We start from the raw sequence: 45007 nt of genomic DNA, 5'->3' as shown, positions 1-45007 counted from the left end.
CCAGCGCGGGGCAAGCCCGCTCACCACAGCAAGCCCGCTCACTACATGCCGAATACCGATTTGCCGCTCAACCTTTCTCGATCATGGTCAGCATCAAATCGCTGCAACGGCCCCTTCGGCACAATCCCCGTCGGGTTGATCGTGCGGTGACTGGCATAGTAATGCCCCTTGATATGCGCAAAATCCACCGTCTCAGCCACGCCCGGCCACTGATACAACTCCCTTAGCCAATTCGACAGGTTCGGATAATCCGCAATCCTGCGCAGGTTGCATTTGAAGTGGCTGTAATACACCGCATCAAAGCGAATCAGCGTGGTGAATAGCCGTACATCCGCCTCGGTCAGGTACTCACCGGCCAGGTAGCGATGCTCACCCAGATGCTGCTCCAGGTGATCCAGCTCCGCAAACACATCCTCAAACGCACGTTCATACGCCTGCTGCGACGTCGCGAAGCCTGCGCGGTAAACGCCGTTGTTCACGGCCGGGTAAATACGCTCATTCAGTGTGTCGATGGTCGGGCGCAGCGGCTCGGGGTAGAAGTCCAGGGTATTGCCGGTCAATTGATTAAACGCGCTGTTGAACATGCGGATGATCTCCGCCGATTCATTACTGACGATGCGCTTGAGCTTTTTGTCCCACAACACCGGCACGGTCACGCGCCCAGTGTAGTCGGCCGTGTCAGCCGTATAGCGCTGGTGCATGAAGTCGAAATCATCCAGCTTGTCGCCGGTGGAGCCGTGAGCCTTGTCGAAGGTCCAGCCGTTTTCCAGCATCAACCAACTGACCACGGACACGTCGATCAGGCTTTCCAAGCCTTTGAGCTTACGCAGGATCAGGGTGCGATGGGCCCAGGGGCAGGCAAGGGAGACGTAGAGGTGATAACGGCCGGCTTCAGCCTTGAAGCCGCCTTCGCCACTTGGGCCCGGCGCGCCATCGGCGGTCACCCAGTTGCGGCGTTGCGCCTGCTCCCGTTGGAATGCGCCGTCTGCGCTACTTTCGTACCACTGGTCTTTCCAGTGTCCTTCGATCAGCAAACCCATGACTGGCTCCTTGGCTAATAAGCGTTGGAGGCCAGTCTAAAGGGCTGAGTTCGATTTAAAAGCGCAAAGACCGGGGGTTAATTATCGATTAAATCGATTTTTCCCGCGCATCCCAGTATTGCTGGGCCAGGACAAACGCCTGTTCCCGTGAATGGCCCAGGCCACGTAAGGCCAGGGCCATGGTCGCGATCAAGGCCAGTTGCGGATAGCTGTCTTCGACGTCGCCGCGCCACAACGCCTTCAGGTGCTCAGGTTCGAGCGTGGCCGGCTTGACGTGGCGCTGGGCGGAGAGGGCGGGCCACTCTTCGTCCCAGCTTTCGCCGCCGGTGGTGCCGTACAGGTGGCTGGCCGAGTCGGGGTTGATCTCGATTTCGCCGCCGTCGCCCTTCACCACGATCACGTTGTCGCCGAGCAAGCCGCTGGCATCGCGGTGCACGCCCTGATAACCCGGATGGAAAATACTCTGCAGGCCCAGGCGCGCATTCAAGGGATTGAGCAAACGCGCCAGGGAATGGATCGGCGAGCGCAGGCCCAGGGTGTTGCGCAGGTCGATCATGCGCTGCAACTGCGGCGCCCAGTCGCCCAGCGGGATAAACGCCAGGTTGCCTTGCGCATAAGCGGCCTCGACCTGCTGCCAGTTGCGGCACAGCGGGATCTGCAAGCCTTGGAGCAATTGCTCGGTGTACAGCCGTCCGGCCGTATGCGCGCCGCCACCGTGCATAAGGATGCGCACGCCGTTCTGCGCCAGGCACTTGGCCGCCAGCAGGTACCACGGCAGGTGGCGCTTCTTGCCAGCATAGGTTGGCCAGTCGACATCCACGCTCAACGCCGGGGCATCCAGGCGTTCGCGCACGGCTTCGGTGAAGCCTGCGAGTTCTTCCGGGCTTTCTTCCTTGTGGCGCAGCAGCATCAGGAAGGCGCCGAGTTGGGTGTCTTCGACTTTTTCATCGAGCAGCATGCCCATGGCTTCGCGGGCTTCCTCGCGGGTGAGGTTGCGCGCGCCGCGCTTGCCTTTGCCCAGGATGCGCACGAACTGTGCAAACGGGTGCTCGGCAGGGGTTTCAAGGGTCAGCGGGGCAAAGTCGGTCATAAGCAATTCGTCGGCCTGGGCAGGCCCGCCAGCTTGGCGGCGAGTTTGGCGGGAGTGCCGTTGAACAGTTTGTTGAGGTGCAGGCTGTTGCCCTTTTCCGGGCCGAGCTTCAAGGCGGTGTACTTGATCAGCGGACGTGTGGCCGGGGACAGTTGGAATTCGGCATAGAACTGGCGCAGCAGTTCGAGGATTTCCCAATGGGCCGGCGTCAGCTCCAGGGCTTCGGCGGCGGCCAGGGCATGGGCGACCTCTGCAGACCAGTCGTCCCGGTCGGCCAAATAACCGTCCTTGTCCAGTTCCAGGGTACGTGCGCCTACGGTCAGGGTGTTCATAGCCAGGTGTTGACCTTGTCGTAGTCAATCGACAGCTGCACGAAACCTGGGTAGTCCACGCTGTCGGCCCAGTCCGGGAGCGGCAGGTTGCGCGCCTGCATGTCTTCGGCCAGCACGAACACCTTTACGCCCTGGGTGTGCAGGGCGGGGACGTGCAGCCCATAGGCGCCGTCGCCGCACAGCAGGATCGCGTCCTCGGCGCCGCAGATACGCAGGCAGCTGTCGAGGCGACTGTCGGAAAACGGGGAGTGAGACACCACGTGTAAAGTCGACATCAGAGGGTAATCACCTGGTCGTAACGGTCAATCAATTGGGAAATAGCGTCGTTGCTCACCGGTTGCGCCTCGGTGGGCGGCGTCAAGCCTCGCACGGCCATGCTGTGGCGGCAGACAAAGACATCGTCAATGCCGAACAGCTCCAGTGCCTGCAGGTTGGCACTCAGGTCCTTTTGTTGCACAGCCTTGGCGTTCTGGTGCGCAGCGAGCTGGAACACGCCGTCATCCATGAACAGCAAGCCGATGGGCAGATCGAATGCGCCACCGGCCAGCACGATATCCAGCGCTTCCCGTGCGCTCGGCCCGGACCACGGTGCCTGACGGCTGATCACCAATAAGGATTTAGACATCTCACGGCCCTCCAAAACAGATCAGGCGGTCGGCATCCTGGATCGCATCATGTAACTGCCCCAGGCCAGACAGCGCCCAGGGCGCATCCAGATTCACCGCTGTGCGCTGGTACCGCGTGGCTTCCTCCTGGTTGAGAACGCCACGGCGTAACGCAGCGGCAATGCACACCACGCCATCAAGCTGGTGCTGGCTGACAAACTCGCGCCATTGGCGGGCGATGTCTTGCTCATCCTGGGGCGCAACGATGTTGTTGGATGCGCTGTGCACGCCATCCTGATAGAAAAACAGCCGCACAATCTCATGCCCACCGGCCAGCGCCGCCTGGGCGAACAGCAGGGCGCGGCGCGAGGAGGGCGCGTGGGCGGCGGAAAACAGGGCAATCGCAAACTTCATGGAACACTCGGCAAGCAAACGTGGGCCAATGATAAAGCCGCCGCCACGAAAAAGCCCGCCGTGATCAAAACGGTCATCTTTGCTGACTGTTTCGGCGATTGCCGTGAGGGGCAAGGCTGCCTAGTCTGTGGGCAGTCGAAACGGAAATGGAGTGCCCATGTCAGGTCCCTTGGCGTCCCTCAAAGTGCTGGATTTTTCCACCCTGCTGCCGGGCCCGTTTGCGTCACTGATGCTGGCGGACATGGGCGCCGAGGTGCTGCGTATCGAGTCGCCCACGCGCCTGGACCTGTTGCGGGTGCTGCCGCCCCATGATCAGGGTACATCGGCGAGCCACGCCTACCTCAATCGCAATAAACGCAGCCTGGCACTGGACCTCAAGCAGGCCGAGGCGCTAGAGATCGTGCGGGCGCTGGTGAAGGACTACGACATCCTGCTCGAACAATTCCGCCCTGGAGTGATGGACCGCCTGGGTTTGGGTTATGAGGCTCTGAAGGCGATCAATCCCCGGCTGATTTATGTGTCGATCACCGGTTATGGCCAGACAGGGCCCTATAAGGACCGCGCCGGGCACGATATCAACTACTTGGCGTTGGCCGGCGTGGCCAGCTACACCGGGCGCCAGGACAGCGGGCCGCTGCCATTGGGTGTGCAAGTGGCGGACGTGGGTGGTGGTTCGTTGCACGCAGTGGTGGGGTTGCTGGCGGCGGTCATCGCCCGGCAGCAGAGCGGGGTTGGTCAATATTTGGATGTGAGCATGACCGACTGTTCGTTCAGCCTGAACGCCATGGCCGGCGCGGGTTACCTGGCGTGTGGGGTGGAGCCGGAGCGTGAGGGCCATGTACTCAATGGCGGTAGCTTTTACGATTACTACCGCTCGCGGGACGGGCGCTGGATGTCGGTGGGCAGCCTGGAGCCTGGGTTTATGCAGCAGCTCTGCGAGGCGCTGGGGCGGCCGGAGTTGGCGGCGCTGGGTTTGTCACCCAAGCTCAAGGTGGCGCTGCAAGTTGAATTTGAAACGCGCAGCTTTGATGAGCTGTGCGCGTTGTTCGCCGGGGTGGATGCTTGCGTGGAGCCGGTGCTGAGCCTGAGTGAGGCGGTGGAACACCCACAGCTCAAGGCACGGCAACTGGTCAGCCAGGTACCACGGGGCGATGGCTCGACCCAGGCGCAACTGGCCTGTCCGTTGAAGTTTTCCGAAGGGTTACCGGCACCGAGGCATATGGGTGCTGCGGTGGGGGCGCACAGTGATGAAGTGTTGGCGGAACTGGGCCTGAGCCCGCAGCGAATCAGCGAGCTGCGCGCCGCTCGCGTAATTGCCTGACGGCTATTCGACGCGAGTTTCGCCGGTATACACCAAGGTCTGCCGGCACCGCCGACACAAGTACCGCCGCCCCTGAGCCACCATGCCATGGCGTTGTGATGAGAACGGAAAGTCACTGTCCGCACACGGGCATCGGTAGATGTAACGAGTCACCTGGCGACGCTTCACCTCATAGGTGTGGCAACGGTCCGGCGGCAGTTCGTAAACCCCGCGCATGATCAATTGCCATTCCTCGCCGTGGGGCTGGATGCGTTCGCCAAACAATTGGTGGGCGATCAGATGCGCCACTTCATGGGCCACGGTCTGTTTCAGGAAGTGTTGGCTGTTTTCACGGTACAACTGTGGGTTGAAACGCAGCAGGTTCTCGTGCAAATGCGCGACACCGGCTTTCTGGCCCCGCAGCTTGAGGCTGACCTGGGGGCGTTTGAAACTTCGTTTGAAAAAGGATTCGGCTTGTAGGAAACAATCTTCGACGCGGGTATTGAGTTGCTCGGGCATGCTGACCATATCTCCAGAGACGCCCAGTATGCCGCAAAGCTGGGTGTTTCCGAATCTGTCAGGCGCCGAATGGTCATGCATGATGCACAAAGCCACCTTTCGGTGGCTTTGCCTGAGGGTTTAAACGGTCAGTTGGTGTAGATCGGGCCCACGCCCAGCCCCCAGACGATCACGGTAAACGCCATGATTGCCACCAGTACTACCAGGCCCACGGCCAGTACCGAGCTGGAAAACAGGAAGCCTTCATCCGGGTCGATGTTCATGAAAGTCGGCAGCCCCACATAGAGCAAGTACACCGTGTAACAGATGGCCGCCGTACCCACGACCATACCCAGCCACATATGCGGATAAAGCGCGGCCAGCCCGCCGATAAACAGCGGCGTAGCGGTGTAGGTGGCAAAGGCCACGCAGCGAGCCATGCTGGGGTTGGCGTCGTAGGTGCGCGCCATCCAGTGAATGAAGGCGCCCATCACCGCCACGCCGCCCAGCATGGCAGCGTAGGACATGATGGTCATCCACAAGGCGCTTTCCTGGGTCAGCATCACCGGCGCACGGTTACCGATGACCCAGCCGACCTGGGTGGTGCCGATAAAGGCTGAAACGGCGGGGATCGCCGCAAGAATCAAGGTATGGGTGAGGTACATGTGGCTGATGCTTTCTTCTTTATCGCCACGGATTTCCCGCCATTCCTGGTCGGGATGGGTAAACAGCCCCACGACGTGATGGATCATGCCAGTCACTCCTGTCGTTATTACCATCGCCCCCCATCGGAGCGCCCACGGGCCAAATGGCCTCAAAGGTCTGGATAGATCTGCGACCTCTAGTCGCAGTATAGGAAGTGATGACCGGAATAACTGTAGGGCCTTTAGAGCAAATTGCGCTGTAAACATTGGGCTTAATCGCGGTGGGGCTTTTACCGCTAGCCCTTTTGATGGTTTTTTTGCGTAAAATACCCGGCTTTTCGTCACACACCTCTAGCGGATCCAAGCGCCATGGGCACTCTTACGGTCAACCAGAACAAACTGCAAAAACGCCTGCGTCGCCTGGCCGGTGAAGCGGTCGCCGATTTCAACATGATCGAGGACGGCGACAAGGTCATGGTCTGCCTCTCCGGTGGCAAAGACAGTTACACAATGCTCGACGTGCTGCTGCACCTGCAAAAGGTCGCGCCGATCAAGTTCGAGATCGTCGCAGTCAACATGGACCAGAAACAGCCGGGCTTCCCCGAGCATGTGCTGCCGGCCTACCTCAAGGAACTGGGCGTCGAGTACCACATCGTCGAGAAAGATACCTACTCGGTGGTCAAGGAGCTGATTCCGGAAGGCAAGACCACCTGCTCGCTGTGCTCGCGCCTGCGCCGTGGCACGCTGTACACCTTCGCCGACGAGATCGGCGCGACCAAGATGGCCCTGGGTCACCACCGCGACGACATCGTCGAGACCTTCTTCCTCAATATGTTCTTCAATGGCTCGCTCAAGGCCATGCCGCCCAAGCTGCGTGCCGATGACGGGCGTAACGTGGTGATCCGCCCGCTGGCGTATTGCAACGAGAAGGACATCCAGGCCTACTCCGACTTCAAGCAATTCCCGATCATTCCGTGCAACCTGTGTGGCTCCCAGGAAAACCTGCAGCGCCAGGTGGTCAAGGAAATGCTGGTGGATTGGGAGCGCAAGACCCCAGGCCGTACCGAAAGCATCTTCCGCAGCTTGCAGAATGTGCAGCCGTCGCAGTTGGCCGACCGCAACCTATTCGACTTCACCAGCCTGAAAATTGATGAAACCGCCGCCTCGCGCTTCGTCAATGTGGTGAACCTCTGAACCATTTCAACGCTCTGACACACGGCGCTCGCGGGCGCCGTTTTCAATTCAACTGCCAGGAGAGGGCATGCGCGATTACAAGTGGCTGCACGAATACTGTCTGAACCGTTTCGGTTCGGCGGCCGAGCTGGAAGCCCATCTGCCTGTACCCAAGACCCCGGCGCAATTGCGCAAGATCAGCGATGATCGCTACCTGTCGACCTTGGCGCTGCGCGTGTTTCGTGCGGGCTTGAAGCACAGTGTGGTGGATGCCAAGTGGCCGGCGTTCGAAAAGGTGTTTTTCGGCTTCGACCCGGAAAAAGTCGTGTTGATGGGCGCTGAGCATCTGGAGCGCTTGATGCAGGACACCAGCATCATCCGTCACCTGGGCAAGCTCAAGAGCGTACCGCGCAATGCGCAGATGATCCTCGACGTCGAGCAGGAGAAGGGCAGCTTCGGCGCGTTTATCGCCGACTGGCCGGTGACCGATATCGTCGGGCTGTGGAAATACCTGAGCAAGCACGGCCATCAACTTGGCGGGCTGTCAGCGCCGCGCTTCTTGCGCATGGTTGGCAAGGACACCTTTGTGCCGAGTTATGACGTGGTGGCGGCGCTGAACGCGCAGAAGATCGTCGACAAGGCACCGACCAGCCTGCGAGACCTGGCGACGGTGCAGGGCGCGTTCAACCAATGGCACGCCGAGAGTGGGCGGCCGATGTGCCAGTTGTCGATGATGTTGGCGTACACGGTGAATCATTAACCTGTAGTGAGCGGGGCAAGCCCGCTCACTACAGAATCAGTTCGCGAGGCGGCGGTTTAGCTGATGCCGCCACCGCACATACAACAACGCCGTACAAAACACCGCCAGACTCGCCAACATCTCCAGCACCCCGAACCACTGCCGGTTCGGGTCATAGGCCGCCAGCGCACCTTTGATGAAATACAGGTTCACCACAAAGCACATCCACGAATGCCCGCGCGCGCTGCCCAGCAGCATGCCCGGCGCCAGCACCAGCATTGGCACCAGCTCGATCAGCAGGATCACCCACGGCCGCGCGCCATGCAGGTCGGCGATGAACAGGTAGTAAACGCAGAGCAAACCCACCAGGCCAAAAAACGCCAGCAGGCTCAGCCCGCGTGCCAGCTTGACCCGTGGCTCCAGCCACGCCTGGGGTGGCAGGACCTTAGGCTTTCTGGCCACTGCCGCTCTCCAGCAAGGTAGCGGTAGTCGCCAGGCGCAGGCCCAGGGCACGGCACAGGGCGATTTCATGTTGATCGAGCATGCGCTTGCCGTCGGGGCCGGCGTGATGGCTGGCGCCATACGGCGTGCCACCGCCCTGGGTATCGAGCAGCGCTTGTTCGCTGTAGGGCAGGCCGGTGATCAGCATGCCGTGGTGCAGCAGCGGCAGCAGCATCGACATCAACGTGGTTTCCTGACCGCCGTGCAGGCTGGCGGTAGACGTGAACACTCCGGCCGGCTTGCCGACGAGGGCGCCGGTGAGCCACAGGTTGCTGGTGCCGTCGATGAAATACTTGAGCGGCGCTGCCATGTTGCCGAAACGGGTCGGGCTGCCCAGGGCCAGGCCCGAGCAGTGCTTCAGGTCATCCAGGCTGGCATACAGCGCGCCTTCGTCCGGGATGCTTGGCGCCACGGCTTCGCACTCGGTGGAGATCGCCGGCACGGTGCGCAGCCGCGCTTCCATACCGCCTTGCTCGATGCCCCGGGCGATCTGCCGGGCCATTTCGCTCACCGAGCCATTGCGGCTGTAATACAGCACCAGCACATAGGGCGACGTCACGGCAGGATCTCCAACACGTTTTCCGGCGGACGGCCAATGATGGCTTTGTCGGCGGTTTCCAGGATCGGGCGTTCCATCAGCTTTGGATGTTCGGCGATGGCCGCAATCAACTGGGCTTCGCTGAGGCTGGCGTCGGCCAGGTTGAGGGCCTTGTATTCATCTTCACCGGTGCGCAGCAGTTGGCGGGCACTGATGCCCAGCTTGCCCAGCAGCGCCTTTAATTGCGCGGCGTTCAGCGGGGTTTCCAGGTAGCGCACCACCGTCGGGGTGAGGCCGCGGGCTTCTAGCAGTTCCAGCGCACCGCGGGATTTCGAGCAGCGCGGGTTGTGATAAAGCGTCAGATCGGTCATGTGCGGGTCGCATCTTGCGTAAGGTGGCGGGTATTCTACCCGCGCAGCGACCTGTCCTTAAACCGTAAGAGGCGATAGGTCGCAGTCAACGTTCATTTTTGCGAAGGATTACCCCATGACAAGGCGACTGATCGGTGCATTGGCGATCATCACAACCCTGCTGCTCAGCGGCTGCGGTAACGATTACGGCGTTGACCAATATGGCAAGAAGGTGGCTGCCGAACGCTTGGACAAGCAGTGGCTGGTGGTCAACTACTGGGCCGAATGGTGCGGCCCGTGCCGCACGGAAATCCCCGAGCTGAATGCCTTGGCCGACCAACTGAAGGCGCAGAACGTGGGTGTGTTCGGGGTCAACTTCGACAATGTGCAGGGCGAAGAGCTGAAAGCCGCCAGCGACAAGCTGGGTATCAAGTTCACGGTGCTGGCGCAGAACCCGGAAGAGATTTTTGATATTCCACGCAGCGAAGCCTTGCCAGTGACCTACATCATCGATGACAAGGGCAAGGTGCGTGAGACATTGATGGGCGAGCAGACGGCGGAGGGTGTGATCGCCAAGCTCAAGGCCTTGCGCGGCTGAAGCGACAACTCAGATCTAATGTGGGAGCGGGCTTGCTCGCGAAAGCGGTGGGTCAGTCAATGCATGTGCCGACTGGTCCACCGCCTTCGCGAGCAAGCCCGCTCCCACATTTTGACCTCGCTCAATCCTGAGATTGATGCTGTCAGCCTTCTTCAAGCCACAGCCGAATCGGCTTGCCCTCGGCCGGCCAGAAACGCGTCTGTTCGATCGGCGAGATGTCCCAGCGCTGCACACCTTGCAAGGCCTGAAAGAAGCGGTGTTCCTGCTCCATCAGGGCCTCGGCGCAGAGTTTGCGGGTGCTGCCGATCTGGCCGAAGCTGAGCTTTTCGCCGTCGACGGTGTAGGGCGCGAACCAGTGGTTGCAGCCACCGTTGCCGTAGGCACGGCCATCGGCGCCGAGGGTGACGGTCAGGTGCGCGTAGTCCATCAGCGGCCGTTCACCAATCCATTCCACCACGTAGCTGTGATCCTGCTTGAGCTTGACCGCGTCCCCGGCGCAACCTGTCAGGGCCGCTCCGACGGCGGCGAGCAGAAGCAGGCCTTTCATTGCGCGGCCTTTTGGCATTTCGGGCAGCGGTGCTTGTCGCCCTCGCTGGCCCAGCCCAATTCGGCAATGCGCGCGTTGGCGGCCGGTTGCAGCGGTTCTTTGGTCAGCTTGGTTTCCACCGCGAATTCAAACTCCAACACCGCATCGCAGCTGTCGCAGTTGACCTTCCAGGTGTGAATCTCCAACTCGCCGAACTTCGGCCCTTGGGCCATGGCGACCCACTGGCCCGCCGGGCGGATGGAGTAGCGCGCATCACCTTCGACGGTGAGGCGCATCGACAGGGTTTTACTGCCGCGCAGGGAGACGATCAAAATGTCGCCATGCTTGATCGAGCCACCGTTGCCGGTGACCTGGTAACGGCCCGGCACCAGGGCGCGGCATTCGATCAGGGTGTGTTGCGGGCTCAGCAAACTGAAGCGGAAATCGTGTTCGGCCATGGATCCTCCAAATAGGCGCGGCATCCTATCACGGGTGCTGGCTCATCATGAGCCTGGTATGTGACCGCTGATCATCCTTCGACGAGGTTCTGCGCCTGCCCATCGGCCCAGGCCGCAATGTTGGCCAGGGTGGTGCCGGCAATCGCGGCCAGGGCTTCGCGGGTGAGGAACGCCTGGTGGGCGGTGATGATCACGTTGGGGAAGGTCAGCAGGCGCGCGAGGACGTCGTCCTGCAGGGGCAGGTCGGAGCGGTCTTCGAAAAACAGCTGGGCTTCCTCCTCATAGACGTCCAGTCCCAGGTAGCCGAGCTGGCCGTCCTTGAGCGCTTCGATCAGCGCCGGGGTGTCGACCAGACCGCCGCGACCGGTGTTGATCAGCATCGCGCCTGGCTGCATCTGCGCCAGGGAGCGGGCGTTGATCAAGTGCTTGCTGTCAGCGGTCAGCGGGCAATGCAGGCTGATGATCTGCGCCTGGGCCAGCAGTTCGGGCAGGCTCACGTAGCGCGCGCCCAGGGCCTGCACCTGTGCGTTAGGGAAGGGGTCATAGGCGAGCAACTGGCAACCGAAGCCGGCCATGATCTTGGCAAAAGTGGCGCCGATCTGCCCCGTGCCGACTACGCCGACGGTCTTGCCCACCAGGTCGAAACCGGTGAGGCCGTGCAGGCTGAAATCGCCATCGCGGGTGCGGTTATAGGCGCGGTGCAGGCGACGGTTGAGGGCGAGGATCAGCGCGACCGCATGTTCGGCCACCGCATGGGGCGAATAGGCCGGCACGCGCACGATGGTCAGGCCCAGGCGCTTGGCGGCGGCCAGGTCCACATGGTTGTAGCCCGCCGAGCGCAGCGCGATCAACCGCGTTCCGCCCTTGGCCAGGTGCTCCAGGACCGGGGCGCTGAGGTCGTCGTTGATAAAGGCGCAGACCACTTCGTGATGTTCGGCCAGGGCCACGGTGTCGAGGTTGAGGCGGGCGGGCTGGAACTGCAGTTCCAGGCCGGGCGGCAGTGGTTCGCCGAGAAAACTGTCGCGGTCGTAGGTTTGGCTGCTGAAAAGAATGACGCGCATGGAAATGCTCCCTGCAATGACTGAATAAATAGATAACCCTGTGGTGAGCAAGCTTGCTTGCGCTGGGGTGCGAAGCGGCCCCAAAAAGCCGGAGACTGCTACGCAGTCAACGGGAGCAAGCTCCCTCGCCACAGCAAGCTCGCTCACCACAAAAGCCTGTTCCTGTAAAAAGTCAGGCGTTGACCCGCGCTTCACTGGCGAGTCGGGCAATGGCCATGTCCAGTTCGTCCAGGGCATGCTGGGCCTTGGCGTCGTCTTGCTTGAGCAAGGTTTCGGCGCGGTGGCAGGCGGCTCGCAGTTGCGGTACGCCGCAATAACGGGTGGCGCCATGCAGGCGGTGCACGCGCTCGATCAGGGCGTTGTTGTCGTTGGCGTCACGGGCAAGGGTGATAGCCAGGCGGTCGGCCTCCAGGGAGGCGAGCAACATGGCGAGCATGTCCGCCGCGAGATCTGCCTTGCCGGCGGCCAGGCGCAGGCCTTCTTCATGGTCAAGTACGGGCAGTTGCACGCCAGGGCCAAGACCATCCGTTGCCTTTTCCGGGCCTTGATTGCGCAGGGCCAGGCCGGTCCACTTCAACACCACCTGGGCCAGTTGCCGCTCGCTGATGGGTTTGGTCAGGTAATCGTCCATGCCGCTTTGCAGCAAGGCGCGTTTTTCGTTGGCCATGGCGTGGGCGGTGAGGGCGACCACCGGCAATGGCGTGCCGCTGCGTTCGCTTTCCCACTGACGGATCGCCTCGGTGCTCTGGCGGCCGTCCATGCCGGGCATTTGCACGTCCATCAGCACCAGGTCGAAGGTGTCCTGTTTCACCGCGTCGATGGCGGCATACCCGCTTTCCACGGCGCGCACCCGTGCGCCCATGTCCTCCAGCAGCGTCTGCACCAAGAGCAGGTTTGCCGGGTTATCGTCCACGCACAACACGCGCGGTGCACGGCTGGACAATGGTTCGCCCGGTTCGCTGCGTGATGGGCGCGGGCTGATCAGGTCGGACAGCGCACGACGCAGCTTGCGCGTGCACGCCGGCTTGGCCTGCAACTGGCTGTTGGGGTTGGGCACGGACTGGTTGAACAGCATCTGCTCGGTGGTCGGGCACAGCACCAGCACTTTGCAGCCCAAATGTTCGAGGTCCCACAGGTGCTGGTTGAGGCGCTCGGGCGGGATGTCATTGGCGGTGACGCCGAGTACCGCAAGGTCGATGGCTTGCTCGGTCTGGTGGGCGCTGGTGATGCCGTTGGTCAGGCTTTCCAGGCTGTTGAACGGTGTGACTTCCAGGCCACAGTCTTCCAATTGATGTTGCAGCGCCTGGCGTGCCAGTTCGTGGTTTTCCAGGACCGCGACACGATGACCCAGCAGCGGCGCGGAAGGCAAGTCTTCGACGTCGTCACGGGTCTTGGGCAGGTTCAGGCTGATCCAGAATTCCGAGCCTTCGCCCGGCGTGCTGTCGACGCCGATTTCACCGCCCATCTGCTCGATCAGGCGCTTGGAAATCACCAGGCCCAATCCCGTGCCGCCGGGTTGACGCGACAGCGAGTTGTCGGCCTGGCTGAAGGCCTGGAGCAACGCGCGCACGTCCTGGCTGGACAGGCCGATGCCGGTGTCCTGCACGCTGATGCGCAATTGCACGCTGTCTTCTTGCTCGTCCTCGATCATCGCCCGGGCGACGATAGTGCCTTCGCGGGTGAACTTGATCGCGTTGCTGATCAGGTTGGTGAGGATCTGCTTGAGGCGCAGCGGGTCGCCCACCAGCGCCAGCGGGGTGTCGCGGTACACCAGGCTCACCAGTTCCAGCTGCTTGGCATGGGCGGCGGGGGCGAGGATGGTCAGGGTGTCTTGCAGCAAGTCGCGCAGGTTGAACGGGATGCTGTCGAGCACCAGCTTGCCGGCCTCGATTTTCGAGAAATCGAGGATTTCGTTGATGATGCCCAGCAGGTTGTCGGCGGATTTTTCGATGGTGCCCAGGTAGTCGAGTTGGCGCGGGGTCAGTTCGCTTTTTTGCAATAAGTGGGTGAAGCCGAGAATGCCGTTGAGCGGCGTGCGGATCTCATGGCTCATGTTGGCCAGGAACTCCGACTTGATGCGGCTGGCCTCCAGGGCCTCCTTGCGCGCCAGGTCCAGCTCGATGTTCTGGATCTCGATGGTTTCCAGGTTCTGGCGCACGTCTTCGGTGGCTTGGTCGATGCTGTGTTGCAGTTCTTCCTGGGCGTTCTGCAAGGTCTCGGCCATGCGGTTGATGCCCGAGGCGAGTTGGTCCAGTTCCTGGCTGCCCAAGGGTGGCAGGCGGGTTTCCAGGTTGCCGTCCTTGAGTTGGGCCACGGCTTGCTTGATCTGGCCGATGGGCGAGTTGATCGTGCGGCTGATGCGCAGGGCCAGCGCTGCGGTGCAGATCAGGCCGATGGCGATCAGCAACAGGCTGGCGAACAGGCTGCGGTAGCCACGCAGCAACATGCCGTTGTGGGACAGTTCCACCTCGACCCAGCCCAGCAGGCGGTCGGCTTCATCCGGGATCAGGTCGCCCGCGAGGTTGCGATGGCGGCCAAACACCGGCAGCAAATAGCGGGTGGCGTCATTGCCAGTGCGCTGTAATAAATGGGAACTGTTGCCGACCGGCGGCTGGTTGAGCATGGTCGGGCCGGCGTGGGCGAGGGGCGCGCGGTCTGGGCTGAGAAAGGACACGGCACGCACGTCCGGCTGTTCCAGGGATTGAGTGGCGATGCGTTCGAGCAGATCGGTGTTGCGCGCACTGAGGGCGGGCGCGACCAGGGGCGCCAACTGTTCGGCGATCATTTCGCCGCGTTGCAGCAATTGGGTCTGCAGTTCCGAGAGCTGCATCCAGGTGAAATAGCCGCCCAGCAACGAGGCCATCAGGCTGGTCGGTAATAAGGTCAGCAACAGTACGCGGCCTTTTATCCCCATTCTTGTCAGCACGCCACTCTCCTGCTACCACATTGATATCTACGGAATTGCGCGGGCATCCGGCCCGCGCCACCTGCGCAGTGTAGCCATTTGCGCGGCGAGGAATCTTGCAAATTAATGACATACGGCAATCTTGAAGGCATTTGGCGGCCAGCGGCGATTGCCTGCGGCGGGGTTATCTTGAATAATCAGTCATTGAGAATGACTTGCAGATACTAATGAATCCCGTAGCAATTGGCCTGCCCAGTATCCTGACCATCGAAGATGACCCCGTGCTGGGCGCCTATGTCCATGAGCACCTGGGTCGCTGTGGTTTCCACGTCACCTGGTGCCAGAACGGCCAGCAAGGCCTGCAGATGGCGCGCGACCAGGTGTTCGACGTGGTGTTGATGGATATTCTGCTGCCGGGGCTGGATGGGTTGTCGATTCTCACCCATTTGCGCCAGAGCCATTCGATCCCGGTGATCCTGATGTCGGCACTCGGTGCCGAGGCTGATCGCATCAGCGGTTTTCGCCTGGGCGCCGATGACTACCTGCCCAAGCCGTTCAGCATGATCGAGCTGCGCGTGCGCATCGAGGCCATCCTGCGCCGTGTCGCCTTGGACCGACGCCCCTTGCCGAGCTTGGCGCCCGCGCGTGGCGATGCCCGTACCCTGCGATTTGACGATGAACTGTGCGATGTCTTCCACCTGCAACACTGGGCTGGCCTGACCCGCAGTGAATATCGCTTGCTGGAAACCCTGCATCGCAACGCGGAAGAAGTCCTCAGCAAACCCTTCCTTTACCAGCATGTGCTGCAACGCGGTTACGCACCCCATGACCGTAGCCTGGACATGCATATCAGCCAGATCCGCCGCAAGCTCAAGGCCATCGGCTACACCGAGCGCGAAGTGCGCACGGTGTGGGGCAAGGGCTATGTGTTGAGCGGTGCCGATGACAGCCTTTAAACGGCCCTTTAAACGCCTGCCGGGCAAGCACTCGTTATTCTGGAAGCTGGCCTGCCTGCTGATCGCCTTCTGTTTGCTGATGATCTGGCTCAGTTGGTCGTGGGGGCGATACATGGAGCAGCAGAACGCCTACCTGTCCGATGAAGCGCGGGTCACCTTGAGTGGCTACGCGGTACGTGCGGAACAGGCCTGGAACCGAGGCGGCAATGCGGGCGTCGATGTATGGCTGCAGGAGATGGGCAAGCGCGAAAGTACCTGGATCGGTGTGATCGGCAATGACTTGCAATCGCTGAGCAGCTACCCGCTGACCGATAAGGAAAGCCAGCGCCTGACCTTTCTGCGTGGCCTGGACTGGCCGGTGAGTCGGCATGTCAAAGGCCTGCCGTGGCTGAAAATTCCGTTTCCCGCCGACCCCAACGCGGGTTCGCTGGTGATCGAGCTGCCGCAGCGTTTCATGCCGGGGCGCTATCAACTGTTCTGGCGGGTGGTGACCAATGGCGTGATTCCCGGTCTGTTTACGCTGTTGCTGTGCGTTGGTCTGTATCGGCTGCTGATCATGCCCCTCAATCAATTGCGTGAGCAGGCCAACGCCTGGCGGGCCGACCAGTTGAATACGCGGCTGTCCCACGACGCCACCAGTCGTCAGGATGAGTTGGGCGAGCTGGGCCGCGCGTTCGACCATATGTCCGAGCGTTTGCAGGGCACCGTGGTGTTGCAGCAGCAACTGCTGCGGGACATGTCCCATGAACTGCGCACGCCGTTGAGCCGATTGAGAGTGGCCTGTGACAGTGAGCAAGACCTGACGCAACTGCGCGAGCGGCTCGGCCGTGAAATCGATGCCATGCAACGCCTGGTGGAAGACAGCCTGCAATTGGCCTGGCTGGACACCGAGCGGGCGCCGCTGCCCCGGGAAGATATCCAGCTTCAAGCGCTGTGGGACATGCTGCGCGAAAACGCATGTTTCGAGAGCGATTGGCCTGCCTCGCGCCTGCCGTGCCTGCTCGGCCCGGAGTGCTGGGTGCGGGGCAACCTGAATGCGTTGGCCCAGGCCCTGGAAAACATCCTGCGCAATGCCATTCGCCATTCACCCGTGGGCGGTGTGGTCAGCCTGGATGGGCGGCGTGAAGGTGACTATTGGCATATGTGGCTGGAGGATCAGGGCGGCGGGATTGATGACGGGGACCTGGAACGGATCTTCGCACCGTTCACGCGCCTGGACGGATCACGCCCCGGCGATGGTGGCTTCGGGCTTGGGCTGAGCATCGCGCGCAATGCCGTGCAACGCCAGGACGGCAGCCTGTGGGCGGAAAACACCGGAAAAGGGCTGCGCGTGCATCTGCGCCTGCGGGCTTGCTAGGCGCGACGCTGCTTACGTTTTTTCCATTGGTGGGCCACCCACCAGCGCCAATAGCCCATGGTCAGGCAATACGCGATCGCACCCAACACCAGCCCCAGCACCACCGAGCCCAGCAGGAATGGTTGCCATAACGTGCTCAATTGGCCGCTGATCCATTCCCACGTCAGGTCATCCGGCAGGCTGCGCGGCGGCACATTCATCAGCCAGGCGCCTGTCATGTAGGTGCAGATAAACACCACCGGCATGGTGATCGGGTTGGTCAGCCATACCAGGCTGACCGCGATGGGCATGTTGCCGCGCACGGTGATCGCCAGCACGGCGGCCAGCAGCATCTGCAACGGAATCGGAATAAAAGCCGCGAACAAACCCACAGCCATTGCGCGCGCGACCGAGTGCCGGTTCAGGTGCCAGAGATTCGGGTCATGCAGCAAGGTGCCGAGAAACTGTAATGACTTGTGTTCCCTGATACTGCTGGGGTCAGGCATGTATCGTTTGAATAAGCGCCGGGGCATAAGGGGTCCAGGTCGGTTCGAGGGGCAAGTATGCCCGCATTCTATAAACAGAAAATTCAGACTTTGTGACAAAACATCATAGGCCGTGCTGGGCATCTGGCTAAGACTGAGTGGATCACTGGAAAAGGATGATCCATGAGGACAGGGATGTGCGCGTTCGCGCTGGGGTTGCTGGCCTTGCGCTTTTTACCGGTATTGCCGACGACCGGTTGGCTGATCGCCTTGATGGTGCTGGCCTTGATGTTGTTGCCGTTTCGCACGTATCCCTTGGCGTTTTTCCTGTTCGGGCTGAGTTGGGCGTGCATGAGTGCGCAGTGGGCGCTGGATGACCGCCTCAGGCCGGTGTTGGATGGCCAGACGCGCTGGGTGGAAGGGCGGGTTACCGGTTTGCCTCAGCAAACGGGCGATGGCGTGCGCTTCGTGCTGACCGACAGTCGGTCGCGTACTGCCCGGTTGCCCACGCGTATCCGGGTGTCCTGGCGTGGTGGACCGACTGTGCGCAGCGGTGAACGCTGGCGCCTGGCAGTCACCCTGAAGCGGCCGGCCGGGTTGCTGAACTTCCATGGGTTTGATCAGGAGGCTTGGCTGCTGGCCCAGCGCATAGGCGCCACGGGCACGGTAAAGGACGGAGAGCGCCTGGCACCGGCTGCCAACGCCTGGCGCGACAGTGTGCGTCAGCGTCTGCTGGCGGTGGATACCCAAGGCCGGGAGGCTGGATTGATTGCCTTGGTACTGGGCGATGGCTCTGGATTGACCGCTGCTGATTGGCAGGTGCTTCAGGACACCGGGACTGTGCATTTGCTGGTCATCTCCGGCCAGCATATTGGCCTATTGGCGGGGTTGATCTACGGCTTGATCGCCGGCCTGGCACGCTATGGATGCTGGCCCCGAAGCTGGCCGTGGTTGCCATGGGCCTGTGGGTTGGCGTTCACCACGGCGCTGGGTTACGGCTTGCTGGCCGGGTTTGGCGTGCCGGTGCAGCGCGCCTGTGTGATGGTCGGGTTGGTGTTGTTGTGGCGATTGCGCTTTCGTCATCTAGGGCTGTGGTGGCCTTTGTTGCTGGCGCTCAGTGGGGTGTTGGTGTTGGAACCGTTGGCCAGTTTGCAGCCGGGGTTCTGGCTGTCCTTTGCGGCGGTGGCGGTGCTGATCCTGGCGTTTGGTGGCCGTCTGGGGCCTTGGAATCTGTGGCAAGCGTGGACTCGGCCGCAGTGGTTGATTGCCATCGGGTTGTTTCCGGTCTTGTTGGTGTTGGGGTTGCCCATCAGCCTGAGTGCACCGTTCGCTAACCTGGTGGCAGTGCCGTGGATCAGCTTGGTGGTGTTGCCGCTGGCTTTGTTGGGCACCGCATTGGTGGGGCTGCCGTTCGTGGGTGAAGGATTGCTGTGGCTAGCGGGTGGGGCACTGGATGTCCTGTTCAAGGGCTTGGCGTGGCTCGCCGGGCAAATGCCGGCCTGGATTTCGGCCGAAGTGCCGTTGGGCTATTGGCTGGTGAGTCTGCTGGGGGCCGTGCTGCTCCTGCTGCCAAAGGGTGTTCCATTTCGTCTGCTCGGATTGCCGATGCTACTGTTGGCGGTGTTTCCCCCGCGAGAATTGGTCCCTCATGGACAAGTAGAGGTCGTGCAACTGGACGTCGGCCAGGGCCAATCGCTGATTCTGCGCACCCGTCATCACACCTTGCTCTACGACGCCGGCCCGCGCTCCGGAAGCTTTGACCTGGGCGCACGCGTTGTCCTGCCGTCGCTGCGAAAACTCGGGGTAGGGGAGCTGGATATGCTGTTGCTCAGCCACGCCGATGCCGATCATGCCGGTGGTTCGGCAGCCGTTGCCAAGGGCATGCCGATCAAGCGCGTGGTGGGCGGGGAAACTGAAGGTCTACCCCCATCGCTCGGCACTCAGCCGTGCGTCAGCGGCGAGCGATGGACCTGGGACGGCGTGACCTTCGAACTCTGGCAGTGGCCGGACGCCATTAGTGGCAACGCGAAGTCCTGCGTCTTGCAGGTGCAGGCCAATGGCGAGCGCCTGCTGCTGACCGGTGATATTGACCGCGCCGCCGAGCAGTCCATGCTCGCATCACCCCTGGCGGTGCGCACCGATTGGCTGCAAGCGCCGCACCATGGCAGTCGCAGCTCATCGTCCTGGCCCTTTGTGGAACGGCTTGCTCCGCGATCCGTGCTGATCTCGCGAGGGCGCCACAACGCGTTCGGCCATCCCCATCCACAGGTGATGGAACGCTACCGGCGATTGGGCAGCCAGGTCTATGACAGTGCTGAGCAGGGTGCCGTGCGTCTGCAGTTGGGGGCTTTTACGCCGCCGGTTGTTGCACGCAGTCAACGCCGGTTCTGGCGCGAGCGGTTACCTTAGGCGCGGCCGATGGGGTCTGTGGTCAACGCACCTATATGGTAAAGTGGCGCACTTTTTCGAGGGGACATTCACTGTGTGGGAATTGGTCAAATCCGGCGGCTGGATGATGTTGCCGATCATCATGAGCTCTATCGCCGCACTCGGCATCGTCGCCGAACGCCTGTGGACCCTGCGCGCCAGCCGCGTGACCCCCGAGCATTTACTGGGGCAGGTCTGGGCCTGGATCAAGAACAAGCAGCTCGACAAGGAAAAGCTCAAGGAGCTGCGCGCCAATTCCCCGTTGGGTGAAATCCTCGCCGCTGGCCTGGCCAACTCCAAACATGGTCGCGAGATCATGAAAGAGTGCATCGAGGAAGCCGCCGCCCGCGTCATCCATGAACTGGAGCGCTACATCAACGCCCTCGGCACCATCGCCGCCATGGCGCCGTTGCTCGGCTTGCTCGGTACGGTGCTGGGCATGATCGATATCTTCAGCTCGTTCATGGGTTCCGGCATGACCACCAACGCAGCCGTACTGGCCGGTGGTATTTCCAAGGCGCTGATCACCACGGCCGCAGGCCTGATGGTCGGTATCCCTTCAGTGTTCTTCCACCGTTTCCTGCAACGCCGCATCGATGAACTGGTGGTCGGCATGGAGCAGGAAGCCATCAAGCTGGTGGAAGTGGTGCAGGGCGACCGTGACGTGGACCTGGTTGGGGGCAAAGCGTGAAATTTCGCCGCAAGCAACGGGAAAACGTCGATATCAACCTTGCGTCGCTGATCGACGTGGTGTTTATCCTGCTGCTGTTTTTTGTCGTCACCACCACCTTCACCCGGCAGACCGAGCTGCGCGTCGACCTGCCGGAAGCCGTGAGCGGTTCGCCGGCCGAAGACCAGCAAGTCAAGCAATTGGACATCGCCATCAGCGCTGACGGGGTGTTTTCCCTGAATAACCAGTTACTTGAGAAAAACGACCTGGCCAGCCTGATGGATGCCTTGCAGAAAGAGTCCGGCGGCGACACTAAGCTACCGCTGTCGATCAGTGCCGATGGCAAGACCCAGCACCAGGCTGTGATCACTGCGATGGACGCTGCCGGCAAGCTCGGTTTCAGCCATTTGCGCATGACCACCGTCGAGGCGGCGGGCCAACCCTGATGGCCCTGTCCGATCGTTTGCTCAAGGCCTGGTACGAGGGCCATCCGGCACTTGCGCTGTTGCGGCCGCTGGAGTCCTTGTATCGCCGGGTGGTGCAGGGCAAGCGTGCACGCTTCCTGGCCGGTGAGGGCGAGATTTATCAATCGCCGGTGCCGGTGGTGGTGGTCGGTAATATCACCGTGGGTGGCACCGGCAAGACGCCGTTGATCCTGTGGCTGATCGAACACTGTCGACGCAGCGGCCTGCGCGTGGGTGTGGTCAGTCGGGGTTATGGCGCCAAACCGCCGCAGTTGCCCTGGCGGGTCGAAGCCAGCCACAGCGCCGACGTGACGGGTGATGAACCGCTGTTGATCGTGCAGCGCAGCGGCGTGCCGTTGATGATCGACCCCGACCGCAGCCGTGCGGTCAAGGCGCTGCTGGCCAGCGAAACCCTCGACCTGATCCTCTCCGACGACGGCCTGCAGCACTACCGTCTGGCCCGTGACCTTGAACTGGTGCTGATCGACGCCGCCCGTGGCCTGGGCAACCGCCGTTGTCTGCCGGCCGGGCCGTTGCGTGAGCCGGTGGAGCGCCTCCAGAGTGTCGACGCCTTGCTGTACAACGGCGCTTCCAGTGATCGAGACGATGGTTTTGCCTTTCGCCTGCAACCCACCGCGCTGGTCAACCTGCTGACCGGCGAACGGCAGCCGGTGGATCATTTTCCAGCCGGCCAGCAGGTGCATGCGGTTGCCGGCATTGGCAACCCGCAACGTTTCTTCACTACCCTTGAAACGCTACACTGGCAGCCGATACCCCATGGCTTTGCCGACCACGCGACTTACAGCGCCGAGGTCCTGAATTTTACGCCGTCATTGCCACTGGTCATGACCGAGAAGGACGCGGTGAAGTGCCGCGCCTTTGCCCAGCCCGACTGGTGGTACCTTGCGGTGGATGCGCTGCCGTCGCCGGCGTTCGTCGCCTGGTTCGACACGCAGCTGATGCGTCTGCTGCCTGCCCGTCTTTTGCCTTAAACCGCTGCTTTCCAGGAAACATTCATGGACACCAAATTGCTCGACATCCTCGCTTGCCCGATCTGCAAAGGCCCGCTCAAGCTCAGCGCCGACAAAACCGAGCTGATCAGCAAAGGCGCCGGTCTGGCTTATCCGATCCGTGATGGCATCCCGGTGATGCTGGAAAGCGAAGCCCGCACCCTGACCACCGATGAGCGCCTGGATAAATGACCACCGCCTTTACCGTTGTCATTCCTTCCCGCTACGCCTCGACCCGCCTGCCGGGCAAGCCGCTGCAACTGATCGGCAGCAAGCCGATGATCCAGTTGGTGTGGGAGCAGGCCTGCAAAAGCAGCGCCGAGCGCGTGGTGGTGGCCACCGACGACCCGCGCATCATCGAAGCCTGCAAGGGGTTTGGCGCCGAAGCGGTGCTGACCCGTGAAGACCATAACTCCGGCACCGACCGCCTGGCCGAAGTGGCCACCCAGCTTGGCCTGGCGCCTGACGCCATCGTGGTCAACGTGCAGGGCGACGAACCCTTGATCCCACCGAGCGTGATCGATCAGGTGGCCGCCAACCTGGCCGCCCATGGCGAAGCACGCATGGCCACCCTGGCCGAGCCAATCGAAGATATCGAAACCCTGTTCAACCCGAACGTGGTGAAGGTTGTCAGTGACAGCAATGGCCTGGCGCTGACGTTCAGTCGCTCGACCTTGCCTTGGGCGCGCGACGCCTTCGCCAAGCAGCCTGACGTGTTGCCGGAAGGCGTGCCTTACCGTCGCCATATCGGCATTTACGCCTACCGCGCCGGTTTCCTGCATGACTTCGTCAGTTGGGGCCCGTGCTGGCTGGAAAACACCGAGTCCCTGGAGCAACTGCGCGCCCTGTGGCACGGCGTGCGCATCCACGTGGGCGATGCGCTGGAAGCGCCGCCCGCCGGTGTCGACACCCCGGAAGACCTTGAGCGCGTCCGTCGCCTGCTGGGGGCCTGATGGAGGTTCTGTTTGTCTGCCTGGGCAACATCTGCCGTTCGCCCACTGCAGAAGGCGTGCTGCGCCATAAATTGCGCGAAGCGGGGCTGGCGGGGCAAGTCGAGGTCGCGTCCGCTGGCACGGGCGAATGGCATGTCGGCAACCCGCCGGACCAGCGCAGCCAGCGCGCGGCGTTGGTGCGCGGCTACGATCTGTCGGCCCAGCGTGCCCAGCAGGTTTCTCGCGCCGACTTTGCGCGTTATGACCTGATCCTGGCCATGGATCACAGCAACCTGCGCAACCTCAAGGCCCTGCAACCCGGCCAGGGCAAGGCGGAGCTGGACCTGTTCCTGCGCCGTTACGACGCCGAAGTGGACGAAGTGCCGGACCCGTATTACGAAGGCGAACAAGGCTTTGAACGGGTCCTGGACCTGATCGAGCGCGCCTGTGATTTATTGGTGATCGAATTGAAGGGGCGGTTATGACCTTGCAGGTGCTTGCGCAGGTGTCGCTCAAGCCATTCAACAGCTTTGGCATTGACGTGCGCGCCCAGCTGTTCGCCGAGGCCCACAGTGACGATGATGTCCGTGAGGCCTTGGCCTATTCAGCCACCCACGTGGTGCCGCTGCTGGTGATCGGTGGCGGTAGCAACCTGCTGTTGACCCAGGACATTCCGGCGCTGGTGCTGCGCATGGCCAGCCAGGGCATTCGTGTGTTGCACGACGACGGCACGCAGGTGGTGGTCGAGGCCGAAGCCGGCGAGGCCTGGCATCCGTTCGTGCTGTGGACCCTGGAGCAAGGTTTCTGCGGCCTGGAAAACCTCAGCCTCATCCCCGGCACCGTTGGCGCAGCGCCCATGCAGAACATCGGCGCCTACGGTGTCGAGATCAAGGATGTATTCGCTGGCCTGACCGCCCTGGATCGCCACACAGGCGAACTGCGCGACTTCAGCCTGGAAGAGTGCAACTTTGCCTACCGCGACAGCCTGTTCAAGCATGAGACTGCGCGCTGGCTGATCCTGCGGGTGCGCTTTGCCCTGAGCCGCACCAGCCATCTCAAACTCGACTACGGCCCGGTGCAGCAGCGCCTGGCGGGGCAGGGGATCACCGAAGCGACACCGAGCGATGTCAGCCGCGCGATCTGCAGCATCCGCCGGGAAAAACTTCCGGACCCGGCAGAGCTGGGCAATGCGGGCAGCTTCTTCAAGAACCCGCTGGTGTCCCAAGTGCTGGCGGCTGAGCTGCAGGCGCTGTATCCGGACCTGGTGGCGTACCCGCAGGCCGATGGACAGATGAAGCTCGCGGCCGGCTGGCTGATCGACAAGGCCGGCTGGAAGGGCTTCCGTGACGGCGATGCCGGCGTGCACACGTTGCAGGCGCTGGTGCTGGTCAACTACGGCGACGCCACGGGGCACGATATTGCGAACCTGGCCCAGCGTATCCAGCGCGACATAGCAGAACGTTTCAAGGTCGATCTGGAAATGGAGCCCAACCAGTATTAAGTCCCTTGAAACAAAAATGCCCCGCATCTTTCGATGCGGGGCATTTTTTATTGCGCTGGCAATCAGTCGTCGCGGCTCATGATGCCGAAGATCTGCAACAGGCTGATAAACAGGTTGTAGATCGACACATACAGGCTGACGGTCGCCATGATGTAGTTACGCTCACCACCGTGGATGATCGCACTGGTCTGGAACAGGATACACACCGAGGAAAACAGCACGAAACCTGCGCTGATCGCCAGTTGCAGGCCGCTGATCTGGAAGAACATGCTCGCCACCACGGCCGCCAGCAACACGAAGAAACCAGCGGTGATGAAGCCACCCAGGAAGCTCATGTCCTTGCGGGTGATCAGCACGTAGGCCGACAGACCACCAAACACCAGTGCGGTCATGGCAAACGCCGAGCTGACCACTTCCGCGCCGCCGGCCATGCCGAGGTAACGGTTGAGGATCGGGCCGAGGATAAAGCCCATGAAACCGGTCAAGGCAAATGCCGATACCAGGCCCCAGGCCGAATCACGCAGCTTGTTGGTCAGGAAGAACAGGCCATAGAAGCCGATCAGCACGACAAAGATATTCGGATAGCCGACGCGCATCTGCTGGGCCACGAACGCCATCACGCCGCTGAATGCGAGGGTAAGGGCGAGCAAGCCATAGGTGTTGCGCAACACGCGGCTGACTTCAAGCTGCTCAGCCTGCGCGTTACCATTCACTGCGTAATTCTGTTCGCGCATGGCGACACTCCTTCGGTTTTGAAACGTTCAGTCGCAAAGATCATAACAGACGCTCTGTAACAAGCTATGGCAAGAGTTTGACAGTGTGTTTCATTCGGGTATTATGGCGCCCGCTGAGACGGGATGGGCTACTATAATCCTGTGATGCACAAGGGAAATTGGCAGAGTGGTTGAATGCACCGGTCTTGAAAACCGGCGGACGTTAATAGCGTCTCCAGGGTTCGAATCCCTGGTTTCCCGCCAAACAGATAAAGAAATCCCGCGCGCCAGAGGCGTTGCGGGATTTTTTTTGCCTGCGGTTTGGATTTTTACCCCCGTCTGTACCCCAGTTTGTGACGGGATTTGCAGGGCACGTGTGGGCCTGTATGGCGGAGGGGGTGTGAGCGAAAGTGACAGACCTGCAGCGCCGCTACGGTATAGGCCTGTGCGGTAGGGCTGGCACTTCGACGAGTCTGTCAGCGCCAAACCTGCGGGCTGTCGCCGTGCTTGGGGGCGCCCGAGAGCACCATCCGACGCCGCCTGAGCAGCAATGCACGGTTCAGCGAGGCCGAATCCGAGCGGGTGGTGCGTCTGACACGTGTGTATGCCGAGGCAGTTGAACTGTTTGGCGGCGATGAGCGCGCGGCGTTGTTGTGGCCGAATACCCCGGCCGACTACCTGTCTGGCCAGCCGGCGATCTCGCCGTTACACCTGTCGGTGATGGACCCGGGTGCCCGCCTGATTGAGTCCCGTATCCGCCGCACCGCCCATTGCATCTTCTGATGCAGCTGTGGCGCATTTCAGCCTTCCCAGGTTTGTGTGGGTTGGGTGGCATCATGCCGATGGCAGTTGGCACATCTTGCCACGTTCGGTGATCTATGCGGCTGAACATCCTGCGCTGGCCATGGTTGAGGTATTGGCGCATATGCGCCTGAGCCTGGCGAACATCCCGTCGACACGCAAAGGGGGTTAAGCGGTACCTGGGTATTTCCTGGCGACCGTGCAGGCCGTCCCATTTCCAATATGTCGATGCTGATGTTGCTTCGGCGCATGAATCGCCAGGACATCACGGTGCACGGTTTTCGGTCATGCTTCCGGGATTGGGTGGCTGAATTGACGGGCCATGCCCACGAAGTGGCTGAAATGGCGCTGTCTCAAAAGGTTGGCACCAAGGTTGAGCGAGCCTATCTGCGTACGGATATGTTCGAGCATCGCCGGCAAATACTGGATGACTGGGCCGCCTACTGTGTTCCATTCCCCGAGAAGGGCAGCCTGAAGGTGGTGCTCGATTGTGAGTTCACTGACCTGAGTGCGCAGGCTCGGCTGATTTCCCTCGCATTAGTCGCCGTGACCGGCGAAGTGCTCTATGTCGAATTGCCCGGCAACTATGAGGTGCGCCAGTGCAGTACGTTTGTGCAGGAACGTGTACTGCCTCAGTTGAAGCCTGAGCAATGGGGGCTCGAATGGGAGGAGGCGCAGAGTGAAGTGGCGCGGTTTCTAAAGAGTTTTGCGCAGCCGTTGGTCATCTGTACCGATGCACCCGAATGGGATTGGCCGTTCTTCTGCCGATTGGCAGTGGCAGGGCGGCGGTGGCCCGTCAATGTTATTGCGCGCCCATGGGGCCTGAGCTGCCCAGTGATGACGTCGGATGAGGTGCAACACCATGCGTTAGCTGATGCTCAAGCACTGCTTGGGCGTTGGCAACAGAGCGCCCCGTTGCATCCCGCAGTGTCAGATGCGGCCACGTGCGAGACTGAGAGTGACATACCCTGATATTGGAGGGGGTCAGGTCCACCTAAATCCCATACCGCCGTGCCGGCTCGCACGACCCCTTGCCTGGTGATACCCAGGTAACCCTCGACAGGCGTTGTGCTCAACCTCGCGGTTGCAGCACCGGCACAATCAACCATCCCTATTGCGCCGGATTACGCTATAAAGGCACCCAAGTTGGTGATCACTGAGCAACCCTCAACTCGGGAATATGGAAGGAATCTATGCCTCTAAGTGACTATTGGAATGGCCCGGCGCATCGGCAGCGGGCGGATGATCTGGCACGCCAGCTTGTAGACTTTCAAGTGCGCTACGCGGAGCTGGAAACGCTCTCAAAGGTGGTCGGCGCCATGGAAGTCGCGGAAGTTCGAGGGCTGATTGAGCAAGAGAAAGGGAAGCTTGCAGCTGTCCGCCAGCAAACCCACAGTGCTGAGCGGGAAGTGGCGGCGCTCGCGCAACGTTCCGCTGAATTGAAGGGTGAGATTCTCGTCTGGGAAGAAGTGTTGCTTCTGGAAAGTTTTGCGCTTTATCAGCCCAAGTTCAAGCTGACCTCCAGCCAAGAATACAAATCTCGACTGGACAGTGTTCGCGACCGCCAGAAGGCAATGATCAAAAGCGCAGAGGCCGCGACTGGGAACATGGACTGGACGGTTAACGACAGTCAGGCGCAAGGGCGCAAGCTGGTCAACGACATGATCAAGTTGGTGATTCGCTCTTTCAATAACGAAGCGGATAGCTGCGTCGACAACGTAAAGTTCGACAACGTCGAATTGGGCGAGAAACGAATTCTTAAATCCTTTGAAGCCTGCAACCGCCTCGGCAAAATCATGAGTGTGGAAATATCGCGCCGGTACCTGAACCTCAAACTTGATGAGTTGCACCTTGCCCACGAGTTTCAGATCAAGAAGCAGGAGGAGAAGGAAGAGGCCAAGCGCGCCCGAGAAGAACTGCGAGAACAGCAGAAGCTTGAGCAGGAAATTCGTGCAGCGCGGGAGAAGATCGCCAAGGAGCGCAAGCACTTCACCGCAGCCATGCGTGACCTGCAGGCGCGCTTGGACAAAACCGAATCAGAGGAGGAGCGGGCGACCCTTTTAACCAAACTGGCGGAGGTTGAAGCCAGCTGTGCCGAGTTGGAAAGCGCAGAAAAGCTGATCGACTATCGCGAACAAAATGCCAAAGCCGGCTATGTATACGTGATCTCCAACGTGGGTGCGTTTGGCGAAGGGGTATTCAAAATCGGTATGACACGCCGCCTGGAACCCATGGACCGCGTCGACGAACTGGGTGATGCCTCGGTGCCGTTTTGGTTTGACGTCCACGCGATGGTCTTCTCGAACAACGCGCCAGCCTTGGAAGCGAAACTGCACGAACGCTTTGCGGCAGGTCGCCTTAATAAGGTGAACGGACGCAAAGAGTTCTTCCGTGCGGACATTGCCGAAATCGAGTCGGTTATTCGAGAAAACTATGATGCTGCTGTCGAGGTTGCCCACGAAGCGCCGGCGGAGCAGTATCGTGAAAGCCTTCGAATGGCGTTACCCAAGTCTGAAATCCTGCAAGCGGAGCGAGTTGTGGCGCAAAGCTGATGTTGCTGTTGGGGGGCTTGGTTGGCCGTTTCTCGTTGAGCAAGGGGCATACCGACGGAAAGATTTGCACTGCTGTTCGGATGCGGTTGGTTGCCAGAGGCAACTATCGGCCAAAAGCAGTCAGTCTCTACGAAATCAGGGACTATTCAGCGACTAGTTTTTTTTCAGCAGCTGTCACTTCGAGTAAAGCGGCCGCTATGATGAGGCGAAACGGATGTGACCTATTTATGACGGGGACTGCTATGAACGTGTTTATCAGCTCTGTAGTACGTAATTTTGAGCACTATCGTGCAGCCGCCAAAAAAGCAGTTTCTCTGTTGGGGCACACCCCAGTGATGTGTGAGGATTTTGGTGCAAGGCCCTATTCCTCTGAAGTCGCATGTATGACTGAGGTTGACCAGGCCGACGTAGTGGTGCTGATTCTTGGCGCGGACTTCGGCTTCAAAACCAACACAGGTGAGTCCGTCACTCAGCAGGAGTTCCATCGCGCCAAAGCTGCCAATAAACCCATCCTGGCTTTTCTGGAAGAGATTCCAGTCGAGGATGATCAAAAGCGCTTTCACTGGGAGGTTTCCGATTACGTCGACGGCCTTTTCCGTTCCACCTTCACAGGTGATCGCGATCTCTCAGACAAAATCATCCAGGGGCTAAGCCAACTTGCAGCCAGTCGCAGTGCCATTTCCGAACAGGAGTTCGTTCAGCACCTGCAGAATCGTAGCAACAGCCGAAATTGGAATAGCCGGCCTCGTGAAGATCGCCTAGAGCTCGTGTTTCTGCCGCAGCCCATTCTCTCGGGTACGTTGCGTTCCATGCACACCCAGCATGATGAATTCTTCCTCAAGCTTTCTCAGGCGGGCTTGGTTTCTATCAAGGGTGGTTACAAGTCATTTAACGAGGGAGACATCACCGGCCTAGATGCGGAGGAGGCCTCTTGGCGGCATCACGATAATGGGATGAGCTGGCTCTCTATTCCTCTGGCAGCCCCAGGAAAGGGCGGCGAATATTTTGCCTCCTATTACATCTCGCCCAGCCGGCTAAAACGCTTTGCGGAAGAAGCTTTTAGTTTGATTAGCAGAGGTAAGGGAGGCTGGTTCCAGTTGGGGATCTACGGAATTTCTCACCAAGTCTACGCAGAGCCGCCAAGCACCCCTGCATCGTCGATGTCCATGCCGCACCGCAGTGAGAAAAACATTGAGGAAAGAAAACTGCTGATTCCAGCGTCACAGGGCGTTTTCAACCAGTGGCTGGAAGACGCTTTGTTTCGAGTCGGACGCAAGCTTTCCTAAAGAATTGAGCGTGGCCAGCAGGCGGAAGGGGGATAAGCAACAATGAACCATTCGACCCCTTCGTGTCTCAGCTTGGCAGTTCTTCTAGCTTGAAGATTCGGTTGTCAGCCTTGAGCGCTGGAAAGGCTTCGCAATATGCATAGGGCTCGCTGAATGAAGTGCTGGGCGCATGAATGTTGAAGACCTTAACCTGGGGAGGGTGGCCGCTTTGACGTTCATGGCGAAGGTCGTTCAGAGACCCAGGCGCCTCACCATTTTGTTCGGCAATCGAAATCACTAGATCTCGAAGGGTTTCGATTTCTGCATCCGATGCTTCTGCATAGGTGGTCAGTCGCTTATGACTTCCAAACCCGCCACGGGTAGAGCCGATTCGATTCAGGTGCACGTGAACCACCGTTACGATCTTCATACCGAATACCTTATTGAAGCCCAGGATGCGCCTCCTTCCGGAGGCGCTGTGAGGTCGTAATCAGCCCTTGGGAGGATGGGGGTCGTTGCCATAGGAGTCACGTTCACGGATTAGGTTGTCCCGGCCGTGGATGAGCACTTCGCTTTTTTGGTTTTGAGCTATCTGACGAGCCGCGTCAGCAGCTTCCTTTTGAGTCCGATGGTGGGAGGTGTCTTTAGTATTGCCCTCACCCCGAACCGCCCAGCCTTCATCACGTTTCACGACGTGCTGATTTTTGCCTGCCATGGAACACCTCTACTAGTGAGTTGCCTGCCTAGTAGAAGGTAGCATCGAAACGGACAAATACAACATGTAGTGATAGATCGACTTGGAGTGCATGTATGTTGTGCTTTGTCTCAGCCAATCGGCCTGTCTTGCTCAAGCTTACGTGCAGAAGCAGAAGTGCCTCGCCGGTTCGCGACGCGGCTGCTCCTCTACTGTATCTATGAAAAAGGATGATCAGGCTAGCTAGCCTTTGGACTTAGGTAATGTAGAAATGTACGCCAAAGTGTTCGACAGGCTTTTGGACTACCCCCCGCTGGAGGACAGTCTGCTTTTGGCCGGTCAGCGACCGTTGCTCTGGTTAGCCATTCTTGTCCTTCCACATGTGGAGGACATGTCATGAGCATTATCGCTACCCGCAGCCGTCAGCCTTGGAACAAAGGAAAATTGGTTGGACAGAAACCCCCGCTACAACTGAGAGATATCTGGGCTATCCGAGTAAGGCTTCAAATTGCAGAAAGCACTCGAGATCTGGCTCTCTTCGATCTGGCTATCGATAGCAAGCTTCGGGCTTGCGACTTAACCAAGCTCCGCGTGCGCGACGTCGCCCATGGCGAGCACGTATCATCACGAGCCATGGTTATGCAGCAGAAAATGCAGCGGCCTTTGCAATTCGAGATTACTGAACAAACACGGTCCGCTCTCGCGGCCTGGATACGTCAGGCCCAGCTACGCAGCGAGGACTGCCTTTTCCCGAGCCGACTGCATAACTCAGACCATCTATCCACTCGGCAGTACGCTCGCATAGTCAAAGGCTGGGTGGAGGCCGTTGGGCTTGATCCAGCCTTGTATGGTACTCATACGATGAGACGTACGAAGGCGTCACTGATCTATCGCAGGACAAAGAACCTGCGGGCGGTTCAACTGCTGCTCGGCCATACGAAGCTGGAGAGCACCGTTCGATATCTGGGTATTGAGGTCGATGGCGCTCTGGAGATGGCGTAACAGACTGAGGTTTGAGATGTATAGCGACGGTCGAGATCAGACCGTCGCTAATCGACCCATAGCTGCCCTTGATTGAGGGCAGCAAACGGCCAGAAAGCGGCTTTCATTCAAGGCTGCTTCTTGGGCTTTACAGATGATCGAAGACGCCTACGAAATCAGGGTCGATTCACACCGCTGAAACTAGTGGACGCCGGCTCTGCGCTTGGCCCTATTTATCCTTATGGCCGATAGCGGCAATTAAACAGGTATCTCATAAAATCCTCCATTTATAAAATGTTCATTTTTAACTAGGGTTTGATACATGACATGTTGCCAGCTGTTCACTCTGCCGATGTAGCGGCTAGCTTCATCAGCAAGGTACTGGCGAACTGCGTCGGGCCCTTTGTTAGTATACAAACGATTCAAGGGGTTTCGCAGAGTAACCATATCATCAGTTGCGTTTGTCATATAATTATAACCGAGCTTCACGACACTGAAGTGCCGCGCCACACGTTGCTTTGAGGTTTCGTCCCAATGGCTAGGGGGCGATACAAAGTATTCTAGTGTCGGGGGGCCGACTACATTTAACGAGGCCGAAATCCACTGCTCCTGAGAGAAGTCATCATAGTATGGATGAAGGCTTTGCTCGCCCACTGTGTTCGGCGATTTTGCTTTTTTTGCATTATTACAAAAGTCACAGGCCGGGATAAGATTGGTTGGGCATATTGCCAAATCTGGATATTTGGATTTAGGTAAGTGGTGATCTAAAACAGTAACCGTTCCAATGCCACATAAAGGACATTTGGTTGAGGAGCTTCGTATAGCATTATAGTATTTTCGAGCGCTGCCCCGAGTTGCACTCAGGTGCGTGGAGTACATCGCCGCAAGCTCATCTTTCGTTACAGCTCCAACGGATGTAACTTGCTGGAATAGATAGAGACTTTGAGTAGCGCCCCGAGTGTCATATGTTGACGCTGTAACTCCGAGAGAGCCCTCAATGCTACGGAGTCGGGCCTCTAGTCCAAGATCCTTGGTTCCAAGGATGCAGGCATTAATGACCTCAGCGTAGCTGAAAGTCGGCTTTGGCAATGTCCGCATACTTATATGTCCGTGTCAGAAATAAGACTCAATGCGCGGGCTAATGCTCTACCTTCAGCACCTAGCTCGCCATCAAACTCTGCGACTATTTGCTCGTATGTACGACCAATTGCTTTCTGTGAAATTATTTTGTGGTAGCCAGTTTGAGTAAGTTCGAGATTAAAAACTTCACGCGTCAATACACCTACATTCTCGCCAAAAGTCTTAATTTCTGGCCTTTCTGCACTTACTTCATGACCTGATCGAGAAAGTTTCCAGACGCAGCTCGCTGGAACTTCCTGTAAAACAACAGGGGAATGAGTGGCAATAACTCCCACTCCGTTACGGTTGACCAAAAGATCATTAAGTGCGCGTATGAACGCCGACAGTAGTGGTGGGTGCAAATGGCACTCGGGCTCATCGATTAAAACTAATGATTTCTCCTCAACCAGCTCCACAAGTCTCGTTATAGCAAGGATGACGATAGCGTGCCCGGAGCTTAAGTTTTTATATAACCTTTTCGCCGCCGCTTCAATTTCCTCCTTAGGTTCCTCTGATAACTGGGAAACATTTATTTCTGCAAACAGCGGATCAGACTCCAATGTGCTCAAAGCCGTCCTCCAGCGGTCTCTGCGAACGCCATCCAAACAAACAAGCACGCTGTTTGCAAATTCGACCGCAAGCTCAGAGCTTCCTTTTACTCGCGGCTCAGGTAGAGGCGGTGAATTTATAGGAGAGCCAGGCAGTGGTTCACGAGTGATCAAACCAATATACTGATAAGGAAGAGTATTGCCTGATACCTTTCCGCCTAAAGGGCCTTTTGAATCGAAAGCGCTGAATGAAACCGCGACAAGTCCGGCAAAACCTAGACTACGTGCGTTGCTGCTAAATGGTATGGGAGGGAATTTTCTGCTGCGTAACTGCCCACTAGGGGAATCTGGATCTTCATTGGGGATGTCCAGAAATGACCTGGCGAGCATATCAAAACACCGGCTTTTACCTACCCCATTACGCCCGATGATTACGTGGGTATTGGTAGAAGGCAATGACCTCGGGACAACCTCGAACTTTAATGTCGGTGCGGGTGTTATTGCAATTGGATCTTCAGGGAATGCATATTCAAAAGAATATGGTGTCAGTACCATCTCAGCTTTGGCCAGAAAACTAAAACGCTCTTTAACTCTATTAACGTCGACGTCCCTAAGCAATGAGTCACGAAATACTGGCTCTCCTTCATGCTCGGCTAGGATGTTTAAGTTGAAAGCGCTGTCGCGTATGCCTTTTAAATAGCTTTCACGTATGGAATCGCCTAAGGAAACTAGAGTTTCATAATAATTCTCATCTTGTCCAAGAGAAAAGAACTCGCCTCCTAGATCATCGAAGAAAGGGGGTAGCACGGTAATTCCTGCCGTTTCTATCATGCCTCGTCTAGCTATCTTTACGAATCCTAAAGTAACTGATTGGTTAGCCCCGACCACTATTGATGCTTTGAACATGGTATGCCATTTGAACCAGTCATTCCACGAATCCCCTGCAATTAAGCAGAACGGTTCGCCCGTAAATGGGGGGGCGATCTCAAAATAGAATTTCAACGCGTATCCTCTTAGTGTCCGTGCTAGCAACGCATCATTGCTCGCGATTATTGGTTTGAAACGCTATCATGCGATCTATCGATTCAATAGTCGGCTTCTTGAAGCGTTTAGGGCTGTACATCTGTCGAACCCTGACGGAATATTACGGTGCCATTGCTAGAGATAAAGTGCAGCTGTCGCAGTTTTGGATGATTTTCGAGCGAGAGTTCGCCGTCGATATAAAGGCTTTTAAATATGTTGCCATGTATATTCTGACGTTTTACATTTGGGTCACGGGCTTGGGGATAACGGTCTAGGATTCGGGCGACTCTGTTGGTTTCGCTAATCGAACTGGTGCTTGCATTAGCAGGCAGGGCTCGTATGCTTTCTGCTTCTTTGTCCCTGCTCTGTTTGGGAGGCAAGGTCAGCATCTCCGCTTTCTGACTCTCGTCAGTTGCTATCTCTGGAGTGTCGTTCATATCGAATCCTTTCAACCGCACAAAATTGGCCAGGTGCCAGCATTGCCGGTGTACAGGGTCAAGTCAACAGGTAATGAGAATTGCTGTACTGTGGCCGCAGTAACTATCTGTTAACAATAGGCGACCCTGGGATTAGGTAGGGTTGCCGAGCGTGAAGAGTAATGAGCACGGGAGATGGCGTGGAGAGTCTAGCTCCCGACCAACTCTGCTTTTAGAAGCACTGAGGTCAACAAATCCCATTCGGAAGTTGAGGAGTGTAACTACACTTGCGTATAGATGCGTTGTGAAATCAGCGGGACTCAATAAGATTATGCTCACTATCGCGAAGGTGTCGCGCTTGTTGAGCTGAACTTTTGAGCGGGTCAGATCTAAGGAGTGTCAGGTGGAAACGTTCAGCGAGGCTGTAATTGTGTCTGCATCATTCCACGTTCCCCCAAGTGTGCTCCATTCATTTCACTTGCTCAAAGGACGCTTCGACACAATGATGACGTAAAGCTCATTGCTTATCCGTGGAAGCGAACTCCAGGATTCGAGGCTGACGTCACGACCATTAGGGCCTTACCGGCCATGACTTGTAGCGTCCTCTGCTTACTTTGAAAACCGAGGTATTCCCACCAAACCTGCCGATCTTCTGGATCATTCCTGCTTGCAGTACCGGTGGCACAATTCAGGCAAGCTCTATCAGCGGTCTTTCAAAGAACAACAGACCATTCAAACTGGCGAGTCTCTCCCGGTGACCATGGTCTGTAGCAACGTAGAGGCGCCTATCTACCTCGCACAGGCCAGTCGACGAATAGCGTGCTTACCTGATTTCGCCGTCAAAGATAACTTGGCTGACGGGCGTTTAGAAAAGGTACTTACCAACAGCCTTACAGGTGGTAGTACCTTTCACGTCGTTTGGCCTAGCAGTGGAAAAATGGCGCCCAAGGTACGTGCATTTGTGGACTTTGCCGTAGAAAACTTTTCCAAGGGGCTGGTCAGCTAATTATGTGTGCCACTGGGATGATTTGGCTTCATAGACCCAGCGTCCGCTTCGGCCGATTTCTGCCAGTCACGACAGGCAGAAGTCGACCCACAGGTGCCGTCGGTGGAAAATCCTTATTCGCCAAACTTACCAATCCTGATGGGCCGAAGTCGGGGCGTAATCTTGCAGATTTGGTTTGAACGTACCGCCTCCACAGGCGGCGTTTCGGCCCCTTCGATATACCTCAAGCAGCAAGAGCAAGCCTAGTTAGGATAAGTCGATTACTATTCATTTTTCGGCGGCTTTGATCTATCAATAGCCTCGCAATCGGCCATGACCTGAGCCAACTGCTCTGGGTCATCAAAGTAATCTCCTTCTTTTATGATAATCGTCGGGGCCGTAGGTAGAAGCAATTCCAGCTTTGACTCTACTTCATCCATAATAGGCATTAGAATCTTTAAGTCTCGGCTAATTAATATTTTTGCCTGCTCAAGAGATTCGATACCTTCATGAATCCTTTCAAGCAGCCTTATTTTCATAGCTAAAAGCTCACCTTCTCCATACATATCCGAATAATCACGTTTCAGAACCTTGTCTGCTGTGTCCAGGAGAATTTCCGAAACCTCTTTTAAAATTATATCTTTTGGTAAGATGGTATCGGGAAAGTATTTTTCAATCAGCACCTTGGGCAAATCTTTAAAGTTACACCTAGACGCTAGCCGCCGAAATAAATAAGGCTTCCATACCTGCGAGCTAAACCTATGTATTTTATTTCTGGCAACCAATGGGCGGCAATAACGAAGCTCCATGATCGCCACTTGGTTATCGATAAAATTTAGCATCGACGTATTTAGCGTCATTTTAATTTCCGCAACCTGCTTGAGCAACGACTTAAGCTCTTCAGGTTGCAGGTAGCGAAAGAACTCTGTACTGAAACCAAAAAAATCTGCAAGCCCAAGCCGCACCCTTTTATTCGAAACCTGCTGCCCAACACGTTGCTGTATGACCTTCAAATCGTCATCTGTGAGCAATTTTAGACCATGATCCGCAAGCGCCTTCCTTACAATTCTATCTGCTTCACTGTTATCAATAACAGTTCGAATGTTAAAAAACTCTTGTAGAAGGTCTGTATATTTCGATACGCGACCGGAAAGATCTGACAGATTCGAAAATTGGAAGCTTATAGATCTCAAGAGTTTGCTTATCTCATTCATAGGTATGGCACTGCGAAATTTAATAAAGGCCTCATAATCCTCGCTTACATCTTTCGCGTATCTTTCAATGCCGCCATTTTTTATATGAGTGTCAATCTCATGGCTAAATCCATATATGAGCTTTAATGCCTGCTCAGTGCAGTCATTTGAAGAATAAATGTAGTATGTAAAGTTTTTTGGATCAGGGATAATTGACTCATCTAAAATAGAGTGCAGCAGAAGCTTTATTAACTCTTTCAATACCTGTGGCAAAGTCAGTCTGGCAGAGTATTTCTTGCATTGAATTACGCCGTTAGAGATGCTATCCAGATATAGCGTGCAGTCTCGCCCACGCTCCCCGACCCCTTGCATTAGAGCGATTTTATTCGACGTGATAAATATTCCGGTCTCAATCTCTCGCTTAATAAGCTTGTAACATAAAATTTCAAACTCCCTATCACTTAGCATCGACAGTGGTAATGACTGAAAGCTAGCGTCTGTGGCTGTCGGCTTATAGCCAATAGAGCTTTCTTCATGAAGCTGCTCAGCTGTTATTTCGTAACGCAAATCTCACCTCCAATTTTACGAATGTCTCGGCTTGTCACCGTCCCTCAAGAACCATAATACCTGCGGCAGCAAAATATTGGATGCCAACTCTCAACTCTAACAACGGATGACGTTAAGTTTTTAGCGAAAATGTATTGAAGGCATCATGGACGCGGGTAGGAGACTCAGTTACTGCTTTTGGCCGATAGCCGCCTGCCGCATCGGCGCTGCCTGATCATGGCAAGGCTTAATAATGTGAGCCCTTAGTCCGACATGACCACCACTGAAGTTCGAGAAAACTCACCACCCAATATCTGCCTTTAATCACGGGGACCTAAGGGCACCTGAAACCATGATCGCGGGCCAGTTCGTTAGAACTGAGCTGCGTTAAGCCTTCGTATTCAGACCTAACACATCTCGTAACGATTCGTTGTCCGGCCAGTGCCGGTGCATCAACCACCAAACGCATGCTTGGCCAATGGCCCGACTAATGCCCCCTATACCTTGAAGGTGGATGGCGCACAGCTTGTCACTCTTGGACTTCTCTGACGGAGTGTCATTGTGGCCGTGCGTTTCAAGCGATAGCAGTCGGTAAAACACCGTATACAAGTCCAGGATGCCAGCTTCCTTTGCTTGCTCCTCGATGCTTCTGCGTTTAGGGTTCTGCTTTTTCTGCTCATTAGCCAAGTAGTCAGCTGTCGCGTCTTCTCCCGTATGGCGGTCACGGATCTTGGCGGTGCCTGCTTTCAAATTGATCCTTAAGGCTTTCGCCATTTCCACTGGACCTGCACCGATCTGAGATTCCGCATTTTCGACCGATCTGATGCTCCAGGAAACCGTGATCAATTGTTCAAGCAAGCTTCGGCTCAAGATTCCCAAGCAGGCGGCATTTCGCGCAGCGCCTAACGCCGCAGCTCCACTCACTAGATCTGCCGCACGCTTCAACTGTTGACGAACTAAGGTGTCACGCGGATCAGCCGATTGAGAGGCTTTCATCTGGGATGAGGCAATTAGGAACGTGGATTGGGTATTCAACGACTCAACCAGTCCATCAATATCTGCAGAGGGGATGCTCATTCGGTTCCAAGACCTTCTAATCTTTGGGATATAGGACAATATTCAATGGAAACGCTTTTATCCACCTGGTAGCGGCGATCATACCTCAGGCGTTTCCCACCGATCCCCAGCACGTTTAAGCGCACGATTTACAGAACTCTCGCATCAAGCCAGCCGAGCACGCTCCACTGGCCCTTTCGGCTACGCCGGTTCGACCACCTCACACCCAACCAGTGGAGAAATAGGGCTTCCAGAAGAGATTGCATTGCTCTCTGCCTGACTTGTCGGTGCTGGCATTGCGACATAGTATCTGTCTATCCTCGAAACATCAGGTGGACGGGCAGGGGCAGTCCAACGCAATGGAAGGTGTGAAATGACAACTCAAAGCGGCAGCGAACGCGGGTCAGTATGGCGTCAATGGGATTTGCATATTCACACTCCAGCTTCATTCGAATGGCGAGGAGCGAAGCTCGACCGGAAATACCTGGATTCAGCTGCGAACAAAGCACTTGTTGATGAAATGATCAAAGCGCTTAACCAAGCGGAGCCCGCAGTTTTTGCCCTTATGGATTACTGGACGTTTGACGGATGGTTTGCGCTCAAGCGCAGATTGGCTGAACCGGACGCTCCGAAGCTTACTAAGACCGTTTTCCCTGGCATAGAGCTAAGACTCGCGGCTCCAATGAAAGGTCGTCTGAACGCCCACGTGCTTTTCTCAAACGAGATTGATGACCAGATCTTGAAAGATTTCTTGGCTCATCTCCGTATAGCACTGAACGGCAGAATCTTGTCTGATGCAGCCCTTATAGCCTTTGCTCGAGAAGCGCCTGAAGGTTTGTTGAAGCCGCATGGCATCAAACTCGAACAGATCGTAGATGATGATGAGCTGGCCTATGTGGCAGGCGCGAAAATCATCGAGCTGACGTGTGAAAGCTATAAAGACGCGATTGCTAAAGTCCCCGATGACCAGGCTATCGGCTTCATGCCCTACGACACCAATGATGGCTTGAGTGATGTGAAGTGGACCGAACACTATGCCTATTTTCTTGGGTTAGTCAGGTGCTCGCCCATTTTCGAAAGTAGGAACGCTGATTTACGTTCGGCGTTCGTTGGAGAGAAAACGCCTGGCAATGCTGGCTTTTACGCGGGCATCAGGAACGGCTTGAAGGATGTCTCGAGGCTTGTCGTGGCAGGTAGCGACGCGCACTGCTTCATAGGTGCGGGAAATCCTGACAAGCGTGGATACGGAGATTTTCCTTCAGACAAGAAGACTTGGATCAAAGCTGATCCCACCTTCCGGGGGTTGCAGCAGGCGATCCGAGAACCTGCGAAGCGTTCGTTCATAGGATTAACGCCTCCCAAGCTTGAGCACATTGCCGGAAACAAAACGCATTTCATCGACCAAGTCGTGATCAGCAAGGTGAAGGACTCTGTTTTGGCTTCACAGTGGCTAGGCGATGTGCGTCTTCCTTTAAATTCCGATCTCGTTGCGATCATCGGCAACAAGGGGAGTGGTAAGAGTGCCTTGGCCGATGTTTTGGCTCTTCTGGGCCATTCTCGGCAGACCAACCACTTCTCCTTCCTTCGCAAAGAAAGGTTCCGGGGCAAAAGTGGCGAACCTGCCCGCCAGTTCGAAGGCTCTCTCGTTTGGCATGACGGGACCGTCACCATCTCCAACCTTAACATCGACCCACCTGCCGAGAAGGTGGAGATGGTGAGGTACATCCCACAAGGGCACTTTGAAGATCTCTGTAATGCCCATGTCACCGGCCAGTCCAATGCCTTCGAGGATGAGCTTAGATCGGTCATTTTCTCTCACACCGACGACGCCATCAGATTAGGCGCATTGGATTTCAATCAGCTGATCGAGCAACAAGAAAGCACCTTCCGCCTTCAACTGAATGAATTTCGCAAAGACCTCAAGCGGGTCAATCTTGAGATTGCAAACTATGAAAATCAGCTGAATCCACTGATCAAAAAGAGCCTGGTCGAACAACTGGGCCTCAAGCAACGGCAGCTGGCTGATCACGAAGCCGTGAAGCCTGCGGAAATGGAAAAACCATCTACTGATCTATCACCTGAGCAACAAGTGACAGCTGTGACCCTTGAAAAAATCGCTGCCGAACTCAAGCGTCTGGAAGAGGGGCGGACCGCAGCCAATGATGCGGCCTCTCAGCTGGCCGCCAAAAGCAAGGCTTTGAAGGATGTGAGAGAGCAGGTTCGGATGCTCCAACGCACTCATGACCAGTTTGTCGAAGACACGAGTAAAGACCTGGCCCTATTGGGCGTGCCAGTTATCGACCTTGTGAAAGTCGAGATCAAATACGACCCGTTGGAGCAATTGGCAGAAGCGGTACTGGCTGACCAAGCTGCCGTAGGCAATAGCACCAAAGCGAGAGAAGATGCGCGTCAGAAATTGTTGGAGCAGCAGACCGAGGCCAAAGCGCGGCTGGATCTGCCGCAACTGATTTATCAAAATTATCTGCTCGCGGTTGATGACTGGCAGCGAAAGCATCATGAGCTGGTTGGTACCGCAGATGCCCCGGAAACAGTGAGAGGGCTGGAGGCAAGGATCGCGCAGATCCAAGCTCTGCCGGAATTGCTGAAGATCCAGAGAGCTCACCGGCAAAAGCTAGCAGGTGATGTCTACGACATTCTTGATGAGCAGCGACGGGCGAGAGAGGCATTGTTCAAGCCGGTTCAGGAACTCATTCAGAGTAACAGCCTGATTCGCGACGAGTACAAGCTGGGGTTCAAAGCGAAACTCGGAGGCTCAATTGACGCCTTTGCCACCAGCCTGTTTAGCTTGCTGAAGCAGAACGTTGGTGAATTCCGAGGTGAAGATGAAAGCTTCAATACGATCAGGCGGTTGGGCGAAGCTGTGGACTTTGATAACCGTGAAGAAGCGGTCGCGTTTGCCCAAGACCTGCACGACAAGATTTCGGCAGCGGCAGCTACGATTGGAGAAAAAGTCGAGTACGGAATCGACTCGATGCTACGCAAAGACAAGAGCTCGAACGAGGTTTACGACCTGCTGTTCGATCTTTCGTATCTTGAGCCTCGATATTCACTACTGTTTCAGGATGCAGAGATTGAGCAGCTCTCGCCCGGCCAAAGGGGCGCTCTGCTCCTGATTTTCTATCTCTTGGTGGACAAGGGACGTAACCCCATCATCCTGGATCAGCCGGAAGAGAACCTGGACAACGAGACGGTAGTGAGCCTTTTGGTGCCTGTTCTCACCGATGCTAAGAAACGTCGACAAATCATCATGGTCACGCACAACCCTAACCTTGCTGTTGTCTGCGATGCTGAGCAGATCATTTGGTCTCACTTCGACCGGGCGAACGGCCAGAAAATATCTTACACCGCAGGCGCCATAGAAAGTCCTGCTATCAACGGCCATGTAGTCAAGGTGCTTGAGGGAACAAAGCCTGCATTTGATAACCGCAGGTTCAAATACCACTGAGAAATGGTCCGCCGCGCTTGGTCCATTCTGCAATTTTCTCGTAGCCTGAGGGGGGGTGACGTTAGGGTTTGGACTCAGGTGGTTGAGGCCGAGTGATATGCCATTTGCGAGTGTCGATTATTGCCCATTCTCTGCAAGTCGTTGCTATGGCATATATGGCCAAGCTGAATTTAAGGGCAGGGCAGCCAGCACACCTTCTTTCTGATTGAGAAAAAGCTGTCAACTCCAACAAAGCCTGATGCGGTTGAGCGAGTGAAAGTACTGATATCCTCTCCGCCGTACCCTAATTCCATACGATACCCCAGTCTGTACCCCCGTTTCTGACGCGATTCGCTCGGATGCCATGACTGAATATGAAACCGTGTTCGCAACCGAATATCGGCTTCAGCCCTATCTATTCTAGGCCGTTGAGCCTTCCTGGTGCAGCCTGGTTCAGCATGAGATGTTCGAATGAAAAGCCTTTTGGCGGCCTGGTTTCCCGCCAAGATTCAAACAAAAGCCCCGCGAATGCGGGGCTTTTGTGTTTCTGATGGCCCGTAATGCGTCGCGCAAAATATTTGATCGTTTCCGCATCATTTCCGGCAGTTTCCGCAACTCGCTGCCAGCGGGTCGGTTTCAGGAGCTGGCGTGACGATACACCGTCACTGGGTGCCGGCTATGACGTCAAATTGAGTGGGTGCCGACACCGGCTTTCTCTTAAACAGAATCGATTTGACCTGTGTTTGCACATATCGCTGTGACGCTGGTGTGGGTGACGTGAACAGTCCCAGCAACGTTAATCCATCCTCTTCGAGATCCAGCGAACCGGCCAGCGTCAGTACTGTGTCACCGCTTTTTTGCGCAGCGGTAAGGCTTACCGATTGTAGTTGCAACCCGCCCGTACCCGCGTTGATATCGGTAAAACCGGATACTTCGACACGCTCGGTGAGGGTCGTCAACGTACCGCTGACACAGCCTAATGCATGCTGACTTGACGCACCGACGTGCAGTTCCAGGTTATATCCCTCGGTCGCCAGCCATGAGCCATTTAGCGGGTTGTCTTGCTTCGAAGCCAGAGTAGGGGCGACAGGATGTGGTTCTATGTCCCTACCTGTAACCCGTCGATAGCTCAGTTTGTCGAGATACGTTCCTTGATTGGCCAGATCGGGAAAGTCGCCGGTGGCGATGAGCAAATGCGATAGCTCGAGCCGATCCTCGCCTGCAATCGGGTGGAGCTGTCCGCACAACCCCGATACCCAATGCCAACTGGGGTCAGCCTGCTGTTCATCCAGCGCGTGCCAGTCTATTGCCAATGCCACGGGTAACCCTTTTTCCTGTGAGGGGCTGGTACTCGGTTGATAACCTGTTATCGCATATCGCCCCGTTGAACCCGTGGAAGATTGATACGAGCCGGTTATCACATTGCCGGTAACCGCCAATGTCATCACTGAGCCGTAGTCATTTTTCCAGGTGCCTGCGACGGACAGTGGCTGTGTTGTTTCGGCAGCAGCCACGGGCGGTTTGAACACCAACTTTCCACTGGCCAGCGGGCGAGCCCCAGCCTCAAAGCGTCGAGACGATGAGCGGCTGATAATCTGAGGGCCCTTTGGCCGATTGAACAACCACACCCCAACGGGCGCCAGTGAGTAAACGCCGGGTCGACATTGCACGACACGATATTCGTAGACGGTGTAGCAATACTCCATCACCAGCGAACCGACCAGCACCAGATCGGCCAGTCCCAACGGCTCGAATTGGGGAAGGGTTTTGCCCTGGTCCGGCCCTTCCTCGATCAGGACGTTGTACAGATCGGGACCGAGGGTAATCTCGCCATCGGCGAAGCCCAGGACGACCTGTGGGCTCCCGCCTTGGGCAATGCGCTCAAGGGTTTGACGCATTAGCCGGTCATCCCCTTTGAACTGCGATGAGCCGGAATCCAGTGCGAAGGTGACGTTCCTGGCCAAGACATCCCCGCCCACGGTGTAAGACACCAAGGGTGTCGACCAGATGTATTCCACGCCGCGTACTTTGCTGTAGAGCGACCACGGCAGAAACAGGTGTGGGCCGCGAGTTTTGTCAGCTTCCACGGCGCCCATTTGGCAGACGCCCCTACGCGAAGCAGGGTCCCAATCGAAGGCAACGAAGGGTTGATGGGGATCGATTTTTCCACTGCTCATCAACGTCTGAAACACAAACGAACTTCTTCCGTCGACGTAGGCGCTGCTGCTGGGTAAGCCCATGCCACCGTCCCAGTCTAATTGGTGAAACTGCGTACCGGTGTAGTCTGCCGCCAGTAGCAGTTGAGTGGGTAATGCGGTGTTATTCAAGGTCAATACATCCGAACCGGACTCTACCTGCATCGTGCCCCAGGGCCCGAAACTGTAGGGTCGTTGTAGGCAATCGGTGAAGGTGAAGCTGCTGGACGCCTGATAGTCAAACCGTCCCGCGCTGTAGTGCTGGCAGCGGTCGGGCGAGCACAGGGTGGAGGTTATCCAGGTGATATTGGTTCCGGTGTCCAGCGACAGCTTCAGGGGTTGCCCTGGTGTGCCTACCGGTACAAGGGTGTACCAAGGTGTGGCGCCGTTGTTCTGAAATGGGCCGCGTTGCATGGTGAGGGTGAACCCGTCACGCCATTGTTGATTGTCCATAGTGAATTCCGTTTCTGCGGTTTGATGGGGTCATCCGATCGGATGACCCGTTTGAGGTCTGTCGTTATTCAAACGCAGGGGCGGGGTGCTGGCTGTCAGTCACATGGATCACACAAACCAGAAAGCACGATAGGCATTGTGCTAATCCAACGCCTTGCCCTCGGTTTCAGGAATGAACAGCGCGAGTAACACGGTTACCAGCATGAAGGCATTGATAAAGGTGGTGGTCATGTTGAACGAGGCGCCGTAAGCCACCAGCGCGCCGATCAACGACGGCGCCAGGATATTGGCCACGCGCTGGGAAAAAATTGCCCAGCCATAACCGATGGTACGCAGCGGCGTCGGGTACAGTTCGGCGATCCAAGTGCCCCACACGCCCCATGCCCCCAGGCTGAAGAACGCCAGGGCGAAGTTGCTCAGGTACAGCATTTCCAGGCTTTGAGCGTTGGCGAAGCCGTAGCCGGCGAGC

Annotated in this window: 47 protein-coding genes, 1 tRNA gene and 1 pseudogene (1 of these 49 only partly in view); 23 read left to right on the top strand and 26 right to left on the bottom strand. The window is 57.5% G+C overall.

Translation table 11 applies throughout. The annotated features are described in order from the left end of the window. Nucleotides 1-41: 41 nt before the first annotated feature. From HX823_RS29080 to tusD, 6 genes are all read right to left on the bottom strand, one after another. Nucleotides 42-1040 (bottom strand): glutathione S-transferase family protein, encoded by a 999-nt coding sequence (locus HX823_RS29080; protein WP_177078047.1) that lies wholly within the window; start codon nucleotides 1038-1040, stop codon nucleotides 42-44. A gap of 88 nt (nucleotides 1041-1128) precedes the next feature. Next, a complete protein-coding gene (locus tag HX823_RS29075) occupies nucleotides 1129-2130 on the bottom strand; it encodes a glycosyl transferase family protein (RefSeq protein ID WP_177078045.1) in 1002 nt (333 codons plus the stop codon). Then, nucleotides 2127-2462 carry a TusE/DsrC/DsvC family sulfur relay protein gene (locus HX823_RS29070; RefSeq protein ID WP_177078043.1) on the bottom strand — a complete coding sequence of 112 codons (336 nt, stop codon included), beginning with the start codon at nucleotides 2460-2462 and terminating at the stop codon, nucleotides 2127-2129. The genes HX823_RS29075 and HX823_RS29070 overlap by 4 nt, the downstream gene beginning before the upstream one ends. After that, nucleotides 2459-2737 carry a sulfurtransferase complex subunit TusB gene (tusB, locus tag HX823_RS29065; RefSeq protein WP_033896811.1) on the bottom strand — a complete coding sequence of 93 codons (279 nt, stop codon included), beginning with the start codon at nucleotides 2735-2737 and terminating at the stop codon, nucleotides 2459-2461. Before tusB ends, HX823_RS29070 begins: the two co-directional genes overlap by 4 nt. Beyond that, the gene (gene tusC, locus HX823_RS29060; RefSeq protein ID WP_177078041.1) at nucleotides 2737-3087 is read right to left on the bottom strand and encodes a sulfurtransferase complex subunit TusC; all 351 of its coding nucleotides are present in this window, start codon (nucleotides 3085-3087) and stop codon (nucleotides 2737-2739) included. Before tusC ends, tusB begins: the two co-directional genes overlap by 1 nt. Nucleotide 3088: 1 nt before the next feature. Beyond that, nucleotides 3089-3481, bottom strand: coding sequence for a sulfurtransferase complex subunit TusD (gene tusD / locus HX823_RS29055; protein ID WP_033896872.1), 393 nt, complete (start codon nucleotides 3479-3481; stop codon nucleotides 3089-3091). A 157-nt stretch (nucleotides 3482-3638) separates the two neighbouring features. On the opposite strand from tusD, the gene HX823_RS29050 reads away from it, so the two are divergent. Next, on the top strand, nucleotides 3639-4802 hold the full coding sequence (locus HX823_RS29050; protein ID WP_177078039.1) for a CaiB/BaiF CoA-transferase family protein: 1164 nt from the start codon (nucleotides 3639-3641) through the stop codon (nucleotides 4800-4802). A gap of 3 nt (nucleotides 4803-4805) precedes the next feature. On the opposite strand, the gene HX823_RS29045 is transcribed toward HX823_RS29050, so the two are convergent. After that, nucleotides 4806-5300: a SprT family zinc-dependent metalloprotease gene (locus HX823_RS29045; RefSeq protein ID WP_177078037.1), complete on the bottom strand. Its 495-nt coding sequence runs from the start codon at nucleotides 5298-5300 to the stop codon at nucleotides 4806-4808. A gap of 128 nt (nucleotides 5301-5428) precedes the next feature. Beyond that, nucleotides 5429-6031: a Yip1 family protein gene (locus HX823_RS29040; RefSeq protein WP_038847350.1), complete on the bottom strand. Its 603-nt coding sequence runs from the start codon at nucleotides 6029-6031 to the stop codon at nucleotides 5429-5431. Nucleotides 6032-6292: 261 nt separating this feature from the next. Here HX823_RS29040 and ttcA point away from each other — a divergent pair, with 261 nt between their 5' ends. Then, nucleotides 6293-7117 (top strand): tRNA 2-thiocytidine(32) synthetase TtcA, encoded by an 825-nt coding sequence (gene ttcA, locus HX823_RS29035; protein WP_016977557.1) that lies wholly within the window; start codon nucleotides 6293-6295, stop codon nucleotides 7115-7117. Nucleotides 7118-7184: 67 nt separating this feature from the next. After that, nucleotides 7185-7856 (top strand): DNA-3-methyladenine glycosylase I, encoded by a 672-nt coding sequence (locus HX823_RS29030; RefSeq protein ID WP_177078035.1) that lies wholly within the window; start codon nucleotides 7185-7187, stop codon nucleotides 7854-7856. 36 nt (nucleotides 7857-7892) lie between these two features. Here HX823_RS29030 and HX823_RS29025 read toward each other — a convergent pair whose 3' ends face one another. From HX823_RS29025 to arsC, 3 genes are read right to left on the bottom strand one after another with little or no spacing between them, the layout of a single operon-like run. Beyond that, nucleotides 7893-8297: a DUF2069 domain-containing protein gene (locus tag HX823_RS29025; RefSeq protein ID WP_177078033.1), complete on the bottom strand. Its 405-nt coding sequence runs from the start codon at nucleotides 8295-8297 to the stop codon at nucleotides 7893-7895. After that, nucleotides 8281-8895 (bottom strand): NAD(P)H:quinone oxidoreductase, encoded by a 615-nt coding sequence (gene wrbA / locus HX823_RS29020; RefSeq protein WP_028616777.1) that lies wholly within the window; start codon nucleotides 8893-8895, stop codon nucleotides 8281-8283. Before wrbA ends, HX823_RS29025 begins: the two co-directional genes overlap by 17 nt. Further along, entirely contained in the window at nucleotides 8892-9245 is a 354-nt protein-coding gene (gene arsC / locus HX823_RS29015) for an arsenate reductase (glutaredoxin) (protein WP_177078031.1), read from the bottom strand. Before arsC ends, wrbA begins: the two co-directional genes overlap by 4 nt. A gap of 115 nt (nucleotides 9246-9360) precedes the next feature. Here arsC and HX823_RS29010 point away from each other — a divergent pair, with 115 nt between their 5' ends. Beyond that, nucleotides 9361-9822 (top strand): TlpA disulfide reductase family protein, encoded by a 462-nt coding sequence (locus HX823_RS29010; RefSeq protein ID WP_038847342.1) that lies wholly within the window; start codon nucleotides 9361-9363, stop codon nucleotides 9820-9822. A 142-nt stretch (nucleotides 9823-9964) separates the two neighbouring features. Here the strand turns inward: HX823_RS29010 and HX823_RS29005 are convergent, their stop codons facing one another. The 4 genes from HX823_RS29005 to HX823_RS28990 all read right to left on the bottom strand — a co-directional run bounded on the left by HX823_RS29005 (nucleotide 9965) and on the right by HX823_RS28990 (nucleotide 14793). Further along, complete coding sequence (locus HX823_RS29005; protein WP_033896805.1) at nucleotides 9965-10369, bottom strand: META domain-containing protein; 405 nt, start codon at nucleotides 10367-10369, stop codon at nucleotides 9965-9967. Further along, the gene (locus HX823_RS29000; RefSeq protein ID WP_038843717.1) at nucleotides 10366-10806 is read right to left on the bottom strand and encodes a hypothetical protein; all 441 of its coding nucleotides are present in this window, start codon (nucleotides 10804-10806) and stop codon (nucleotides 10366-10368) included. Before HX823_RS29000 ends, HX823_RS29005 begins: the two co-directional genes overlap by 4 nt. 71 nt (nucleotides 10807-10877) lie before the next feature. Further along, the gene (locus HX823_RS28995) at nucleotides 10878-11867 is read right to left on the bottom strand and encodes a 2-hydroxyacid dehydrogenase (RefSeq protein WP_177078029.1); all 990 of its coding nucleotides are present in this window, start codon (nucleotides 11865-11867) and stop codon (nucleotides 10878-10880) included. A gap of 172 nt (nucleotides 11868-12039) precedes the next feature. Next, nucleotides 12040-14793, bottom strand: a complete 2754-nt coding sequence (locus HX823_RS28990) for a response regulator (RefSeq protein WP_177078027.1) — start codon at nucleotides 14791-14793, stop codon at nucleotides 12040-12042. A gap of 206 nt (nucleotides 14794-14999) precedes the next feature. On the opposite strand from HX823_RS28990, the gene HX823_RS28985 reads away from it, so the two are divergent. Next, nucleotides 15000-15728 (top strand): response regulator transcription factor, encoded by a 729-nt coding sequence (locus HX823_RS28985; RefSeq protein ID WP_177078025.1) that lies wholly within the window; start codon nucleotides 15000-15002, stop codon nucleotides 15726-15728. Beyond that, nucleotides 15715-17085 carry a sensor histidine kinase gene (locus tag HX823_RS28980; RefSeq protein WP_177078023.1) on the top strand — a complete coding sequence of 457 codons (1371 nt, stop codon included), beginning with the start codon at nucleotides 15715-15717 and terminating at the stop codon, nucleotides 17083-17085. Before HX823_RS28985 ends, HX823_RS28980 begins: the two co-directional genes overlap by 14 nt. On the opposite strand, the gene HX823_RS28975 is transcribed toward HX823_RS28980, so the two are convergent. Then, entirely contained in the window at nucleotides 17082-17597 is a 516-nt protein-coding gene (locus tag HX823_RS28975) for a DUF2062 domain-containing protein (protein WP_033896799.1), read from the bottom strand. The two genes, HX823_RS28980 and HX823_RS28975, sit on opposite strands and share 4 nt — an antisense overlap. 135 nt (nucleotides 17598-17732) lie before the next feature. On the opposite strand from HX823_RS28975, the gene HX823_RS28970 reads away from it, so the two are divergent. The 8 genes from HX823_RS28970 to murB all read left to right on the top strand — a co-directional run bounded on the left by HX823_RS28970 (nucleotide 17733) and on the right by murB (nucleotide 24553). Next, nucleotides 17733-19958 carry a DNA internalization-related competence protein ComEC/Rec2 gene (locus tag HX823_RS28970; RefSeq protein ID WP_256350308.1) on the top strand — a complete coding sequence of 742 codons (2226 nt, stop codon included), beginning with the start codon at nucleotides 17733-17735 and terminating at the stop codon, nucleotides 19956-19958. A 73-nt stretch (nucleotides 19959-20031) separates the two neighbouring features. Beyond that, nucleotides 20032-20667 carry a MotA/TolQ/ExbB proton channel family protein gene (locus HX823_RS28965; protein WP_033896796.1) on the top strand — a complete coding sequence of 212 codons (636 nt, stop codon included), beginning with the start codon at nucleotides 20032-20034 and terminating at the stop codon, nucleotides 20665-20667. Beyond that, a complete protein-coding gene (locus tag HX823_RS28960; protein WP_061448891.1) occupies nucleotides 20664-21092 on the top strand; it encodes a biopolymer transporter ExbD in 429 nt (142 codons plus the stop codon). Before HX823_RS28965 ends, HX823_RS28960 begins: the two co-directional genes overlap by 4 nt. Continuing rightward, nucleotides 21092-22102: a tetraacyldisaccharide 4'-kinase gene (lpxK, locus tag HX823_RS28955; protein ID WP_177078021.1), complete on the top strand. Its 1011-nt coding sequence runs from the start codon at nucleotides 21092-21094 to the stop codon at nucleotides 22100-22102. Before HX823_RS28960 ends, lpxK begins: the two co-directional genes overlap by 1 nt. Nucleotides 22103-22126: 24 nt before the next feature. Next, nucleotides 22127-22312 carry a Trm112 family protein gene (locus HX823_RS28950; RefSeq protein ID WP_003174668.1) on the top strand — a complete coding sequence of 62 codons (186 nt, stop codon included), beginning with the start codon at nucleotides 22127-22129 and terminating at the stop codon, nucleotides 22310-22312. Further along, complete coding sequence (kdsB, locus tag HX823_RS28945; protein WP_177078019.1) at nucleotides 22309-23073, top strand: 3-deoxy-manno-octulosonate cytidylyltransferase; 765 nt, start codon at nucleotides 22309-22311, stop codon at nucleotides 23071-23073. The genes HX823_RS28950 and kdsB overlap by 4 nt, the downstream gene beginning before the upstream one ends. Next, nucleotides 23073-23537, top strand: a complete 465-nt coding sequence (locus HX823_RS28940) for a low molecular weight protein-tyrosine-phosphatase (protein ID WP_010209653.1) — start codon at nucleotides 23073-23075, stop codon at nucleotides 23535-23537. The genes kdsB and HX823_RS28940 overlap by 1 nt, the downstream gene beginning before the upstream one ends. Next, entirely contained in the window at nucleotides 23534-24553 is a 1020-nt protein-coding gene (gene murB / locus HX823_RS28935) for a UDP-N-acetylmuramate dehydrogenase (RefSeq protein ID WP_177078017.1), read from the top strand. Before HX823_RS28940 ends, murB begins: the two co-directional genes overlap by 4 nt. A gap of 62 nt (nucleotides 24554-24615) precedes the next feature. Here the strand turns inward: murB and HX823_RS28930 are convergent, their stop codons facing one another. Continuing rightward, nucleotides 24616-25287: a Bax inhibitor-1/YccA family protein gene (locus HX823_RS28930; RefSeq protein ID WP_025858161.1), complete on the bottom strand. Its 672-nt coding sequence runs from the start codon at nucleotides 25285-25287 to the stop codon at nucleotides 24616-24618. Nucleotides 25288-25439: 152 nt separating this feature from the next. Between HX823_RS28930 and HX823_RS28925 the strand changes: the two genes are divergently transcribed. The 6 genes from HX823_RS28925 (at nucleotide 25440) to HX823_RS28905 (ending at nucleotide 29905) form a co-directional block, all read left to right on the top strand. Next, nucleotides 25440-25530: transfer RNA gene (locus HX823_RS28925), tRNA-Ser, on the top strand. 321 nt (nucleotides 25531-25851) lie between these two features. Continuing rightward, a complete protein-coding gene (locus tag HX823_RS28920; protein WP_177078015.1) occupies nucleotides 25852-26049 on the top strand; it encodes an antitoxin Xre/MbcA/ParS toxin-binding domain-containing protein in 198 nt (65 codons plus the stop codon). Nucleotides 26050-26056: 7 nt separating this feature from the next. Beyond that, nucleotides 26057-26239, top strand: a complete 183-nt coding sequence (locus HX823_RS32410; RefSeq protein WP_371317989.1) for an RES domain-containing protein — start codon at nucleotides 26057-26059, stop codon at nucleotides 26237-26239. 50 nt (nucleotides 26240-26289) lie between these two features. Then, nucleotides 26290-27039: a hypothetical protein gene (locus HX823_RS28915; RefSeq protein WP_177078013.1), complete on the top strand. Its 750-nt coding sequence runs from the start codon at nucleotides 26290-26292 to the stop codon at nucleotides 27037-27039. A gap of 221 nt (nucleotides 27040-27260) precedes the next feature. After that, nucleotides 27261-28619, top strand: coding sequence for a DUF4041 domain-containing protein (locus tag HX823_RS28910; RefSeq protein ID WP_177078011.1), 1359 nt, complete (start codon nucleotides 27261-27263; stop codon nucleotides 28617-28619). A gap of 242 nt (nucleotides 28620-28861) precedes the next feature. Next, nucleotides 28862-29905, top strand: coding sequence for a DUF4062 domain-containing protein (locus HX823_RS28905; protein WP_177078009.1), 1044 nt, complete (start codon nucleotides 28862-28864; stop codon nucleotides 29903-29905). Between the two features lie 67 nt (nucleotides 29906-29972). Here the strand turns inward: HX823_RS28905 and HX823_RS28900 are convergent, their stop codons facing one another. Both HX823_RS28900 and HX823_RS28895 read right to left on the bottom strand, forming a co-directional pair. Continuing rightward, nucleotides 29973-30314 (bottom strand): hypothetical protein, encoded by a 342-nt coding sequence (locus tag HX823_RS28900; RefSeq protein WP_003364707.1) that lies wholly within the window; start codon nucleotides 30312-30314, stop codon nucleotides 29973-29975. Nucleotides 30315-30374: 60 nt separating this feature from the next. Then, complete coding sequence (locus HX823_RS28895; protein ID WP_017136943.1) at nucleotides 30375-30599, bottom strand: DUF2188 domain-containing protein; 225 nt, start codon at nucleotides 30597-30599, stop codon at nucleotides 30375-30377. A gap of 375 nt (nucleotides 30600-30974) precedes the next feature. Here HX823_RS28895 and HX823_RS28890 point away from each other — a divergent pair, with 375 nt between their 5' ends. Then, a complete protein-coding gene (locus HX823_RS28890; protein WP_177078007.1) occupies nucleotides 30975-31580 on the top strand; it encodes a tyrosine-type recombinase/integrase in 606 nt (201 codons plus the stop codon). Nucleotides 31581-31817: 237 nt separating this feature from the next. Here HX823_RS28890 and HX823_RS28885 read toward each other — a convergent pair whose 3' ends face one another. From HX823_RS28885 to HX823_RS28875, 3 genes are all read right to left on the bottom strand, one after another. Beyond that, nucleotides 31818-32438, bottom strand: a complete 621-nt coding sequence (locus tag HX823_RS28885; protein WP_177078005.1) for an HNH endonuclease — start codon at nucleotides 32436-32438, stop codon at nucleotides 31818-31820. 221 nt (nucleotides 32439-32659) lie between these two features. Next, the gene (locus HX823_RS28880) at nucleotides 32660-34228 is read right to left on the bottom strand and encodes an AAA family ATPase (RefSeq protein ID WP_218170070.1); all 1569 of its coding nucleotides are present in this window, start codon (nucleotides 34226-34228) and stop codon (nucleotides 32660-32662) included. Nucleotides 34229-34335: 107 nt separating this feature from the next. Continuing rightward, entirely contained in the window at nucleotides 34336-34686 is a 351-nt protein-coding gene (locus HX823_RS28875) for a hypothetical protein (protein ID WP_177078002.1), read from the bottom strand. A gap of 583 nt (nucleotides 34687-35269) precedes the next feature. Between HX823_RS28875 and HX823_RS28870 the strand changes: the two are divergent. Then, nucleotides 35270-35671 (top strand): annotated as a pseudogene (locus tag HX823_RS28870) (LysR substrate-binding domain-containing protein); the annotation flags it as partial. Between the two features lie 263 nt (nucleotides 35672-35934). Here the strand turns inward: HX823_RS28870 and HX823_RS28865 are convergent. Continuing rightward, nucleotides 35935-37410 (bottom strand): hypothetical protein, encoded by a 1476-nt coding sequence (locus HX823_RS28865; RefSeq protein WP_177078000.1) that lies wholly within the window; start codon nucleotides 37408-37410, stop codon nucleotides 35935-35937. A gap of 366 nt (nucleotides 37411-37776) precedes the next feature. Beyond that, nucleotides 37777-38466, bottom strand: a complete 690-nt coding sequence (locus tag HX823_RS28860) for a DUF5677 domain-containing protein (protein ID WP_256350305.1) — start codon at nucleotides 38464-38466, stop codon at nucleotides 37777-37779. 352 nt (nucleotides 38467-38818) lie between these two features. Between HX823_RS28860 and HX823_RS28855 the strand changes: the two genes are divergently transcribed. Continuing rightward, entirely contained in the window at nucleotides 38819-41911 is a 3093-nt protein-coding gene (locus HX823_RS28855) for a TrlF family AAA-like ATPase (RefSeq protein WP_177077998.1), read from the top strand. Between the two features lie 641 nt (nucleotides 41912-42552). On the opposite strand, the gene HX823_RS28850 is transcribed toward HX823_RS28855, so the two are convergent. Together HX823_RS28850 and HX823_RS28845 are read right to left on the bottom strand one after the other, a co-directional pair. Beyond that, nucleotides 42553-44538: an avidin/streptavidin family protein gene (locus HX823_RS28850; protein WP_177077996.1), complete on the bottom strand. Its 1986-nt coding sequence runs from the start codon at nucleotides 44536-44538 to the stop codon at nucleotides 42553-42555. A gap of 141 nt (nucleotides 44539-44679) precedes the next feature. After that, a protein-coding gene (locus tag HX823_RS28845; protein ID WP_177077994.1) for an MFS transporter crosses the window boundary here: on the bottom strand, nucleotides 44680-45007 show its final stretch. The gene runs 1016 nt beyond the window's last position; only the last 328 of its 1344 coding nucleotides appear in the window; its start codon lies off the right edge, out of view; the stop codon is at nucleotides 44680-44682.

The organism is Pseudomonas sp. P7759, from assembly GCF_013386445.1.
Classification (GTDB): domain Bacteria; phylum Pseudomonadota; class Gammaproteobacteria; order Pseudomonadales; family Pseudomonadaceae; genus Aquipseudomonas; species Aquipseudomonas azotoformans_A.
The sequence above is the reverse complement of the archived record's forward strand: the minus strand, read 5'-3'. Positions and strand labels throughout refer to the sequence as shown.

Excerpts from the sequence above, each read along its gene's own strand:
- HX823_RS29080 (WP_177078047.1), bottom strand. The coding sequence starts at position 1,040 with ATGGGTTTGCTGATCGAAGGACACTGGAAAGACCAGTGGTACGAAAGT.
- HX823_RS29075 (WP_177078045.1), bottom strand. The coding sequence starts at position 2,130 with ATGACCGACTTTGCCCCGCTGACCCTTGAAACCCCTGCCGAGCACCCG.
- HX823_RS29070 (WP_177078043.1), bottom strand. The coding sequence starts at position 2,462 with ATGAACACCCTGACCGTAGGCGCACGTACCCTGGAACTGGACAAGGAC.
- tusB (WP_033896811.1), bottom strand. The coding sequence starts at position 2,737 with ATGTCGACTTTACACGTGGTGTCTCACTCCCCGTTTTCCGACAGTCGC.
- tusC (WP_177078041.1), bottom strand. The coding sequence starts at position 3,087 with ATGTCTAAATCCTTATTGGTGATCAGCCGTCAGGCACCGTGGTCCGGG.
- tusD (WP_033896872.1), bottom strand. The coding sequence starts at position 3,481 with ATGAAGTTTGCGATTGCCCTGTTTTCCGCCGCCCACGCGCCCTCCTCG.
- HX823_RS29050 (WP_177078039.1), top strand. The coding sequence starts at position 3,639 with ATGTCAGGTCCCTTGGCGTCCCTCAAAGTGCTGGATTTTTCCACCCTG.
- HX823_RS29045 (WP_177078037.1), bottom strand. The coding sequence starts at position 5,300 with ATGCCCGAGCAACTCAATACCCGCGTCGAAGATTGTTTCCTACAAGCC.
- HX823_RS29040 (WP_038847350.1), bottom strand. The coding sequence starts at position 6,031 with ATGATCCATCACGTCGTGGGGCTGTTTACCCATCCCGACCAGGAATGG.
- ttcA (WP_016977557.1), top strand. The coding sequence starts at position 6,293 with ATGGGCACTCTTACGGTCAACCAGAACAAACTGCAAAAACGCCTGCGT.
- HX823_RS29030 (WP_177078035.1), top strand. The coding sequence starts at position 7,185 with ATGCGCGATTACAAGTGGCTGCACGAATACTGTCTGAACCGTTTCGGT.
- arsC (WP_177078031.1), bottom strand. The coding sequence starts at position 9,245 with ATGACCGATCTGACGCTTTATCACAACCCGCGCTGCTCGAAATCCCGC.
- HX823_RS29010 (WP_038847342.1), top strand. The coding sequence starts at position 9,361 with ATGACAAGGCGACTGATCGGTGCATTGGCGATCATCACAACCCTGCTG.
- HX823_RS29005 (WP_033896805.1), bottom strand. The coding sequence starts at position 10,369 with ATGAAAGGCCTGCTTCTGCTCGCCGCCGTCGGAGCGGCCCTGACAGGT.
- HX823_RS29000 (WP_038843717.1), bottom strand. The coding sequence starts at position 10,806 with ATGGCCGAACACGATTTCCGCTTCAGTTTGCTGAGCCCGCAACACACC.
- HX823_RS28995 (WP_177078029.1), bottom strand. The coding sequence starts at position 11,867 with ATGCGCGTCATTCTTTTCAGCAGCCAAACCTACGACCGCGACAGTTTT.
- HX823_RS28985 (WP_177078025.1), top strand. The coding sequence starts at position 15,000 with ATGAATCCCGTAGCAATTGGCCTGCCCAGTATCCTGACCATCGAAGAT.
- HX823_RS28980 (WP_177078023.1), top strand. The coding sequence starts at position 15,715 with ATGACAGCCTTTAAACGGCCCTTTAAACGCCTGCCGGGCAAGCACTCG.
- HX823_RS28975 (WP_033896799.1), bottom strand. The coding sequence starts at position 17,597 with ATGCCCCGGCGCTTATTCAAACGATACATGCCTGACCCCAGCAGTATC.
- HX823_RS28970 (WP_256350308.1), top strand. The coding sequence starts at position 17,733 with ATGAGGACAGGGATGTGCGCGTTCGCGCTGGGGTTGCTGGCCTTGCGC.
- lpxK (WP_177078021.1), top strand. The coding sequence starts at position 21,092 with ATGGCCCTGTCCGATCGTTTGCTCAAGGCCTGGTACGAGGGCCATCCG.
- HX823_RS28950 (WP_003174668.1), top strand. The coding sequence starts at position 22,127 with ATGGACACCAAATTGCTCGACATCCTCGCTTGCCCGATCTGCAAAGGC.
- kdsB (WP_177078019.1), top strand. The coding sequence starts at position 22,309 with ATGACCACCGCCTTTACCGTTGTCATTCCTTCCCGCTACGCCTCGACC.
- HX823_RS28940 (WP_010209653.1), top strand. The coding sequence starts at position 23,073 with ATGGAGGTTCTGTTTGTCTGCCTGGGCAACATCTGCCGTTCGCCCACT.
- murB (WP_177078017.1), top strand. The coding sequence starts at position 23,534 with ATGACCTTGCAGGTGCTTGCGCAGGTGTCGCTCAAGCCATTCAACAGC.
- HX823_RS28930 (WP_025858161.1), bottom strand. The coding sequence starts at position 25,287 with ATGCGCGAACAGAATTACGCAGTGAATGGTAACGCGCAGGCTGAGCAG.
- HX823_RS28915 (WP_177078013.1), top strand. The coding sequence starts at position 26,290 with ATGTCGATGCTGATGTTGCTTCGGCGCATGAATCGCCAGGACATCACG.
- HX823_RS28910 (WP_177078011.1), top strand. The coding sequence starts at position 27,261 with ATGCCTCTAAGTGACTATTGGAATGGCCCGGCGCATCGGCAGCGGGCG.
- HX823_RS28905 (WP_177078009.1), top strand. The coding sequence starts at position 28,862 with ATGAACGTGTTTATCAGCTCTGTAGTACGTAATTTTGAGCACTATCGT.
- HX823_RS28900 (WP_003364707.1), bottom strand. The coding sequence starts at position 30,314 with ATGAAGATCGTAACGGTGGTTCACGTGCACCTGAATCGAATCGGCTCT.
- HX823_RS28895 (WP_017136943.1), bottom strand. The coding sequence starts at position 30,599 with ATGGCAGGCAAAAATCAGCACGTCGTGAAACGTGATGAAGGCTGGGCG.
- HX823_RS28890 (WP_177078007.1), top strand. The coding sequence starts at position 30,975 with ATGAGCATTATCGCTACCCGCAGCCGTCAGCCTTGGAACAAAGGAAAA.
- HX823_RS28885 (WP_177078005.1), bottom strand. The coding sequence starts at position 32,438 with ATGTACTCCACGCACCTGAGTGCAACTCGGGGCAGCGCTCGAAAATAC.
- HX823_RS28875 (WP_177078002.1), bottom strand. The coding sequence starts at position 34,686 with ATGAACGACACTCCAGAGATAGCAACTGACGAGAGTCAGAAAGCGGAG.
- HX823_RS28860 (WP_256350305.1), bottom strand. The coding sequence starts at position 38,466 with ATGAGCATCCCCTCTGCAGATATTGATGGACTGGTTGAGTCGTTGAAT.
- HX823_RS28855 (WP_177077998.1), top strand. The coding sequence starts at position 38,819 with ATGACAACTCAAAGCGGCAGCGAACGCGGGTCAGTATGGCGTCAATGG.
- HX823_RS28850 (WP_177077996.1), bottom strand. The coding sequence starts at position 44,538 with ATGGACAATCAACAATGGCGTGACGGGTTCACCCTCACCATGCAACGC.